Origin of the sequence: Halobacillus aidingensis, assembly GCF_900104185.1 — a bacterium.
Taxonomy (GTDB): Bacteria; Bacillota; Bacilli; order Bacillales; family Halobacillaceae; genus Halobacillus; species Halobacillus aidingensis.
In genome coordinates, this window is record NZ_FNIZ01000025.1 from 1 (window position 1) to 57,671 (window position 57,671).

58 protein-coding genes and 5 pseudogenes (1 of these 63 running past the window's edge) are annotated in these 57,671 nt (G+C 38.3%); 18 read left to right on the forward strand and 45 right to left on the reverse strand.

The features are described from left to right. Positions 1-794: 794 nt before the first annotated feature. The 10 genes and pseudogenes from BLS23_RS22220 to BLS23_RS18245 form a co-directional block, all read right to left on the reverse strand. On the reverse strand, positions 795-1,070 hold the full coding sequence (locus BLS23_RS22220; protein WP_341845057.1) for a hypothetical protein: 276 nt from the start codon (positions 1,068-1,070) through the stop codon (positions 795-797). Next, positions 1,067-1,396: an arsenic resistance protein gene (locus tag BLS23_RS22225; RefSeq protein ID WP_341845058.1), complete on the reverse strand. Its 330-nt coding sequence runs from the start codon at positions 1,394-1,396 to the stop codon at positions 1,067-1,069. The genes BLS23_RS22220 and BLS23_RS22225 overlap by 4 nt, the downstream gene beginning before the upstream one ends. A gap of 530 nt (positions 1,397-1,926) precedes the next feature. After that, positions 1,927-2,196 carry an iron-sulfur cluster biosynthesis family protein gene (locus tag BLS23_RS18210; protein ID WP_089654466.1) on the reverse strand — a complete coding sequence of 90 codons (270 nt, stop codon included), beginning with the start codon at positions 2,194-2,196 and terminating at the stop codon, positions 1,927-1,929. A 32-nt stretch (positions 2,197-2,228) separates the two neighbouring features. After that, positions 2,229-3,175: pseudogene (gene trxB / locus BLS23_RS18215) on the reverse strand (thioredoxin-disulfide reductase). Between the two features lie 15 nt (positions 3,176-3,190). Further along, entirely contained in the window at positions 3,191-4,969 is a 1,779-nt protein-coding gene (gene arsA, locus BLS23_RS18220; protein WP_089654467.1) for an arsenical pump-driving ATPase, read from the reverse strand. A 16-nt stretch (positions 4,970-4,985) separates the two neighbouring features. Further along, complete coding sequence (arsD, locus tag BLS23_RS18225) at positions 4,986-5,351, reverse strand: arsenite efflux transporter metallochaperone ArsD (RefSeq protein ID WP_089654468.1); 366 nt, start codon at positions 5,349-5,351, stop codon at positions 4,986-4,988. 88 nt (positions 5,352-5,439) lie between these two features. Next, positions 5,440-5,862 (reverse strand): arsenate reductase (thioredoxin), encoded by a 423-nt coding sequence (gene arsC / locus BLS23_RS18230; RefSeq protein WP_089654469.1) that lies wholly within the window; start codon positions 5,860-5,862, stop codon positions 5,440-5,442. 29 nt (positions 5,863-5,891) lie between these two features. Then, positions 5,892-7,187 (reverse strand): arsenic transporter, encoded by a 1,296-nt coding sequence (locus BLS23_RS18235; RefSeq protein ID WP_089654470.1) that lies wholly within the window; start codon positions 7,185-7,187, stop codon positions 5,892-5,894. A 10-nt stretch (positions 7,188-7,197) separates the two neighbouring features. Further along, on the reverse strand, positions 7,198-7,545 hold the full coding sequence (locus tag BLS23_RS18240) for an ArsR/SmtB family transcription factor (protein WP_089654471.1): 348 nt from the start codon (positions 7,543-7,545) through the stop codon (positions 7,198-7,200). 203 nt (positions 7,546-7,748) lie between these two features. After that, positions 7,749-8,015: a helix-turn-helix domain-containing protein gene (locus BLS23_RS18245; protein WP_089654472.1), complete on the reverse strand. Its 267-nt coding sequence runs from the start codon at positions 8,013-8,015 to the stop codon at positions 7,749-7,751. 427 nt (positions 8,016-8,442) lie between these two features. Here BLS23_RS18245 and BLS23_RS18250 point away from each other — a divergent pair, with 427 nt between their 5' ends. From BLS23_RS18250 to BLS23_RS21850, 3 genes are read left to right on the forward strand one after another with little or no spacing between them, the layout of a single operon-like run. Continuing rightward, positions 8,443-8,700, forward strand: a complete 258-nt coding sequence (locus tag BLS23_RS18250; RefSeq protein WP_089654515.1) for an ArsR/SmtB family transcription factor — start codon at positions 8,443-8,445, stop codon at positions 8,698-8,700. Positions 8,701-8,748: 48 nt separating this feature from the next. Then, entirely contained in the window at positions 8,749-9,141 is a 393-nt protein-coding gene (locus tag BLS23_RS18255) for an ArsI/CadI family heavy metal resistance metalloenzyme (protein ID WP_089654473.1), read from the forward strand. Positions 9,142-9,159: 18 nt separating this feature from the next. Further along, entirely contained in the window at positions 9,160-9,327 is a 168-nt protein-coding gene (locus BLS23_RS21850) for a hypothetical protein (RefSeq protein ID WP_167356120.1), read from the forward strand. A gap of 606 nt (positions 9,328-9,933) precedes the next feature. Here BLS23_RS21850 and BLS23_RS18260 read toward each other — a convergent pair. Beyond that, positions 9,934-11,202: an MFS transporter gene (locus BLS23_RS18260; protein ID WP_089654474.1), complete on the reverse strand. Its 1,269-nt coding sequence runs from the start codon at positions 11,200-11,202 to the stop codon at positions 9,934-9,936. 97 nt (positions 11,203-11,299) lie between these two features. Further along, complete coding sequence (locus BLS23_RS18265; RefSeq protein ID WP_089654475.1) at positions 11,300-11,488, reverse strand: helix-turn-helix domain-containing protein; 189 nt, start codon at positions 11,486-11,488, stop codon at positions 11,300-11,302. A gap of 334 nt (positions 11,489-11,822) precedes the next feature. On the opposite strand from BLS23_RS18265, the gene helD reads away from it, so the two are divergent. Together helD and BLS23_RS18275 are read left to right on the forward strand one after the other, a co-directional pair. Next, positions 11,823-14,132, forward strand: a complete 2,310-nt coding sequence (gene helD, locus BLS23_RS18270; RefSeq protein ID WP_089654476.1) for an RNA polymerase recycling motor HelD — start codon at positions 11,823-11,825, stop codon at positions 14,130-14,132. Positions 14,133-14,134: 2 nt separating this feature from the next. Then, a complete protein-coding gene (locus tag BLS23_RS18275) occupies positions 14,135-14,650 on the forward strand; it encodes a peroxiredoxin family protein (RefSeq protein ID WP_089654477.1) in 516 nt (171 codons plus the stop codon). 76 nt (positions 14,651-14,726) lie between these two features. Here BLS23_RS18275 and BLS23_RS18280 read toward each other — a convergent pair whose 3' ends face one another. Next, the gene (locus tag BLS23_RS18280; RefSeq protein WP_089654478.1) at positions 14,727-15,146 is read right to left on the reverse strand and encodes a universal stress protein; all 420 of its coding nucleotides are present in this window, start codon (positions 15,144-15,146) and stop codon (positions 14,727-14,729) included. A 223-nt stretch (positions 15,147-15,369) separates the two neighbouring features. On the opposite strand from BLS23_RS18280, the gene BLS23_RS18285 reads away from it, so the two are divergent. The 3 genes from BLS23_RS18285 (at position 15,370) to BLS23_RS18295 (ending at position 18,141) form a co-directional block, all read left to right on the forward strand. Next, entirely contained in the window at positions 15,370-16,830 is a 1,461-nt protein-coding gene (locus BLS23_RS18285) for a SulP family inorganic anion transporter (RefSeq protein ID WP_089654479.1), read from the forward strand. A gap of 23 nt (positions 16,831-16,853) precedes the next feature. Then, positions 16,854-17,276, forward strand: coding sequence for a universal stress protein (locus BLS23_RS18290; protein ID WP_089654480.1), 423 nt, complete (start codon positions 16,854-16,856; stop codon positions 17,274-17,276). Positions 17,277-17,529: 253 nt separating this feature from the next. Further along, positions 17,530-18,141 carry a class I SAM-dependent methyltransferase gene (locus BLS23_RS18295; protein ID WP_089654516.1) on the forward strand — a complete coding sequence of 204 codons (612 nt, stop codon included), beginning with the start codon at positions 17,530-17,532 and terminating at the stop codon, positions 18,139-18,141. Between the two features lie 145 nt (positions 18,142-18,286). Here the strand turns inward: BLS23_RS18295 and BLS23_RS18300 are convergent, their stop codons facing one another. The 13 genes from BLS23_RS18300 to xerA form a co-directional block, all read right to left on the reverse strand. Beyond that, positions 18,287-20,167: an LTA synthase family protein gene (locus tag BLS23_RS18300; RefSeq protein ID WP_089654481.1), complete on the reverse strand. Its 1,881-nt coding sequence runs from the start codon at positions 20,165-20,167 to the stop codon at positions 18,287-18,289. A gap of 753 nt (positions 20,168-20,920) precedes the next feature. Beyond that, positions 20,921-21,382: a GNAT family N-acetyltransferase gene (locus BLS23_RS18305; protein WP_035508706.1), complete on the reverse strand. Its 462-nt coding sequence runs from the start codon at positions 21,380-21,382 to the stop codon at positions 20,921-20,923. Between the two features lie 440 nt (positions 21,383-21,822). Beyond that, on the reverse strand, positions 21,823-22,140 hold the full coding sequence (locus tag BLS23_RS18310) for an SRPBCC domain-containing protein (RefSeq protein ID WP_089654517.1): 318 nt from the start codon (positions 22,138-22,140) through the stop codon (positions 21,823-21,825). Positions 22,141-22,500: 360 nt separating this feature from the next. Beyond that, complete coding sequence (locus tag BLS23_RS18315; protein WP_143015301.1) at positions 22,501-22,869, reverse strand: hypothetical protein; 369 nt, start codon at positions 22,867-22,869, stop codon at positions 22,501-22,503. Between the two features lie 565 nt (positions 22,870-23,434). Continuing rightward, complete coding sequence (locus BLS23_RS18325; protein WP_279615133.1) at positions 23,435-23,674, reverse strand: TIGR04104 family putative zinc finger protein; 240 nt, start codon at positions 23,672-23,674, stop codon at positions 23,435-23,437. Between the two features lie 272 nt (positions 23,675-23,946). After that, on the reverse strand, positions 23,947-24,111 hold the full coding sequence (locus BLS23_RS21855; RefSeq protein WP_167356121.1) for a hypothetical protein: 165 nt from the start codon (positions 24,109-24,111) through the stop codon (positions 23,947-23,949). Between the two features lie 174 nt (positions 24,112-24,285). Further along, a complete protein-coding gene (locus tag BLS23_RS18330) occupies positions 24,286-24,630 on the reverse strand; it encodes a hypothetical protein (protein WP_089654484.1) in 345 nt (114 codons plus the stop codon). Between the two features lie 545 nt (positions 24,631-25,175). Next, the gene (ltrA, locus tag BLS23_RS18340) at positions 25,176-26,990 is read right to left on the reverse strand and encodes a group II intron reverse transcriptase/maturase (RefSeq protein WP_089654486.1); all 1,815 of its coding nucleotides are present in this window, start codon (positions 26,988-26,990) and stop codon (positions 25,176-25,178) included. 762 nt (positions 26,991-27,752) lie between these two features. Further along, a complete protein-coding gene (locus BLS23_RS18345; RefSeq protein WP_089654487.1) occupies positions 27,753-28,691 on the reverse strand; it encodes an alcohol dehydrogenase catalytic domain-containing protein in 939 nt (312 codons plus the stop codon). Positions 28,692-28,862: 171 nt separating this feature from the next. Further along, complete coding sequence (locus BLS23_RS18350; RefSeq protein WP_089654488.1) at positions 28,863-29,669, reverse strand: PhzF family phenazine biosynthesis protein; 807 nt, start codon at positions 29,667-29,669, stop codon at positions 28,863-28,865. Positions 29,670-30,006: 337 nt separating this feature from the next. Beyond that, positions 30,007-30,348 (reverse strand): hypothetical protein, encoded by a 342-nt coding sequence (locus BLS23_RS18355; RefSeq protein ID WP_089654489.1) that lies wholly within the window; start codon positions 30,346-30,348, stop codon positions 30,007-30,009. Between the two features lie 354 nt (positions 30,349-30,702). Beyond that, on the reverse strand, positions 30,703-31,029 hold the full coding sequence (locus BLS23_RS18360; RefSeq protein WP_089654490.1) for a hypothetical protein: 327 nt from the start codon (positions 31,027-31,029) through the stop codon (positions 30,703-30,705). A 284-nt stretch (positions 31,030-31,313) separates the two neighbouring features. Then, complete coding sequence (gene xerA / locus BLS23_RS18365) at positions 31,314-32,156, reverse strand: site-specific tyrosine recombinase/integron integrase (RefSeq protein WP_089654491.1); 843 nt, start codon at positions 32,154-32,156, stop codon at positions 31,314-31,316. Between the two features lie 350 nt (positions 32,157-32,506). Here xerA and BLS23_RS22070 point away from each other — a divergent pair, with 350 nt between their 5' ends. Next, entirely contained in the window at positions 32,507-32,746 is a 240-nt protein-coding gene (locus tag BLS23_RS22070; RefSeq protein WP_244157275.1) for an ImmA/IrrE family metallo-endopeptidase, read from the forward strand. A 118-nt stretch (positions 32,747-32,864) separates the two neighbouring features. Next, entirely contained in the window at positions 32,865-33,035 is a 171-nt protein-coding gene (locus BLS23_RS18375; RefSeq protein WP_244157276.1) for an Arm DNA-binding domain-containing protein, read from the forward strand. Between the two features lie 624 nt (positions 33,036-33,659). Here BLS23_RS18375 and BLS23_RS18380 read toward each other — a convergent pair. The 4 genes from BLS23_RS18380 to BLS23_RS18395 all read right to left on the reverse strand — a co-directional run bounded on the left by BLS23_RS18380 (position 33,660) and on the right by BLS23_RS18395 (position 38,516). Next, entirely contained in the window at positions 33,660-34,673 is a 1,014-nt protein-coding gene (locus BLS23_RS18380; protein WP_089654492.1) for a DUF3231 family protein, read from the reverse strand. 139 nt (positions 34,674-34,812) lie between these two features. Further along, entirely contained in the window at positions 34,813-35,280 is a 468-nt protein-coding gene (locus tag BLS23_RS18385) for a hypothetical protein (RefSeq protein WP_089654493.1), read from the reverse strand. 5 nt (positions 35,281-35,285) lie between these two features. Beyond that, positions 35,286-36,374 carry a DUF3231 family protein gene (locus BLS23_RS18390; RefSeq protein WP_089654494.1) on the reverse strand — a complete coding sequence of 363 codons (1,089 nt, stop codon included), beginning with the start codon at positions 36,372-36,374 and terminating at the stop codon, positions 35,286-35,288. Positions 36,375-36,866: 492 nt separating this feature from the next. After that, a complete protein-coding gene (locus BLS23_RS18395; RefSeq protein WP_089654495.1) occupies positions 36,867-38,516 on the reverse strand; it encodes a catalase in 1,650 nt (549 codons plus the stop codon). A gap of 745 nt (positions 38,517-39,261) precedes the next feature. Between BLS23_RS18395 and BLS23_RS18400 the strand changes: the two genes are divergently transcribed. Genes BLS23_RS18400 through BLS23_RS18415 form a run of 4 tightly spaced genes read left to right on the forward strand, consistent with a single transcriptional unit; the run spans position 39,262 to position 43,505 of the window. After that, positions 39,262-41,016 (forward strand): alkaline phosphatase D family protein, encoded by a 1,755-nt coding sequence (locus tag BLS23_RS18400; RefSeq protein ID WP_089654496.1) that lies wholly within the window; start codon positions 39,262-39,264, stop codon positions 41,014-41,016. A gap of 27 nt (positions 41,017-41,043) precedes the next feature. After that, positions 41,044-41,778: a twin-arginine translocase subunit TatC gene (gene tatC, locus BLS23_RS18405; protein ID WP_089654497.1), complete on the forward strand. Its 735-nt coding sequence runs from the start codon at positions 41,044-41,046 to the stop codon at positions 41,776-41,778. Positions 41,779-41,814: 36 nt separating this feature from the next. Beyond that, positions 41,815-43,248, forward strand: a complete 1,434-nt coding sequence (locus BLS23_RS18410; RefSeq protein WP_089654498.1) for an alkaline phosphatase PhoX — start codon at positions 41,815-41,817, stop codon at positions 43,246-43,248. Between the two features lie 23 nt (positions 43,249-43,271). Beyond that, positions 43,272-43,505: a twin-arginine translocase TatA/TatE family subunit gene (locus BLS23_RS18415; protein WP_089654499.1), complete on the forward strand. Its 234-nt coding sequence runs from the start codon at positions 43,272-43,274 to the stop codon at positions 43,503-43,505. 242 nt (positions 43,506-43,747) lie between these two features. Here the strand turns inward: BLS23_RS18415 and BLS23_RS22075 are convergent. Both BLS23_RS22075 and BLS23_RS18425 read right to left on the reverse strand, forming a co-directional pair. Beyond that, positions 43,748-44,028: pseudogene (locus BLS23_RS22075) on the reverse strand (Lrp/AsnC family transcriptional regulator); the annotation flags it as partial. Between the two features lie 196 nt (positions 44,029-44,224). Further along, positions 44,225-44,530: a hypothetical protein gene (locus tag BLS23_RS18425; RefSeq protein WP_089654500.1), complete on the reverse strand. Its 306-nt coding sequence runs from the start codon at positions 44,528-44,530 to the stop codon at positions 44,225-44,227. A gap of 107 nt (positions 44,531-44,637) precedes the next feature. Here BLS23_RS18425 and BLS23_RS18430 point away from each other — a divergent pair. After that, positions 44,638-45,296: pseudogene (locus BLS23_RS18430) on the forward strand (zinc-binding dehydrogenase); the annotation flags it as partial. Between the two features lie 126 nt (positions 45,297-45,422). Next, entirely contained in the window at positions 45,423-45,854 is a 432-nt protein-coding gene (locus BLS23_RS18435; protein ID WP_089654501.1) for a YndM family protein, read from the forward strand. A 389-nt stretch (positions 45,855-46,243) separates the two neighbouring features. Here BLS23_RS18435 and BLS23_RS18445 read toward each other — a convergent pair whose 3' ends face one another. From BLS23_RS18445 to BLS23_RS18480, 8 genes are all read right to left on the reverse strand, one after another. Then, positions 46,244-46,603 carry a DUF3221 domain-containing protein gene (locus BLS23_RS18445; RefSeq protein WP_089654502.1) on the reverse strand — a complete coding sequence of 120 codons (360 nt, stop codon included), beginning with the start codon at positions 46,601-46,603 and terminating at the stop codon, positions 46,244-46,246. Between the two features lie 165 nt (positions 46,604-46,768). After that, the gene (locus BLS23_RS21860) at positions 46,769-46,918 is read right to left on the reverse strand and encodes a hypothetical protein (RefSeq protein ID WP_167356122.1); all 150 of its coding nucleotides are present in this window, start codon (positions 46,916-46,918) and stop codon (positions 46,769-46,771) included. Between the two features lie 145 nt (positions 46,919-47,063). Continuing rightward, positions 47,064-47,591: a hypothetical protein gene (locus tag BLS23_RS18450; protein WP_089654503.1), complete on the reverse strand. Its 528-nt coding sequence runs from the start codon at positions 47,589-47,591 to the stop codon at positions 47,064-47,066. A 267-nt stretch (positions 47,592-47,858) separates the two neighbouring features. Beyond that, complete coding sequence (locus tag BLS23_RS18460) at positions 47,859-48,236, reverse strand: hotdog family protein (RefSeq protein ID WP_089654505.1); 378 nt, start codon at positions 48,234-48,236, stop codon at positions 47,859-47,861. Between the two features lie 235 nt (positions 48,237-48,471). Continuing rightward, positions 48,472-49,272 carry an abortive infection family protein gene (locus BLS23_RS18465; protein WP_089654506.1) on the reverse strand — a complete coding sequence of 267 codons (801 nt, stop codon included), beginning with the start codon at positions 49,270-49,272 and terminating at the stop codon, positions 48,472-48,474. Positions 49,273-49,470: 198 nt separating this feature from the next. Next, positions 49,471-50,082 (reverse strand): FMN-binding negative transcriptional regulator, encoded by a 612-nt coding sequence (locus BLS23_RS18470; protein WP_089654507.1) that lies wholly within the window; start codon positions 50,080-50,082, stop codon positions 49,471-49,473. A 21-nt stretch (positions 50,083-50,103) separates the two neighbouring features. Next, entirely contained in the window at positions 50,104-50,622 is a 519-nt protein-coding gene (gene paiA, locus BLS23_RS18475) for a spermidine/spermine N(1)-acetyltransferase (RefSeq protein ID WP_089654508.1), read from the reverse strand. Positions 50,623-50,647: 25 nt separating this feature from the next. Further along, the gene (locus BLS23_RS18480; RefSeq protein ID WP_089654509.1) at positions 50,648-51,100 is read right to left on the reverse strand and encodes a MarR family winged helix-turn-helix transcriptional regulator; all 453 of its coding nucleotides are present in this window, start codon (positions 51,098-51,100) and stop codon (positions 50,648-50,650) included. A 113-nt stretch (positions 51,101-51,213) separates the two neighbouring features. Between BLS23_RS18480 and BLS23_RS18485 the strand changes: the two genes are divergently transcribed. After that, positions 51,214-51,813 (forward strand): YczE/YyaS/YitT family protein, encoded by a 600-nt coding sequence (locus BLS23_RS18485; protein WP_089654510.1) that lies wholly within the window; start codon positions 51,214-51,216, stop codon positions 51,811-51,813. Between the two features lie 1,163 nt (positions 51,814-52,976). Here BLS23_RS18485 and BLS23_RS21865 read toward each other — a convergent pair. Both BLS23_RS21865 and BLS23_RS18500 read right to left on the reverse strand, forming a co-directional pair. Beyond that, complete coding sequence (locus BLS23_RS21865) at positions 52,977-53,135, reverse strand: hypothetical protein (protein ID WP_167356119.1); 159 nt, start codon at positions 53,133-53,135, stop codon at positions 52,977-52,979. 438 nt (positions 53,136-53,573) lie between these two features. Continuing rightward, positions 53,574-54,914, reverse strand: a complete 1,341-nt coding sequence (locus tag BLS23_RS18500; protein ID WP_089654512.1) for a S8 family peptidase — start codon at positions 54,912-54,914, stop codon at positions 53,574-53,576. A 178-nt stretch (positions 54,915-55,092) separates the two neighbouring features. On the opposite strand from BLS23_RS18500, the pseudogene BLS23_RS18505 reads away from it, so the two are divergent. Then, positions 55,093-55,634: pseudogene (locus tag BLS23_RS18505) on the forward strand (sodium:calcium antiporter); the annotation flags it as partial. Here BLS23_RS18505 and BLS23_RS22085 read toward each other — a convergent pair. The 3 genes and pseudogenes from BLS23_RS22085 to BLS23_RS18515 all read right to left on the reverse strand — a co-directional run. Further along, positions 55,633-55,731: pseudogene (locus BLS23_RS22085) on the reverse strand (damage-inducible protein DinB); the annotation flags it as partial. The pseudogenes BLS23_RS18505 and BLS23_RS22085 sit on opposite strands and share 2 nt — an antisense overlap. 72 nt (positions 55,732-55,803) lie before the next feature. Continuing rightward, entirely contained in the window at positions 55,804-56,724 is a 921-nt protein-coding gene (bla, locus tag BLS23_RS18510; RefSeq protein ID WP_089654513.1) for a class A beta-lactamase, read from the reverse strand. A gap of 647 nt (positions 56,725-57,371) precedes the next feature. Continuing rightward, a protein-coding gene (locus BLS23_RS18515) for a YczE/YyaS/YitT family protein (protein ID WP_089654514.1) crosses the window boundary here: on the reverse strand, positions 57,372-57,671 show its end. 342 nt of this gene lie beyond the right edge of the window; the window shows 300 of its 642 coding nt (coding positions 343-642); its start codon lies off the right edge, out of view; the stop codon is at positions 57,372-57,374.

Sequence of the window (57,671 nt, forward strand, 5' to 3'; positions counted from 1 at the left end):
CTGGACACCCTTGCCTTTAGCTAACGGCTACAACGACCTTCGCCGTTCGGGACTTGAACCCTAGAGTTTATGCCCATGCCGGGCACACATAAAAAAAGATGACGAGCTAATGCTCGCCATCCTTTCATAGAATAGGGGTGATGGAATTACATCATGCCGCCCATACTTGAAAGAGTTTTCCCCCACTTTCCATCTCCGTGATTCACCTTAAATTCGAGTTAACCACACAGGCAAAACAGAACATACATTCGTGTTATTTCGGAGAACTTTTCCGATTCGTGAGGTTTTCTGTGAGGTTCTAAAACCTCACAAGTATCATCCACTTAGAATTTATTAATGAAGCAAAACCACAATCACTCCACCATACACATCGAGTGATTGTTGTCCCCCGTTACTTTTCTTGTGACTTTTTAAAAGTCACATTTCCCTTGACGAATTGGTTTAGATTACCGTCAACAACAAGACCAACAGCTTAGAAGGCTGTTGGAGTAGGTACGATAGCACAAGATCGACTAGTTCATAACACTATTAAATAAACGTTCCTTATGATTAAAGTGGATATGTCAAAATAAAATTGGGGCAAAAACAAAGAAATTCTGCCCCATTTTCTGCCCCAAATTGTAATTTTTGATTCGAGTTTCTTCATTATAATATTGTCATTTCGTGTCAATCACCCATACATTTATGCTAGATAAATAGAGAAGAGTGGGTATCACGTCAAAACATAATAAATGGATAAAAGCAGTTAATATAGCCTTAACTGTAAGAAAGACAATCATTAAATTAGAGAAGAGCTATTCTTCGTGCAGCAAAATCGCTGGAACAACTCGTATGTACACAAGTTCACTTATGAGTTCTATGATCGTCTGGGTAATGATGACAGCAGCAACCATATTTCCTATTTCAGGTAGTGCTAATGCAAGTGGTAGTACAACGAGTGAGTTCCTTGTGGTGCCACTAAAAATGAGTGCCCTCCCTGATTTCACTCCTAATTTAAACCATCTGGCTACATATTTAGCTATGATGGGCATAATCACCATAAAAACAACGTATAAAGGGACCACTTTCATAACTTGATCCGCATACGCGGGCAATTTAACGATTTTTCATCCCCTTTTCCTAAGGAAGTAATCACGATGACATAATCAATGCAAGGGGTTAAAAACACCAAATAAAACCCAATCAACAATGAAGGGTTGTCAGGTAATAGTTGAGATAAGCCCCAAACCACTATAGGCACAATGATAAAATTAGTGGTTAGTAAAGCTTTGATATATGTTCGATCCCCAAATGCTTTTTTCAATGATGTAAATGGAATCTGTGAAAACATACTATACATCAACAAAGCAATAACAATAGAAATAACTGATCCAAGATTTTCAGCGTATCCAGGCATTATAACGTGGCCATTAACAAAATCACTATGTATAGCCACACCTGATTATTTTCAAGGTTTTCTCTAGTTAACACTTCTCTCCCCCTCTTTATCTAACAGCTATCATTTTCCTGGATATGATCATAACAATCAGAGCATGTCAGACATTTACAGGACAATCCCTTTTGTAAAATACTGATCAATTGTAGGAATCAGTACTGGATTTTGGATATGAGGAGTCCTGCTCCTCTTCTTATTTTTCATTATATATCTTGTCATACGCAATAATAAACATAAGAGTAATTCAAGTTGTAATTGCTCAAGTTCCTGTAATACAAAGTAAAAATTTTAACTACTCCAAAAACAAAAAAATGGCGATCATCCTCCCTTGGATCATCGGCCTTATCCTGAAGACTCCTTTTTATAAAATATTAAACAGTAAACGTCATAAATCCGTTTCACTTCTTTATATTTGCACTTTACAACGCGAAGCCGTCAAAGGTACCGTTGTCAAACTGACTCTAAAAAAAAGACCTCCAAAGGGAGGTCTTTTAACAACAATTATCTAATCCCACTAATACAAATTGTTCATCTTTTTTGTCTAACGTAATCTCATCCACTAGGTCTTTAACCTGTTGGTCAATGGCAACTCGAATATCATTGATCTCTTGGATATAATCAGATTCCTTAGCCGCATCAAGTGATAGGCCGATTTGAGGTCCACAACAGCCTCCACTGACGGATTGAATACGAAGTCCTTCCGCGCCGTTTTCCTCTATTAGCTTCTCTAGCGTTTGTTTAGCTTCCTCTGTAATTTTCATATATAATCCCCTTTCATGATTAATCCAACAACTTACAGACTTTGACTCCAGTCTACAACTGCTTCTCCTTCAAGATACTTCTCCGCATCCATGGCAGCCATACAACCAGTTCCTGCAGCTGTAATCGCTTGACGGTACTTTTGATCTTGAACATCTCCACAGGCGAATACTCCTGGAATATTGGTATTCGTTGTACCAGGTTCGACGAGAAGGTAACCTTTTCATCCATTTCCAATTTTCCTTTTAAGAATTCCGTATTAGGGTTGTGTCCAATCGCTACAAAAATTCCGTCCGTACCCAAAGTTTCTTCTTCCCCTGTATCATTATCCTTTACTTTTAATCCAGATATCTTCATACCGTCAGATACCATTTCTACTGGGGTTTTGTTTAGAGCCCAGGTGATTTTTTCATTAGTTTTAGCCCGGTCCTGCATGATTTTAGATGCGCGTAATTCGTTTCGACGATGAACAATTTGCACCTCACTTGCAAACTTTGTCAGGAAGTTCGCTTCTTCCATCGCAGAGTCTCCTCCGCCGACGATGATGACTTTCTTCCCTCTAAAGAAAAAGCCATCACAAGTAGCACAGGTACTTACGCCTTTTCCGATGTTTTCTTTTTCACCAGGAATTTCAAGTAGTTTGGCTGAGGCTCCAGTCGAAATGATCAGTGACTGTGTTTTCACCTCTCCGATTCCATCCACTGATAACTGAAAGGGGCGTTCATCTACATTAGCATCAGTGACCCATCCCCTCTTGAACGTAGCACCAAATCTTTCGGCTTGTTTTCTCATATTATCCATAAGTTCAGGGCCCATAATCCCATCAGAGAATCCCGGGAAGTTCTCTACTTCTGTTGTTAAGGTAAGTTGACCACCTGGTTCAGGTCCTTCAATAACTAAAGGTTCCATATTAGCCCTAGCCAAATAGATCGCCGCTGTTAATCCAGCAGGGCCAGTTCCTAAAATCACTACTTTTTCCATTCTCATACCCTCCGATTAATGTTCCATCATATATTCTCTGACTTCTTCATAACCAATCTTTTCTTCGCTGATCCACGGAATGATTACGGTATATTGAGCCAGCTCATCCTTAACCTTCTCTATCCATTTCCTCTCCGTTTGAGCTCTACCAGAAAGGACTGGATCTTTAGTTACTGCCGCATGTAAACTTTGGTTAATTACCCACCACGCAGGCTGAATATGTGCTCGTAAAAGATCCTTCTGCAATCTTTCGGCTTCAAGTACTGGCGTGGTTTCAGCTAAAGTTACGATGACTACACTTGTTTCTTCTGAGTTACGCAGACGAGGAAGTAATCGTTTGACGCTTTGAGGCACTTCTCCAGTCGACTTCGAAAGTTCCTTATGATACTCCTCCGCCGAATCAAGAAGCAGAAGTGTATGTCCGGTCGGTGCTGTATCGATGACTACAATTTCATCCTCACATTTATCCACCTGTTCAGCAAAAGCACGAAAGACAGCAATTTCTTCTGTGCAAGGAGAGTCAAGGTCTTCTTTGAGATAAGCGATTCCTGCTTCATCTAGCTCACCGCTTGCCTGTGCTAACACCTCTTTTTTATAAGCTTCCACTTCACTTTTTGGATCGATTGAGCTGATTGAAAAGTTTTCATGAGCTGTCGTATTTCCAAATGTGTACTCCAGATGCGCTGCAGGATCCGTTGTCGTTAAATGTACTTTGTGTCCTTTTTCTACTAACCCTACGGCAATAGAAGCAGCGACCGTCGTTTTTCCAACGCCACCTTTGCCCATCGTCAAGATGACTCGTTGATTATTATCCGAAAAGTGGTTGACCATTTCTTTTAAGCCTGGAAGTTGCAGACCGTCTTTTTGAATAAAGGACTCTTCTTTATTCGGTAAAGTGTAAGATTTAAAGAGGTGCCTCAGATTCTCAATCCCTGTGAGCGAATAGGAAACGAACGGTACCGAATAAACGACCACTTGTTTAAGACCTTCGGGGAAACTTTTTATTGCTTTTTGCTGTCGCTCATAAAAAGCCGAAGCAACCTCATCGTCTGAAAGGTGATTCTGTAGCAATCCATTCATAATAAGCCGTTGGTTCTTTATGCCGATCTCTTTGAGCTCTCTTGATGAACGTTCAGCTTCGTAAAGAGAAGACGTTTCCGGTCTGGCAATTAAAATCAGGGCTGTTTGGTCCTTATTAGAAAGCGTGTTTACCGTTTGTTCATACAACTCTTTTTTTTCTTGTAAACCTGATAACGGACCAAGACAAGAGGCTCCGTGAGTGCTCTCATCCAAAAATTCGTTCCAAGCTGTCGGAAGTTGCAGCAGTCGTAGTGTATGGCCGGTAGGAGCCGTGTCGAATATGACATGGTCGTATTGCTTTCGGATGGATGAATCGGCAATAATCGTTGAAAATTCATCAAAAGCAGCCATTTCAACGGTACAAGCACCCGATAATTGCTCTTCCATACTTTTTATGGCTGCTTCTGGTAATTGATTACGGTAAGGACCGACGACTTTCTCTCGGTAGTCTGCCGCAGCCTGTTCTGGATCAATGTTCGACGCATGCAGATTCTCCATATTAGGTACAGGTTTCGGAGCATTGGTTAGTTCCACTTCTAACACATCTTGCAGATTCGATGCTGGATCGGTACTTACAAGCAGCACTTTCTTTCCACTATCGGCCAATTGGATAGCCGTTGCGCATGCCGTGGAAGTTTTCCCCACTCCTCCCTTTCCTGTAAAGAACAAGAACGGGGTTTCCATTAGTTGGCTTGGGTTAAAAGATTGGTACATAACTTTTCACACCTTACTATTTAAGTTCACTAATATTGATCGTTACACTATTGCTTTTCGGTTGTTCTTTCAGTTCGTCTTTATCTATTTCAAACCACTCTGAAAGTTGAGCATTGCTCGGATATGAGGATTCCATAACCACTTCCCCATTTAACAGTACTAAAGGTAAGGCATCTGGACCTTTTTCATGAAGGAAATCAGAGGCTTTCTTATTTTCCGTAAATTTCCCAGGATCGTTGGCCAGGTTGTAGCGTTCAATTTGAAAACCTTTTTTTTGAAGTGAAAACACTGCACTAGCTACCCGGGTTAGTTCTGGGTCGACACTTGGACCACATACCCCCGTGGAACAACACATTGCCGGATCAAAAATTTCAAGTTTCATTTTAACCCTCCATAATTAAATAAGTATATGATTATATGAACTTTGGAAAAAAAGCCAAAACATTCCCTTGTCTTGGCTGTTTTCTTTATTATTCTTTATCTTTAGCAAATTGCTTGATACGTTCAGCTATTTGGTCACGAACGCTCTGGAACACAGTCCATTTTTCTTCTTCGGTTCCTTCTGCTTTAGCCGGATCGTCGAATCCCCAGTGGAAACGCGTTACGTGGGCAGGAGTCATCGGGCATTTATCATTCGCATCACCGCAGAGAGTAATAGCAAAAGCAGCATTATTAAGAATATCTGGATCAATAATGTCTGAAGTTTGGTCACTGATATCAATGTCCACTTCATTCATAGCTTTAACAGCGTTAGGGTTTAGACCGTGTGCTTCAATTCCAGCCGAACGGACATCAAATTTGTCACCAAGATATTTTTTCCCAAAACCTTCAGCCATTTGGCTACGGCAAGAGTTTCCTGTGCAAAGAAAGTAAATTACGGGTTTGTTAGACATGATGCATTTCTCCTTTTATTAGAAAATTTTTATATAATTAGCAGCCATACATAAAGACCGACTAATGTAATGAACAGCGTAGGTACGGTTAGAATCACACCTACTTTAAAATAATATCCCCATGAAATTTTCACACCTTTTAGGGAAAGGACATGAAGCCAAAGTAACGTAGCCAAAGATCCAATCGGCGTAATTTTCGGTCCAAGATCAGATCCAATCACATTGGCATAGATCAAGGCTTCTCTCATTGTTCCTGTCGTATCGGTATCAGCAATGGCGAGAGCGTCAATCATTACTGTCGGCATGTTATTCATGACCGATGAAAGAATCGCTGCAATGAATCCCATGGAAATGGTTCCGACAAATAATCCTTGATCAGCCGTGGCTTGAATGATGTTAGCAAGCACATCGGTTAATCCGACATTTCGAAGACCATAAACGACTACATACATTCCTAAAGAGAAAAAGACGATAGCCCACGGTGCGCCTTTAATAACTTCTCCTGTTTTAACGGCAGCACTTCTCCGTGCCATCAGTAAAAAGAATATTGCTACAATCCCAGCAATGATAGATACCGGAATGCCTAAAGGCTCACTCGCAAAATATCCGACTAATAGGACAGCTAAGACAGCCCAGGACAGTCGAAACATTTTGTGGTCTTGAATGGCTTCTACTGGTTTCTTAAGCTGTGACAAATCATACTGCTCCGGAATACTCTTCCTAAAGAATACGAATAAGACAAGAATACTTGCAGCTAATGAAAACAAGTTTGGTACAATCATACGTGAAGCATATTCGATAAATCCGATATCAAAAAAGTCTGCAGACACGATATTCACCAAGTTACTGACAATCAGTGGCAATGACGTTGTATCCGCAATAAATCCACTGGCCATAATGAACGGTAAGATCATGGCTTCTTTGAAGTTCAGATTTCTCACCATCGCTAAAACAATCGGTGTCAAGATTAATGCTGCTCCATCATTCGCAAACAATGCAGCTACGACAGCACCCAATAGTGTGACGTAAATAAACATGCGCTTGCCATCACCTTTGGCTATCCGGGCCATATGAAGAGCTGCCCATTCGAAAAAGCCAATCTCATCAAGGATCAACGAAATGATAATGATTGCCACAAAGGCTAGCGTCGCATTCCAAACGATATCCGTCACTGCTAAAACATCTTGAAAATCAACGACACCAAAAATTAAAGCCAGAATGGCCCCAGCACAAGCTGACCATCCGATCCCCAGGTTTTTGGGCTGCCAAATGACAAACACCAATGTAAGTACAAAAATAATGGTTGCTATTATTGCCAAATTCAAAAGAATCCCCCTACAAATCGCATTGGATACGTAAACCGGCTTCCTCCAATGCTCTTAATTTCTCTTTTTGATCCGGTATTTGTTCTAAAATCTGTTGAATAATTGGGTACGTTTCATGTTGTGCGTTTAATGAGTAGAATATCCATTGCCCTCTCCTCTGTTCTTTAACCAAACCTGCATCTCGTAATTTTCTAAGGTGCTGGCTGACAGAAGGCTGACTCATTTGTAACACTTCTACAAATTCACAGACACAGCATTCACTATCCTTTAAGAGCCCTATGATGGTTAATCGAGTTTTATCTCCTAAAAGTTTGAGTGTTTTGGCTGTATCTTCTAATTCAATTATGGTTTTCTCCATAAAATCACCTCGACCATCAGTGTATAAGTATATACTTATATTTGCAACAAAAAATTATTCTTTTTCCATATGCTTTTTTATCCAAGGGGTCCACTTCTGCTCCATATACCTCGATCGAATAGGCTTTTTGGCAAAGCGTAAAAGAAGAAAACTAGTTATGAGGACGAATAATAAAAACAAGATCGAGAAGAGAGGAAATGTCATTATCCATCCCTCCAATTCAAGTGCTCACACTGGTCAGGTGTATCGCACCAAATGCGGTCTTCCACTTTTTGAACATTCATATTAAGTCCGTCCGCTATTAGACTTATCATATAGGACGATGGGTAAAGCCCCTCCTTTTCCAACCGCTCAACGGATGCAACATCTGTAGCTAATAACCATGCGAATTCTTCTTGGCTTATCTGGCTTTCTTCTCTCCATTTACGAATTTCTCCCCCGAAACCTTTACAAGGTTCTTTAGTAAACATAAACACCCTCCTTACGAATATTAATATAAGTATATGCTTATAAGATAATGGACGTTTGTAAACTTTATATTAATTTAATGTAATGATTGAGTTAATGGAAATACTGTCCAAATCAGAAATCAAAGCATTCCTGTATAAAAGGTGTTTTTGTTTTTGGTTTTCCGCTTAAACTCTGACAGAACAGATAAAAAGGTCTTTATCGTAATCAACCTCCTTCCACAGTCCCCCTCTATAAAGGAAGAGTAATTCTACGTAAGGCTGAATGTCTTTATTCATCAATTATTTTTGATTTAATTGTTGACTTTCTGAATTGACTGACATATGCTTTATATATCAAAATAAATTGATTAAAGGAGGAGATGATGTGGATAAAACCATTTCATTTACAGATGTATCTTTAAAAAATACTTTTAATCTTTATGAAAAGATGTTTAAGGCCTTAGCTGACCAAAAACGCCTTCATATTCTATATGAAATTACACAACAAGGGGAAGTCTGTGTTTGTGATTTATCTGAGAAATTGCATCTTCCACAATCGAAGTTATCATACCACCTGAAACTCTTAATGGACGCCCAGCTTATTGAAAAAGAAACCAGAGGAACTTGGAGCTATTACACATTAAACCATTCAGAAATGAACCATATTTTATCCGAGGAACTTTGCTGCCTATTTCGTCGGGAATAATTTTTTTATTCAATAAATCAAAAAAAATTGATTAATGGAGGAATGAAGATGAATGTACATGTAGGATTAAATGTAGTGGACCTAGAGAAGTCAATTGAGTTTTATAATAATGTCTTTGGTGAAAAACCCGTGAAAAAGAAAGATGATTATGCTAAATACTTACCTGAAGAACTTCAACTCAATTTCACCCTTAATGTAACATCAGAAGTAACCGGTAATCAGGTGGGCCATTTTGGGATTCAAGTTGAAAACCAAGAAGATATTGACCGACATAAGCAGCGTCTCGAAAAACTAGGGTTCTTCACTAGGGAAGAAAAAGATACAAATTGCTGTTATGCCCTTCAAGATAAATTCTGGATAACAGATCCAGAAGGCAATGAGTGGGAATTTTTCTATACGAAAGAAGATGTTGAGGAAAATAAAACTGAGCAGTCTTGCTGAAAATAAGGAGGAAACGATATGGATAATTTTTATGCTATAGAAAAGCGATTAGAAGAAATAAAGAGTAGTTACGATCATATCTATTCTACCCCTATCCCTTCTTATACCAGAAAGGAATTGAATTTTAAAAAGCTAGCCTTTTGGAAAACCGAAAGAACTCCTGCATGCTGTGCACCATGTTGCTAACAATAAGCCACTTAAAAAGGAACTTATAATATTATAAGTTCCTTTTTTATTACTTTAATAACCTGTTATCTCGAATTCAAATCTTCCACAATCACTGCCCTACCCAATAAACGAAGACTCAGTTTTGAGATAGTCGTCCTATGACTTAATAACAATTATTTAAAATCTACCCTTTGCCACATGCATCTTACAACATCTCCAAATTAATAATCCTGGTTTAACCAATTGTGAACCCCCCCCCCGCCTCATATTTAAGAATAAGAAAAGCCTCTCAAAAGTTTATAAACTCTTGAGAGGCTTGTAAATTTTAGTGGAAGATTATAAAAACCAGTCAAAATTCAGTCAATTTGTTCTTAAACCCTATGATGAAAGGGTTTTGGGGGCTACCACATCATGCCGCCCATGGGTTCGCTTCATTAAATAAAGGAATATAAAGATCAAAAAGCCTCTATGTAATCAAGTCCATGAGGTTCAATCAATATTTTAGTCTATTGATTGAAAACAAAAAATGAATAAAAGTATGTCAAAATGTATGTCATTGATTTTATACGATGCCGCTCTTAAAAGCAGTTGTTTAAGCCCTTTCTTCAACAATAGTCACAGAATTTAATTTGAATAAGAAGGCTTCGGTGAAAATAATGAGAAAATAGCGGCTAATAATGGTAGGGCAATCATTACCCAGAGAATTTCTTGGTACCCACCAAACCAATCATAAAAGATTCCAAATGGAAGGGGACCAAATGCCGAGCCTAATACCATAACGGTTTGAGCTAATCCTTTAATACTTCCTAAATGTTCTCTCCCAAAGTAATTAGGCCACACGATACTTAAAACAATTCTCTCAAAACCATTCACAATCCCCCAAACCACTCCGTAAATAACTGCGCCCGTCCAGGAACTCACTTGTAAAAGCACGAATAAGGCAATAACATGACCACCGAATGTAATCGCTAATACATAATGAACAGGCACACGATCCACTAGGTAACCCACTAAAAATGTTACTGGAAATCCGATAATAGCCATCATAGATAAAACCAATGCTGCAACAGAATCTCCTAACCCTTTTCCTTCTGCAATTGAAACAAGGTGGAAAGTAACTCCTGTATTTACTAGAGCAGGGACACTGACGCAAAATAAAATAAGCCAAAAAGCCTTTGTTCTCATAGCTTCTTTGAGAGTCCAACTAATTTCATTAACTTCAATTGCGGGGCTTTCATTATCATCTTGAACGACTTTCGGAGTTCCATCAGGGATTTCACCGATATCCTCCGGTTGGTTACGTACAAAATAATAAGCGATGGGAACGAAAATGATGAGGAGCAGCAGCCCCCAGACCGTCCAGGTCATTCTCCATCCGGCAGCATCAATCAACCATGTATTTAAAAGCGGCAATAATGCTGAACTTGCGAACCCGCCAATGGCCATGACACTTAATGCTCTTCCCCTTTTACCAATAAACCATTGAGGAACCAATGTGTTGGGAATCAGTGTCAAGGAACCCTGTCCAAATAAACGCAACATGAAGAATCCCAAAAACATCATGATGGCCCCTGCCATTACAGCATTCCAAAAACATGCGATAGCTAGTAACAAGCCCGCTATGGTCATCATTATCCGCTGTCCCCACCGGTCTACAAGTCTTCCCACAATAAATAATGTTAATCCGGCACACAAGGTCGCAGAGGAGTATAACCCTGAAACTAAAGATCTGGAGTAATCAAAATCACTGATATAATGCTCAATAAAAATCGATATAGAATAAGTTTGACCCGGGCCAGAAAAGAACATACTTAATCCAGCTGCTGCAACGATCATCCAGCCATAATAGAAAGGCGTTGTTATAGGTGGCTTGCTTTTTAATTGTTGTTTCATATTTCCCCACTTCCTTATAGTAACTAGCAGAACATACAATAAAATAAACCAGTTATCGATATAACTGGTTTCAGTCTCCTATATACGGTTAAAAAGCCTATAGGTGCTCCCCATGTTGGAGCTTCCTGATGTGCTCTCTTAAATCCTCTTTTTTCACTCTCCAATGACGACCGATTTTGAATCCTGGAATCCGGCCTTCTTGGACTAATTTATATGTAGTGACTTCACTAATTTGTAGAAATTCTGCCACCTGGGATATCGTCATGATCTCTAGTTCATTTTCCATGAGTAGACCTTCCTTTAACTGAAGTGTTTATATACAGTTTAAACTCTTTGTATCCATATCTCAACTTGATTTATTTAGGAAGTAAAGTTTCTGGTACGCGTCCTTCCCCTTTACACTTTTTACATTTCAGCTTAAACGTTACCCCAAATAATGTCTTCTCGACTTTCCCCTTCCCTTTACACCATTGACACAAAACATAAATGGCCATATAAGAGCACTCTCTCCAGTTAAATGTTTTATAAAATATTCATTTCATTTATAATGTATTATAATTGAGTAGTATTTTCAAGATAGAGACATTACACACTTACAATTTAAAATCGGAGGATTAATCATGGAAAGACACCATCCAGATTTCAATAAAGAAAATCAACGACTTTACGAAACAAAACAATACATAAAAAAAATATTGGAAGCAGGCGAGGGAAGACAAGAATCTTTTAAGGGAAATATTAAAGAAGCCTTTGAAAACTTAGATTACTTAGATAGTAGCTTGAGTTACATCAATATCTTAGTGAACGCAAAATTTATAGAAATGACCTCTTCGGACTTAGAACATTTAAAAAGGGTCGAAAACAAACCCTATTTTGCACGAATTGACTTTAAGAGCGAGCACTCTATAGATAGTGATGCTTTTTACATTGGAAAAGTATCTTTATTCAAAAAAGACACCCAGGAATCTTTGATTGTCGATTGGCGGTCACCTATAGCCAGCGTATATTACGATGGCCGCCTAGGTGAGGTAGAGTATTTCTCTGAAGATGGGAAAGTAACAGGCGAATTAACCTTAAAGCGGCAATTCACCATTGAAGAAGGTAAACTAGTGGATATTCGCGACATCGACATTACAACACGGGACGACCTTTTACAATCTTCCTTATCAGGAAGTGCGGATAACCGACTTACAGAAATCGTTTCAACGATCCAAGCAGAACAGAACGAAGTTATTCGCGCTGATTTAACCAAACCAATCATTGTTCAAGGGGTCGCCGGCAGCGGAAAAACAACCATCGCATTACATCGGATCTCTATGTTTATTTATACCTATTCCAACAAAATTGATCCGGAAGAAATGATGATTTTAGCTCCTAACCATTTATTTATTGATTATATTTCAGAAGCGCTCCCGGACTTAGGTGTAGAGCAAATCAAACAGACGACCTATAGCGAGTATGTACGAAACTGCATTGGAAAGAAAATCAAAGTCATCCATCCAGATGAGAAGTTGCTCTCCTTATTAGAGGGAAAAAACGAAGCCTCCTCCGAACTAATCAAATGGTCATCCAGTTATAAAGGGTCGTTAGATTTCAAAGAGGTTCTAAAACGCTACGTCAAAGATATTCAAGATGAATATAAAGTAACTGAAAATTTTAAAGTGGAAGTATTCACTATATATAAGGCTAAAAATCTCAATCGATTATTCTTTAAAGATTATAATTATCTTCCATTAAATAGCCGCGTCAAAAAAATCAAAAGCGTACTCCAGTCGGATTTCAAAAAAAAGAAAAAAGAAATGATTGAGTTGATCGAAAAGAAATTTGAAGATCGGTTTGATCAGTTGTATTATTCGATGAACAATACAGAAGAAAGAAGAAAGAAAGTCGTGCATTTGAACGATCAAAAAGAAAAAAAGCTCGAAAGAATTAAGCAAACCAAAAGCAAAGTAGTCACCGATTTTATTAAAGAACATTATCCAAGTTATAAGATCTTCAAGTATTACCAACAATTAATGACAAACAGAGGTCTATTACAAAAGTACACGGCAAATGAATTAACATCGGACCAGATGGAATATCTTTTGTCCACTTCCGAGATCTATTTCGCTAAAAACCAGTACGAATACGAAGACCTGGCTCCCTTACTCTATTTGCAGCATCTATTATACGGAATCGATAAGAAGTGGCAGATGAAAAAAGTAGTAATTGATGAAGCACAAGATTACAGTTTATTTCAGTTCTATGCCTTACAACTTAGTACGGGAACGGATTTATTCACCATATTAGGAGATCTCTCACAAGGCATCCATTCCTATAGAGGGTTGAATAATTGGGAAGAATTAACGAGTCATGTCCTTACTAGATCTAATTATAAAACGCTGAAAAAAAGTTATCGTACAACCATTGAGATTATGAATTTAGCGAACGAGCTTTTAGGACATTTCATCCCGAAACTTGATAGCGCTGAACCGGTCGTACGTCATGGACGTTTCCCAGCTTTTCAGCCTATTGAAACAAATAGAGATGTGAAAAGAACAGTCGAAGTTACATTACAAGACATACAAGAGCAGCAATTGAAAACAATTGCTATAATCACTAAAACCGTGGAGGAAGCAAAACGGTTAAAGAAATTATTGCAACAGGTAAATTCATTCTCTTTTCAATGGCTAAAAGAAAATGAAGCCATTGAGCAAGGGAAGGTCGCAATTGTACCTGCCTACCTCGCTAAAGGATTGGAATTTGACGCTGTCGTATTATTGAATTTGGAAGAATCTTATACAGAAACCGATATGGATATTAAATTGTTATACGTTGCCATGACACGCCCTTTACACCGGCTTGAATTCATAGGAAGAACACCAAATGTTTTTTTGCTTAACCACTTAAACCACACGAAATATGTCATCCATCATTCAAAGGAGGAATAGTCATGCCAGACTTACAATTAGGTGATCGCATTCCTAATTTTTATCTTCCTTCAACGGAAGGGAAAAATTACTTGTTCGAAAACTTTATGCAAGAACATGAGAACAAATGGCATTTGATCGTGTTTTTCAGAGGCTCATGGTCTCCTATATGTATAGAAGAATTAGAAAAACTGGAAGATAGTAAGGTAGAATTAGAAAACCAAAACTTGCAAACCACAGCTATTTCTACTGATTATCTTGAGGACTTAAAAAACTTGGTTAGGAAGAATAACCTTACATTTCCCGTTTTATCCGATGAGTATGTTACAGTCATTGAAGCCTTTGGGGTGTTCCTTCATAAAACTGAGGCTCCGTATGAAGATCATGGAGTACACGGAGAGCCAGCCTATTTCATTATTAATGAGGACGGTCAGCTGATGTACCAACATAAACAAACCTCTCCTTTCGGTCGGCCCTCTCCAGAGGCTCTTGTTAAAATAACGAAATACATTTCAAATCATTTAAAAGCAAAACCATAAGAATATAAATCATTCAAAAGGCATATATCCAATCTTTTAGGAGAACACATTTCGTGTTCTCCTTTTTTACCTGGTTTTATTTCACGATAAGCACAGGACAATGAGCTCTTTTGGCCACCTTATGACTTACACTCCCTAACACCATTTCCTGAAGGCCGTTCAATCCCCTACTGCCGATTACTACAACATCAACCTGATTTTCATTGGCATACTTAACAATGGATGGTCCTGGGTCCCCCTTTATGATCTTCACTACGTAATCTATTTCCCTTTCCTTCAATATTTCTTCTGTGGCCGCTAACTTGGCTCTTCTTTTTTGAAGAAGAGCCTCTTTACATTCTTCTTTTAAAACGTCTGATTTTGAAGTAGATCCATCTACAGAGTATAGAATAGTAACGATAGAACCATTCTTTCCTTCAGCTAGATGTGCAGCATTTTCTGCTGCTCGCTCCGCATGCGCAGAACCGTCAGAAGCTAATAATATTCGACTGAACATCACTTTCCACTCCCTTTCAAAACGACATTGTAAATTTTTTATTAATGTAAACGCTTAACATTGAAAAGACCATTGCAATCCAATTCATTATCTTATAATCTATTATAGTCAGTTATAAAAGAATAAGAAATAAAAACAATCAATTTTTCTATATTTCCACAATCTTGACTACTGCGAGACTCAGTAGTCCTCAAATAAAATTCATTTAAGAAAGAGGGTATTTATGTCAACTTTATCTATTAAAGAAAATTGGTTTGGGAACGTTAAAGGAGATGTTCTTTCGGGTATAGTTGTAGCTTTAGCTCTTATTCCTGAGGCCATCGCATTCTCCATTATCGCTGGTGTCGATCCAATGGTTGGACTTTATGCATCGTTCTGTATTTCAGTAGTGATCGCCTTTATGGGTGGACGTCCAGGAATGATATCTGGTGCAACAGGAGCCATGGCGTTACTCATGATCACATTAGTAGCTGAGCATGGAATTGAATATTTACTTGCTACAACGATATTAACTGGAGTCCTACAGGTTCTGTTTGGGGTATTTAAATTAGCTCGTTTCATGAAATTCATTCCTCGTTCTGTGATGGTAGGATTTGTGAATGCTTTAGGTATTTTAATTTTCACATCTCAATTACAGCACTTTGAAAATGAACCATGGGTAATTTACGCTCTTGTAGGTTTAACGTTAGCTATTATTTATCTATTTCCTTTAGTATCAAAAGCTATCCCTTCTACGCTTGTAGCAATTATTGTCGTATCAGCCATTGCCATTTGGATGAATATAGGTGTTAGAAACGTTGGAGATATGGGTGAGTTAACCCAAAGCCTTCCGTTATTTGCACTACCTAATATTCCATTAAACTTAGAAACTCTTATGATTATTTTCCCTTATGCTTTAGCATTAACTATTGTAGGTTTACTTGAATCCTTATTAACAGCTTCCATTGTAGATGACATGACAGACACAGATAGTAACAAGAACAAGGAAAGCCGTGGTCAAGGATATGCGAACATCGTTACTGGATTTTTCGGCGGGATGGCCGGTTGTGCAATGATCGGACAATCAGTCATTAACGTCAAATCTGGCGGTAACGGTCGTCTCTCTTCTCTAGTTGCCGGTATTGTCCTTATGTTCTTAATCATTGTACTTGGAGATATTGTCGTTCAAATTCCAATGGCTGCGCTAGCAGGTGTCATGATTATGGTTTCTATTGGCACGTTTGATTGGAATTCTGTAAGAAATATCCACAAAGTGCCTGTGTCAGACGCTGCGGTTATGATAATTACCGTGTTAACAGTAGTTCTGTCTCACAACTTAGCATACGGTGTCCTTGCTGGTGTACTTCTAAGCATGATTTTCTTTGCGATTAAGATCTCAAAAGTGCGCGTTCCTTCCGTCTATGTAAACGAAGGTAAAAAACGCATTTATTATGTACAAGGACAATTGTTTTTCGCTTCAGTCACTGACTTTTTAGATTCCATTGATTTCAAAGACAACGTTAGCCATGTAGAAATCGACCTTAGTGCATCACATTTGTGGGATGACTCAGCTATAGGTGCACTTGACAGTGTAGAAGCTAAATTCGAACAAAATGGTATTCATGTTAGCTTCAAAGGCTTAAACGGAGAAAGTTCAAGACTGCTTACTCGCTTAGGCGGAGTATCAAGAAGTTCTGGTCATTAATACGATTTAAAGGAGTTCAACTTATGTTTAACAAAATTCTACTAGCTACGGATGGGTCAGAACACTCAAGCCGAGCTATTAACCAAGCTATAAAAATGGTCTCTCCTTATAAAGACCAAGTAAAAATAGACTTAATTTACGCCGTGGATGGAGACACGTCAAAGTCTGATGTGTTGAAATATGGGGATTCCCATACGGCAACGATTAAACGTAAAGAGAAGTTTATGGAAACCATACAAGAAATCGAATCTAAAGGGGTAAAGTCAGATATCATTCTCCTGCACGGGGACCCTGCGGAAGAAATTATCGAGTACGCTAACAATCATGAGTATGACTGTGTGGTTATTGGCAGTCGGGGAAGAAATAAGTTCCAAACTTTAATCTTAGGTAGTGTCAGTCATAAACTGGTCAAATATATTCAATCACCTGTTATTGTAGTGAAATGAAAAACGTGTAGCGCCAGCGTATGCTGGGCTACACGTTTTTTCATTGAAAACATTAGCTGTGGAATACCAATGCTTTGTCATTTGAAGCAGGGATTGGGGTCCCGCATCAAACCGGACTACTTACACTATACCTAATCAGTTTATATTAATCAAACACAAATACAACACAAATAAATGATACAGAACATAAAAAAACACAACCATCTATAATGTGTTATAATTTGAAAGGAATTTAAATAAAGCGGTGAATGTCATGTTAAAGGATACAGGAGAACGTATCATTCCAAAAGAAATGGATCCAACGAATAAGTTATTGCTCGAACATATAGCCAGATACACTTTTTCAACTCCTTATGTAAAAGGTAGAGTTCTGGATATCGCCTGTGGTACAGGCTACGGAAGTGTCATGGTAGCCAAAGAGAAGAAAAAGGAAGTTAAAGAAATGATCGGGGTGGATATTAGTTCTGAAACCATCAGATATGCGATTCAAAATTACTATCACCCCCTTCTCACCTTTAGACAAGGGGATATCATGGATCCCTCTTTAATAAAAGAAATTGGTACTTTCGATACCATTCTGAGCTTTGAAACGATTGAGCACGTGAAAGATGACCGAGCCTTTATAGAACGAATGTATAAGTTACTTAAACCTGGTGGCACATTAGTGCTCTCCACTCCTTTTGGGAAGGGACGAGATTATCCTTGTGGTTCCCCCTTCCATTACTTTCAGTTGACAAAAGAAGAGTTCAACGAGCTGTTCACATCTTTTTCTAATGTAGAGATCTTTTATCAACGAGGTGTTACGATTGAGCCCCCACGTCAAGGGGTGTATTATCCACTTGGTGTGGCTGTATGTAAAAAGTGAGATTTCTTAGTATGACACACCACAACGAACGCAAGGAACCCCCTTCATTTTAAAGTAAATAAAAAAGCTTGTAGAAAAACACAAAGTTGTCCTACAAGCTTTTTTTGATGATTTCACCCGTTTATTTCACCAGTTTGGTTTCCTATCACTTATCTTCTTCTAGCATTTCTGTTTCATTAAGATAACGTAATAAGTCGCCGTAAACGATAGAGTCTGATAATGCTAGTTCCTCTTCAGCTTGTTCGAACCCTTCAGAACAAGCATGTCCTTCTACTTCTTCACCTGTTCCTCTATCAAAACAGCTTTCTTTCACACCTACATATTCCTCGCTGGCAAAGTCCCCGTCCCGTGTAATGATCATATCTTTCCGTTCCTCACTAAACAAGTCATGACCAAACTGAACAGGGTTTTCATCTTCTACTCCTAAAAGGTTCATAATAGTCGGGCGCAAATCAATTTGTCCACCCACCGTATCATATTTACTCGGTTCAATTCCTTCACCCAGTATTAAAAGAGGAACACGCTGAAGCTGAAACTGTTCATAGGAATTAATATCCTTACCTAAATATTCTCCCATAGCTTTCTGGTGATTCTCTGAGATGCCAAAATGATCTCCATAAATAATCAGTAGCGTGTCATCATAGAGATCCGATTTTTTGAATTCCTCAACAAATTGTTTTAGAGCTTCGTCTTGGTAACGAATCGTTTGGAAAAAACGGTTAAGCGTTCCACTAGAAGTCTCCCCTTCTTCAATCAATTTCTTATCTTCTGGGAGAGTGAATGGATAGTGGTTAGTCAAGGTAATCATCTTGTTATAAAACGGCTGTTCCAACTCTTCCATTTTATCTAAGGAATCACTAAAGAAGTATTCATCAAGATAACCCCACCCATATGATTTTTCCTCTGTTACTTCATAATCTTCTTTTGAATAGTACTCATCATAACCAAGGGAATCATACATGACATTCCGATTCCAAAATGTCTTATCATTAGCATGCATATTTGTAGTGGTGTACCCCTTCTCCCCTATCACTTCAGGAGTGGCTTCATACTCGTTCCCTGAATGAGTAAAGAATGCTGCACCACGATTAAGACCATATAAGGAATTATCCAACATGAATTCAGAATCGGAGGTGCGTCCCTGTTTAACCTGATGATAAAAGTTCGTGAAGTAAGCACCTTCTTCTTTTAGGTCGTTAAAATATGGTGTAAGCTCTTGTCCGTGTAATTCATTATCCACTACAAACGTCTGGGTGCTCTCAAGGGATAATATAATTACATTTTTCCCTTCCGCGACACCCGTCATGTCGGGATTAGGCTTCACTTTTTTCTCATTTAGATAGTTAAGTGCGGGCACCAATTCGTTGCTATCCGCAAAAGTTTTCTTCATTTCCGTTTGCCCCTGTAAAACAACATCGTAAATGTGATAATCAACTAGTCCGATGTTCTTTACTAACAAATTGCGGTCAAATGCGCGTGTTAAAAGCTCCGTACGCTCTGTCTGAGCCCAAGCAAGATTAATTAGAAACAATGGAACTGCAATAATAGCTAATATTAGACCTTCTTTACGTTTAGGTATGAAACGTTGGAATCTTGAAGGTTTTAAATAGATTAATAGAAATGTTGCAGCAAGCACGTCTACAAAAAGAAAAACATCTGTTGCTGAAAGAATGTTCGTAATACTTCCTCCAAGGCCTGCCAAATTTGCTACCTGTCCTAACATAGGAATCGTAATGAAATCATTATACTCACGGTAAAATAGAACGTTAACATAAAGTAGAATGGAGCCAAGAATGTACGCAGATAATAAACCTCTGCGTCCAGCTATGAGTATTCCTAATCCGAAGAGAAAAAAGATACTACTCAAAGGATTAAAAGCTAATATAGCAGCTTGATTCGTATTTTCTATATCTAATGTGAAAATACCACCTTGAATAAACGTCATCTTCAACCAAAACATAGCGAAAACTATAAAATAAATCATTTTCTTGAAAGAAGCATCGCTTCCTTTCATTTTTTCAAACATTCAATAACCTCCATTAATTGATTCGTCTGATCAATTATCCTTATCTGTTTATACATAGAAAGCTTCGGTTGAGCAATCAAACAATTTTTATGATTGAAAGAACCCCTTTCTAGAATTTTTCCAATCATTATAATCACTCCACTGATCCCCAGCCCATTTTAACTAAATTATTTATAACCATATATAACAGATTAATTTATGAACCAATGAATTGCAATCTTTTTCTTTCAATGTCTCTTAATAAGTCATGGAATCTTACTATTTAATAATTACCCCCATAATTCCCCGAAAGTTCTAAGGGCAGTAATGAACACCACAGGTGCTCATTAGGCAATCTAAAAGATCCCTAGACAAATCCACTTCTCCAAAATAAAAAGCCTCCCAACCGTTTTGTTGAGAGGCTATTTTATACCTATATTTAGTTTTGAATGGCAAAAGGTATGTCATTCAGAAGCTTAACAGGGCTATAAACCCCTTCACTAAATGGTTTAGGGCGTTATTACATCATGCCGCCCATACTTGAATGAGTTTTCCTACACTTTTTCGCCCCATTAATTTCCTCAATTTGGTTAAACTACATCACAAAAAACAGAACATATATTCGTTTCACTTCGGTAAACTTTTCCGATTCGTGAGGTTTTTTGTGAGGTCTGAAAACCTCACAAACGCCCTTTAACAGAAAAAATTAATTAACAAGTATCTTTTTAACCAAGACACCCGTAATTAACAGATATTCTGTAATGCTAATAATCTTTATTCAAGTGTAAGAACTAATTCTGCTACATCTTCACCACGTGCGTTAGAAAACCCACCATCTTCACCATAGATAGTAAAACCACATTTCTCCAGTACCTTGAGTGACCTAATATTGTCTTTGGCAACACGGGCATAAAGTGGACGAATGGTAACTTGTTTTAAAAATTCTCTTAAAGCATTGGTAGCTATTCCTTTGCCCCAGTATTCTTTTCCTATCCAGTAGCTAATTCCTGGTACGCCGAACTGCTCGAAACATAGAACATTTCCAGCAACATTATTTTGAACAATGATCGTTTGCTTGATGATGTCTTTATCCTCCAGAATTTTATTCCAATGGGTTAAGAAACTGCTCCAATCCCCCGGGTCCTTACTTGTAAATGCCGCCATATAATTTGCATCCCGATCCTGTTGGTGTTTGAAGAAAACCGGAAGGTCATCTTCAATTACGCTTCGAAGCATTATTTGCACACCAAAATTTCCCCCTTGTAATTTACTAATTTAAGTAAACGTATTTCACGTTATCCTTTAAATCGCCCTATCCTTCTAATTCAACTTGCCCTTATGTAGAATAACTTCTGGATTATAACCCAAAAACCTCCATAAAATTCGCACAAAAGAGGAGTAAGTACTCTTAGATTCAACAAATTTAAGAAGTCTCTATTACAAGGTAATCCACTTAATAATTAGACCAATATCTTGAAACTAAACTTCCACCACACCAGTTCCCAAGTACACAAAAGGGAGACGATTTCTTTTTTAGATAATCGCCCCCGATTGTTTAAAAATCAGTTTCAAGATAATAAAGACCCTTTGGTACAGAGCTAGACTGTAAAGAGGAAATAGGAAACAGAAACACTTGGATATTTGAAATCCAAGCGTTTCTGTTTTAATCATGCAAATTAAAGGGAAGCAAAAGCTTCTTTATAATATTCTCTTAAATCAACTGCATTGTCTTTCCATTCAACTGGTTCCCCATGGACAATCTGGTCAAGGGCATCCAGACACCTGTGCCATCCTGCAGCGGTATTAACTGTCCATGAATCGTCGTCAAAAGTATGGGTGAAAATCATTTTACATCCTTCACCTTCTTTTTGGAATGAAATTTGCAACAAATCATCTACTTCACGGAATTCGAAGATATGGGGTTTTTCTAATTCCGTTATGATCGCTTCATATGTCGATCCTTCCCCGTAGTCAAAGGAAACTCCCCTATCCATCACATTAAGAAAGGGGCAATTTTTTTAATTCAGAATTGCCCCCAATTCATGAAGACTTGAAATCAAGATACCTTAATTATTCTTTAATCCTCTAAAACACGTTTACATTAAATCAGTATTGTACTAAAATTTATACTAATCTAATTTTCTCACTTTTCAACCAATTTGGTGAGAATATATAGAAAATGACCAACCCGATCAAGGACTCCGCTTAATATATAAGTGGAGTCCTTGATCATTGTATAGGAAATCAGTTTAAGAACATTTCTTTGAGGTCTACTCCTGATAAGTCCCCCGTTTCATGAAGACACACATCGAGATATATCTTATATTTTACTTTAGGACTCTTAGTGGAGGATTTTAATTTTGCCTTCCATCAAGTGACCGAATAAATAAAAGACCTGAAAAGGCTGTAAGAAGAATTTGAGTTTCTGGCACTTGAAACATTTCGATAAAAAACGGAAGATCAAGACTAAACCATTTCACCCAATAAACTCTAGGTATAAAACTTATAATTGCTAATATAATAGATGGGATTATTATCCAATTTACTTTAATTCGCTTCTCAAAAATAATATTGTATAATGCTTTCCACCCCATCAAAATACCAAATAAAAATGCCCATAAAGACATTGTCATGAGAAGAGTGAAGCTGTCTTCTGATGCTCTCTGCATTGCTGTTTGAAGTTCATGATAGTTACCTATCATTAAATAAAGCAAACCCACCATACCTAAAATTACTGCTAAAGCACCTAATGTTTTTTTAAGAATAGTAAAACCTCCTGTAAAAATAACTACGTTTTTATAAAGCAGAATGTTTCAAATTACTTATTCTGCCTCGTCAGTTAAAAAGCCAATGTTCCGATATTTATTGCTCTTATGTAAAAAAGGGCGATTACTCTATTGAGCAATTGCCCCCGTTTCTTTAAGAATCGAATTCGAGATATAATTTAAGGAGTCTTATACTTTAACACCCGTTTGTTGAAGAAGCATTTTTATTAACCAAAGATATTCGCAATGTTCTTTACGATATAAATCGAAAGTAAAATTGCAAATGGGAAAAGAACAACAAGAATGATTGTGAAAGTTATCTTACTCTTATATGTCTTCATTTCTTGAAGTTGTCTCCTGAAATCATCTTTATCACTTAAATAGATAGAAGAAAATACAATAATCCCTATTAAGAGTAAAGGCAGAATAAATTCATAAAAAGCTGTTAAAATCTCTTTCACCACACTTCAAGTTGTTCTTTAAACTCTTGCATCCGTTAGTTGAAGACGAACCGAGTAATTCACTACCAAAGAGGTTCTTCTTCATTCGATAATTCTATTAGAAACGGAAAAATTCCCATTATAGATAAACCAAAAACAAGGTAAATTCCGACTAAAAGGTAAGGTGAGATATCAAATAGATTTAGAAGAATAATAAAAGGAGTGAGAAGGGTTACAACTGCACTTCTTTTCCTGGCTCGCTTGGTATAATACTGCTTTTCTCCACAGTGCGGACATTCCATAGCAGTACCTAATGTAAACATCTATTTAAACGTTTGTTTCCAACTCCATTCTCTGTCGCAATTTTGACAAGTTGGCATCTGCTCCCACCGCTTTCTTGTTAAACTATTCTGCTTCTATAGTTGAACAAGAGTGCGATTCCTTATTCAAGGAAAGCACCCCATTTGTTTAATAAATCAAACTTGTTTATATAACTAACCTCTTCATATATCCCCATTTTTCAAAGCTTCCTTTGCTTTGGAAACTTCGGTTGGGTTAACCTTTAATTTTATGATAGGCGATACGTGACCCGTTTCTACTTGGAGATGGGGAGAAGCCATTCCTTCAATTTCTTTAACAAAGTTTTCCCAGCATCTTGCAAAATCTGTTGTACTTTTAAAGAATCTCCCGAATTTCTTGTTATGTGAACAACTACTTTGCTTTTACCAAGAACATCTAATATGAATTCAAAAATAGCCATACACCCTAACCCCCAAATAATTTTTCTTATTAAACAATCCTGCTTCTTTAGTACAATATTTCCACCCTTCAACACTAACATAATATTCCAAATTCACTATTGAATTTTTCAATAAGAAAAGACGATCAAATTGGATGATCGCCTTGTTTAACTCTTGCACCCAATAGTTTAAGATTAGTTTTTCGTATCTCTCAAGAATTCAATAGCTTTTTCAACGTCATAAGTTTTTAATTTTAGTTTTTTAAACTCCCCACCCCCCGTTTCAAAAATAAACACTGCTGGGGCTTTTTTGATTTCATAATCAGGATACTTATTTTGGACTTGTTCTAAACTTGTTAGGTATTCCATCTCAACAACCAAGTGTTCTATATTAACAAATTCAGCAATCGTACCGCTTATATTATTTTCTCCTTCAACAACAAGAACATAATACTTCGCTCCATCATTCTGACTAGATGAACAACCTAATATAAATAAACTAAATATCGTAGCTAACATAACTAAAATGATTTTCTTCACGTTATCCCCCTTTTTGCCTATTGAACATTACTGCGTCTTTAGCACAAGAAGCGACTGCTTTTGTTCAGCAATCGCCCCCTTTAGCGAAATAAATTTCAGAGAAAAATTACAATAAATAACAATCCTACACCTATAAGAAGTCCTCCAATTAGCTCATAATTGTCCAGCAAAAAGAAGAATTTACTTTTATTTTTAAAATCGTAAGAAACTAACCTTTTTCTTAACCAAAATCCAAAAATGATAGTAAAAAGTAGTCCAAAAAGAAGTAACATTGGAGTATTTTTTATATCGGTCCCACTATCCAAATTTCACACCATCCAATCAAGAATGTTACACCATATAAGTTTCGTTCATTTTGCATCCTTATTCAACACTACTGCTGCGTTAGTTGAACAAGAATTGCTTTTTCTTTATTGAAGTAAAGTTAGCAATAGGTAAGCGTTTGAGGTTATCTCCGGCTTTTCCCCTGCTCCACACCGAACGTGCTAGTTTCCCAGCATTCGGCGTTCCATCTAAAGGTGTGTACTACATTATAAGTTCCTTTGTTACTCTTCGAGACTGGATGCGTCGATCCCTTCCACCCCACATACCTTTCGGTATTGATTGATTTTATCTAAGATCAATCGATTCTGTGGTAATTGGTTAAGATAAAACTTTATCTTCTCTATATCTTTTACATGAATCAGTCGATGAATATCCTTATGAAGAATACGCAGGTTTTGAAATTGATCGCTTCCTCCAAGATTCTTTGGCACATAGTGGTGACAATGAACATCTGAAGCGTGAAGATATTCGCCTGTAATTTCGCATTTCCCCATCTTCATACTATACCGACTAATACGATTATCCAGGTATTCGACACTTCGATTCGGTAAAGAAGACTTCATTAAATGTCCAATTTCTTTCTGGATATCCGGGCGAAGACTTTTGTGTATCTGTTCTCTGCCTTTCTTCGTGTAAAGCGAAAGCTTTGAACTGAAGCTCATCGCATGAAATGTTTTCACATTTCCGATGGGAAATAGATACGTACCATTGATATAGATCGTTTTTGTTCCTAAACTAAAGGTTCTCTTATAAAAAGGCGGTGGCTTAAAAGGATGTTTTAGCGTTCCAACCGGTCGAAGGCGGTTCACTAAAAATGGTTTAAGATCGTAAGCAAGACGTGAAAACACGAGACTTACATGAGTAGCTCGCTTAAAGTATTGGTGAAGTCCTAGAACAAAGCTATTGTAACGATGAATATTCTCAGCAGAAGGCGAAGCTTTCATTCTTCGAATGAGTTTCTTCGCTTCCTGTTTGATTTTCTCGCTTTTTGAAGAAATGACCCCAGTATGGGCCACTCGTTTCTTTCCCTTTTTATTCGCACGAATGTTGAACCCTAAGAACTCAGATTCTCGTTTTCTTAAGTTTACAATTTGAGATTTCTCTGGTGAGATGTCCAGCTTCAAACGCTCTTTGAGGTACAGACGTACCGCATGGTACCACCTCTGCGCTGTCTTTCCATCCCGACACAGAATTTTAAAGTCATCAGCATACCTGACCAGATATCCTTGTTTCAAATTCGTTTGTTTTCTCGCTCGCCTTCTTGCATCATCTGAACTGTAGGATTTCGTCAGGGGAAATACTTCCCACTGGTCTGCAACCCATTGGTCTAGATCATTTAAGACGACATTAGAAAGAAGGGGAGATAAGATTCCACCTTGTGGTGAACCCTTATCGGGCACACCTTCACCATCTATTTCCGATGTAATCATTTTAGAAATACATGCCAATACCTTTCGGTCTTGGATGCCGATATTCCAGAGTTGCTTCTTTAATAGGCGATGATTTACGTTATCAAAGAAACTTTTAATATCTACATCAACGACGTAATGAAGTTGACTATGGTTAATCAAGAACTGTATCCTTGCCATAGCATGATGAGCAGACCGCAGGGGTCTGAAACCGTAGCTATGTTTGAAGAATTGAGATTCTACAATCGGTTCGAGAACTTGTTTGAAGCATTGTTGGATCACTCGATCCAAGATGCATGGAATCCCTAGAGGTCTCCATTTTCCATTCTCTTTTTGAATCCATTCTCTTCGAACCTTCTTCGGGTGATAGTTTCTAAGTTTGGTTCGGACTTCGTTTACCAGATCTTTCTCGGATAGCTCTTTCATGTCATCGATGGTCTTCCCATCGGTTCCTGGTGTTTTTGATCCCTTATTGGTTTTAATCATGCGAAAAGCGAGCAGGATGTTTTCTCTCGATATGATGGTTTCATATAAATGAGAGAACGCATTTCCCTGACTCGCTTTTTCATGAAGATCCGTAAAGGTCTCCGTCATATTATAATAATCCCAGTTTCGCAGCGTTGACACTGTGGCATCCCTCCTTTGGAGTGATGTTCCCACGTTCCTACCCGATCGGTGCCATTCACGTTAGGAAAATAATCGTTCCATACTCTAGACTTGGGGCTATTCCTTCACTTCCATTACAGAAGTTTCATCAGTCATTCCCCTACCCTCACAAGGATAAATGCTTTTCAGCATGGCTTTATAGCAACCGTTTCAGGTGACAGCCTTTGATTCAACGTCCCTTGCTTTCCAAGTACCCTACAACGTAGCTATCCATACTAGACGTAGATGCTTCCTATAAGCCTGTGAGCTCGATACCGCCATCGTTCGGTATAGCGTCTTTCAGAGGGGGCAGTTTTACTCCACACCACTCACGTCATCGTAAGATGACACGTAAGTTTCCTTACGTTCGAAACTATAGACCCTTACCTTCGGAAGTTCGTCAGTTCCTATCTCAAAGAACGATTCTCACCCTATCTAGTTTTACAGCCGTGAGGCATATCCGTCGGCATACCTTAATTATGGCTTCAGCCTTCGTTCTGCCCAATCTACCTGTGCTTCACACCCTAAGACCTGTCCGTCTTAACGCATGCAGGAGTGTTGACGGGATGGTTTCAGGAAACATGGATCCTTCATTCCCACCCTCCGTTGTACAGTTGAAATTTAATGAAATAAACTTCCTGCCTTTCACGCTGAAAAGCGTTTATAGCAGAACTTGTCGCGCGCCCCCTTTTCTTTAAGACTCGAATTCAAGATATATTTAACTAATCAAAACAAATTTTAGTATTAAACTGTCCTATCATAATGAACTAAAACCTTCATAGGGCTTATTTGATTGGTATGTAATTCGGCGAAACAATGAATTAAGTTTTCCTGGGCTACCTCATGTTCAAAGATGTCTGTTAAGAAACTAGAGGTTTGATATTCTTTGAAGAACCAATCGGCATGTTTGTTGTAATTCCATCCATCACTGGATCCGACGATTGTTAACTCTTTTGCATAAAAATCCTCCGTAAGATGAAATAAATCTTTATTTCCATCAGAAAGTATGCAAACTTTCCCTTCCAGTTTCATGGAACGAAGTAAGGTTTCAAAGGCTGCAAAACGAGAAGAACATTCTAATGCATAATCATAAGAATGTTCACTAACCTCCTCCTTCGTACTAAATACATTCTCAACACCTATATGTTTCGGTATAACATGCCTTTGTTTGTTGGGTTCTAACATATCTACGTGTTTTACATTCATATATTTTTTTAGAAAGTGAACGGCTAAGGTCCCCATGGTCCCGCCACCCGTTACTAAAACGCGACTAACTCTTTCCGGATTTAGCTTTAAAACTCCTTTCGCTGCGTCACAGGAAAGCGTGTTGAGTAAAGCATACCTATAATCTAATTCCTTAGGTACTACGACAATTTTATTGGACTTAACTATGGCAGAATCCTTATGTCCATAAAAAGATAAAACACGATCTCCTACCTTTGCTTGGGTTACATTACTTCCCACTTCCAACACCTCACCGTAGCTTTCATAGCCTGTTTCTCTAGGATAAGCTGGGTGCGGATCTGTGACATCAGATTCATTATACTGTGGTAATTCGGCTCCAATACTTATAGCACCTGCTATGGTTTTGATCAAAACTTCATCTTTTTTTAAAGGAGACATTGAGCATGTTTCCCATATTAAATTTTTATATCCACTTAGAATCAATGACTTTTGCTTCATATTATCTTCCTCCCTCTTTTTGAAATTAAACAATAATGTGGGTGGAGAATTTGATAAGCAAAAGACTACACAATTGAATAGTGCAGTCTTTTCTTTAGCTTAGGTTTTTAATCATTACTGTAACCCGGAATAAGTTAGTAAATCCTTTCATTCTTATAAATTCGCCCCAGCTTATGTAATAACTATTCTATGAAGATTCCCTTTAATTAAAGTTACACAATCACCCATTAATTCTACATTGTCTCCTTTAATATTCATTTCAATTTCGCCACCGCGGGGGGAGTCCTGAAATGCTAAGAACCTCTCTTTTTTAAAAATATCTTTCCAGTAGGAAGCTAATGCACAATGTGCAGATCCAGTAACATAGTCTTCACCTATGCCAACCTTAGGAGCAAAATACCTTGACACAAAATCAAATGGCTCATGGCTTCGACTTGTTATTACCAAACCTATACCATCTAATTCTTTAATTTTTTCCATGTCAGGAATAGCGTTTTTAACCTCGGTTTCCGATCCCAATTCAATAATGTAGCGATCTTCTGCCCAGGCTAGTTGTCTAATGGGATAATTTATTAGGTATTTAAAGTGATCTGCAGGCTCTATTGTGTCTGCAGTTTTAATCTTAAAAGTTAATTTAATTTTGTTTGCTGTTTGCTCTGCATAAAGTGTACCTGCTTCTGTATTGAATTGAATAATAGAACTATTGACACAACATTCTTCAAATAATATGTTTGCTGCTCCCAAGGTTCCATGTCCGCATAAAGCAATTTCACTTGTGGGTGTAAACCATCTTAGGTTGTACCCTTCTTGATCTTTTTTTACGAAGGTTGTTATGGGTTGATTAATCTCTTGCGCGTACGATTTCAGCCATTCATCTGATTTTTCTTCATTCAATAAAACAATTGCTGCAGGGTTTCCCTTAAACGGATCTTTTGTAAATGCGTTAATTAAATAAAAGTTGTCCTCCACTTTAAACACCTTCCTTTACTACCGTAGACATGATTAAATATATTAAAGAATAGCCCCCAATTCATGAAGACTTGAAATCAAGATAAGCTTGACTGCTCTTTAATTATTTAAAGCATGTTTACATTAAAGAAGCATTGTACTATCATTTGTAATGATCTAATTTCCTCACATTTTCAACCAATTTAGTGAGAACATGTAGAAAATGACCATACTTGGTCAAGGACTCCACCTATAATGTGGGGTCCTTCTTATTATCGCAGTAATATTTTTTCACCTCATAAACCGAATTGGAGATATCTTTGAATATACCTTAATCTAATGCACCAGTTAGCTAAATTATATAAGGTCACTTTTGAGGCTCATAAAAATACCTAAAAGCCTCTTCTTTTCCAAGATTTTGTGCCTTCGAAGTCTTTTTCTCGTTATGGGTCATTATAAAAGTTTCTTTTTCGTCATTCCATTCGACAATCACTTTAAACTCATCCTCTTTTGTTGCATATTCATCAGAGTGAGTTGTACTCCTATTCCCTGGGGTGGTTTTCTGTATATGACTGCTCGTACCCTCACTTCTCATAACACCTTCAAAAGAAAAACTAACCGGGATACCGTCCTCTTCTACCTGTTTCTTACTAATTTGTTCAAAATCCTCTTTGTACGTCAGATTCGTGAGTTGGTCCACCTGAAACATATTCTCTCCATCCTTTTGAGACTGTTCTACATATAATGTTCCACTCCAGGTGTCACTCTCTCCGTAGAATACCAGAGGAGATGTAACGTCTATTTCTTTATTGACACAACCAACTAAACCAATGGATAAGACCATACCCAAAATGGTCCATATAACCCTAATCTTTATAATGAATACCTCCTATGCTTAGCCTTTTGGTCTGCCATAATATTCATGATAATCCTTTACTTTTTCAAATATCTTGATCATTCAGTTCATAACACTTCCCATAGCTTATGTAATAAGGACGTCTTTTTAAGAACCCCCCCATTTATTAAGACTTCTATACAATAAAAACCACATAAAATCCCGAAACTAATCTTCCTCAATTCTATTTAACACACGATAAACCAGCATCTGAAGTAGAACATAGATTACAAAAGAACCCCAAGTGCATAAACGAAAAACTGTGCTGGATACACCCCAAGTCAAATGCAAATTAAGTAATGCACTAATTACTATTTGAGGAAAGACCAAACTGTACATTAAGCTGAGAATGAAGAAGATATATTTATTTTTCCTATCAGTTATTATAGATTTCTCTCCAACATGGGATAGAATCAATCCAATAATAGCTACTACGACATGCGCGATAATCAAAAAGGTAAGACCTGAATGCTGGAAAGCAATTTGATTCTCCAAAATACCCCTCCTTTTCACCGTTCCACCATATCACATCCTATTAATTATATGGAACATAACTTTAAGAGATATTGCCGTCTTTAATTCACTATTTTTATTGAACCTCTGATTCGGTTTAATCTTTAAGTATATTAATAAAATCGATTTATCTCGAATTCGAGTCTTCAACTAACCTGCCCGTTTCTGGAAGACTCAGTTTCGAGATACTCAGGATGTTACTTAATACCAATTATTTCAAATCCTTCTCTTATCTACAAGCCTCTCTTTTGGAATAGGCACGCCTTCTAGAAATATTTACTGTAGAAATCCTGTCTTAATTTACCACTTAATTGTGCATATATTTTAGTTGTTTCACTTTTCTCATGCCCTAACAAGCTTTGGATTACTTCAATTGGCGCTCCATTATTAAGCATGTGGGTAGCATAACTGTGTCTTAATTGATGAGGATGTATTTCTTTATTAATAGCAGCGCGAATGGAGATCCGTTTAATAATATATCGGATAATTTCAATGCTCATTCTCTTTTTAGGTCTTCTCTCGGTAATAAATAAACATTCATCTTGATCCTTGCGCTCCTCTATATATCTTTGTAGCCATAGAGAACAACGAATACTAAAGTAGACTTCTCTTTCTTTATCTCCCTTTCCTTTTACAATAACCGATCTTGCAGAGAAATTGACATCCTCTCTATTCAGATTCACTACCTCTCCGATACGACACCCAGTTGAATAAAAAAATTCGAAAAGTGCCTTTTCCATGGAAGTTAAGCATGAGCCTCTAAGTTGTTCAATTTCCATCTCCGTTAGAAATTTTGGGATTCTCTTGCCAACTTTAGGTTCTTTTAGTTTTTTAGCTGGATTTTCGCTGATAACACCCTCTTCATGTAGCCACTTGAAAAAGGATCGAAGGAACCGAACCTTGTTTCCAAGACTGGAAGGCTTCAAATGTCCGCCCACCTCAACCAGGTAGCTCTTTAAATGATCAATAACTACCTCTTCTGTATTAACGTCTCCAAAGTATTTCACCAACATATTGAACTGTAAGCAATAGGTTTTCAAAGTTAGTAACGAATAACCTTCAATCTTTTTATCGACATAATACTTTTCCCAAGCTTCTGATAAGAACATCTTCTATCACTCTCCAAAACTATGAATCATAATTTCATTATGGTTCTGAAGATGAAATCCTATACTTTAGGCTTTTACAGAAAAAGAATTCCAAATGTCCTTTACAGTAAGCCTGTATTTATATCCAATTAATGTATGTAAACATCGATTAACAGAACGCATGTTCGTATAATGCTTGTAAGGATGGTAATTAGTTTGAGGTTTCCTTACTACACAACCACAATTCTAGAAGACCTAATAACTCAATGGTATAAAAGCCACAAATTTACAGAGCCGGAGATTTAAATGTTTACACCATTGGATCCGAGTCCCAAATATTTGTGACTTGTAGACCTACTCAAGCTATCTACATGAGGGGAGGGAAGTTTCAAGAAATCGTATTAGATAGTCGTCTCCCTTATATACACCAACGAGAGCAATTCTTTCACGAGCTTTGTCATGCTGTGAGGCATGCAGTTCGACAATCTTTCATGCCTTATTCTTTTTATGAACTTCAGGAAAGGGATGCCAGGCACTTCACACTATACGCTTCGCTCCCCACTCACATGATCAATGATTATAACCTTTCCAATCCGGCTATTATCGATTAGTTGTCACTTGACTTTATGATTCCAAGAAAAGTTTGTATTGAGCGTTTAGAAAAAATTAAGAGTCGAATTGTACCGTCGGATAAGTCTAATTGATTAATCTAAGGAAGGAGGGATAAATATGGCTAATTTCCGGAAGAGAGGTAACAAATGGTATTTCCAAATATATACGGGAGTAGATCCGTTTACTGGGAAAAAGAAATTCACATCTAAAGGAGGGTTCAAGACAAAAAAAGAAGCGCAGATGGCCGCAGCTGAAGTAGAAAAGGAAGTATCAAGGGTCATGGGGTAATGGTTTGCTAGCCCTTTAATACTTCTTAAATGCTTATTTTCAACTGGAGACTTATAAAGTTTTGCCACATTGTTATGTTTAATTAGTGAAGTTATGTGATACACAGGATTTTAGGTCATAATAATAGGAGATTGTTCGCATGCTACAAAATGATTTTTCATTAATTCTAAGGGACCTTAGAAGACTTTACGAAATAATAGATCAATCACCTACACCAGAGTATTACGACTTTCTTAATGAACTAGTACATTTATATATACATGCACTAAAAGAATTGGCTTGCGATTAGTATATGAAGAATACTAATCGCTTTTTTTATGGTACCTACCCACATAAAAATTTTAAGCCATGCGTCTATTAGTGTCTGCTTTTAATTTGGGACCAGGCTCAAGACATCCAGCAGCTTTGTAAGCTTATTAAGTTCCCGATAATGATATCCAAGCTCTTGCCTCATCGGATGTTAGTATTAAGTAAATAAAGCTCCATATTCGATAGCCCCTAATTCGTTTCCTTGCCAGAATGTTTACTACTTGACATTACACCATCAGGATTAACTGTTCATAGTTTTAAGCAATAACAATCTTTTAACCAAAGGAACATGGTATAATCTTCTTAATTCTAACCCTATTTTTTCTTGGCTAACTCATCTCTGTCTAATGCTCTTGGAGGCTCCTCCAACCAGCCATTCTCAATCATGATGTTAGTTCCATCTTCCGCATATTTAAGGATTTCAGCTGCTAACCTGCTATACATTACACCTAAATCCCTTCTAGGGCTCATGGCCATACTTGAACCATAATAACCTACACTTAGGGCAATTAATGCAGTAGAATAGAACATCATTAACTTATCAGAGAAAGTAAAAGTTGTTGAGTCTGTAACCTCTGTCTCCAATGTCATAGGAACAGGAATGTCATCCTCCCTCATCTTAGTGCCAAATATTTCACAATGTTTTGCCGCTATTTCCTTTCCCCTAACAAGGAATTTTCTTACTTCCTTTGATTTGGCTACTTGGCTAAACCCAATCATATTGGCTACTCCTAGAGCATTCCTTTGAAAATTAGCGTACAGATTTACAATCTCTGTCCCTACCAAAGGTCTTCTTTCACCAAAGTACCCTGTAAGGAAACTTTGACTTTTTACAAAATCATATTTTTCTGGTGTTGGAAGGTTTGGCGACTTAACATAAAGCCCTTTGTCTAATAATAGCTCCTTTATCTCTCTAAGAAATTTAGTTAGTTGTAAAAGGCACTCATTAAAGAAACTGTAAACATCTGCCCTCACCGCTAAAGACAAGCTAATACTGTGGGTTTGCAAGGCAATTTGCACGCCATTATGAAGGTATTTCAAAACAAAGGTATCAGAAAATAACTGAGGGGCATTTACATCAACATCTTCATCCGTGTTAAACCCATATGGAATAGGATAACCTTCTTTATTTAGGATATCAGTGATGCTTTTTACATTTCCCTGTGCTAAGACTAATGCTTGTTGAATGAGTGGTCTAATTTCATTATCATCTACTTTAGCTAAGAAATGTTGGAGCTTACATATCAATGCACTATCATTCATATAGGAAGCCCAAATTTGGGTGATTTCTGCTGAGGTTAACTGTACTTGATTTGATTCTTGTTTCATTTGTAAAGTCCTCCCACAAGATAAATTGTCTACAATCATTCTCCCCAACATTTAAGTTTCAATATATTTTGGGGCACCCCCAACTTAGTCCTATTTACTAAATAAAGGAAAATGAATACAAAGTTCGAATTTTAATTCACTAGGATTTGGTTACTATTAATATAATCTTACATATAAAAAAACCGCACACTAAACCTGGAACTAAAAAGAGCATGGGTAAAAAAACGGGTCCAATCAAAAATCCAAAAACTTTTATTCTTGCTGAATAAATTAAGCCAACGGTTACAAAAAAAGCTCCGAATACAAAAGGAAGGTAAGAAATAGGAGTTGTTTCACCTTCTGCATCTCGGTAGGCATCCCATATTGCAAACATATATAAACAAGGATAAAACATAAGCCATTGATAATCAGGCGTTTTAATAGCTGTGTTAATTTCCCCCAAAAAAGAGTACATAATAGTTAAATTAAAGCGACTTTGAACGTTTATTATAATCTCTAAAACGAGTAAGACTGTTCCCTTAAGAATCTTTCCATTTAAGATCTGACCGAATCCAGGAAATGCTATACTCCATAACAAAGCCTCGTGTTTATTAGGCTTTTTATTCATATCATCTAAGACCCTCCATTCCTGCTGTTATCAGGAGACTCTTTAGAAAGTTTTTTACGGTCAGCAGCAGTAGGTGGTTCCTCCAACCATCCATGATTTATCATTATCTTCATACCTTGATTAGCGTATTTAGCAATTCCTGCCGACAACGTAGCAAACTTAGCGTGAATGTCGTGTCTCATGATTTCTGAAATCGCTGTACCGTAATTTTTTATCCCAATACCGTTAGATAAAACCGTATGATACATTAACAACTTATCTGAAAATGGAGAAGTTGTAGAATCTGTGACATGTGTATCCATCAATTTGGGAGACGGGAGATTCTCACTCAAAAGCAATTCTCCCAATTGCTTTATTTGCCCTTCTGCTAAAGAAGATCCTTCTCGAAAATACTTTCTCAAATTATCGGAAGAGGCAACCTGGCTAAATGCAGTCATTAGTGCTTTTCCTAAAGTATTTGTAGTTATATTAACCTGTAAATGTTTAATTTCTAGTGCAGTTATAGGTCTCTGCTTCCCCGCAATAAATGAAATAAAGGATTGATTCTCAACAAAATCAACTTTTTCAGGGTATGGAATGGAAGGCGTTGTTATATCCATACCTTTAGCGAGCAATAAATAAGTGCCATATTTATATGTATTTATTGTGTCTTGAATACACATATCAATATAATCTACAACATCGTGTCTAGATGCAGTAGAAAGTGCATCTCCATATTTCAGTAAACCAGCTCTGGACATTTCTGTTATATAAAACACCATAAACAAGTCACTAAAAAGTTTAGGTGCCTCGTATCGAACATCTTGTTCACCAAAACCAACGGGAACAGGAATATCCTCCTCCCTATAAATATCCTTAATTATTTTAAGATGCTTTTGTGAAATATTTGATGCAAATACTATAAAATCTCTGATTTCATCATCTTCTACCACTTGAAGATGATGTTTAAATACACAATCAAATAAAGAATCTCCGAGATAATTAGCAAACAAATCACCAATTTCTGACGCTGCTAACTTTGTATTTTGTTGTTGTTCTCTTACTTGTTCCATAATTTTCTTTTCCACCTGAAATGATGTATTATTTTTATCCATTAAAAATTAACCCCCGTAAAAAACTCGTTATAGGATTAGTATTTGTGAGTTAAGTAAAATTAATCAACCAAAAATGTACTTCTTTCATAAAGAATACCTACCTATAACGAATTTAAACAGAAATTAAAATAGAACCGAAATGCATAACAAGCCCCTTTGATCCATAACAACTTCAAGTCCCTATTATTTCGAAATCATACCTTCAACTAACCAGACCCTTAGCATCTATTTCTAACATACATCGTTATCATTATTATTTCTAAACTTAAAGAAAACCATCGATATTAAAATGGCTTTCTTTGCTTTATTCTTCTGTTGGCGGGGAAACGGGAATTATCATAATATTTAATGTCAAAATTGCCATTGTATTGATTCCAAAATTCAGGGGAGTAGGAGAATTGTTCAAAATTATGCAATATGTTGAACAATTAGGATAACAAAAAAGGCTGCTAGCGTTTTTACGTTGCAAGCAACCTTTATCCAGTTTATAACTCAATACGGATCTGCCTCATGACTTTTCTTCACAGCATCTTCTGCTGCTTCATTTTGCGCCATCGAACCTTGGCCATATTTTGATCTACCTGCATCACGGCCAGGAACTTCCCGTTCTCCCGCCGTATTCTTCATTTCCTTCATTTTCAATTCGAGTCCTTCCTTCACCCGGCTCCCATATTCTTCATCTGCTTGTGTGAAGTGTTCGATCATCGCATCTTGAATACGTTTGTCACAAACAGCAAGTGCATTGGAAAGGTTTTTGATTAATTCGTCCCGTTCCCAATCCTCAAAACTGCGATACGTATGACCGGCCTGCCCATAGTTGTTCGGACGATCGATCGGTTCACTCATGGCAGCCGCATTGTACGTTGGCTCATGAGGAGGGGTTTTCTCACCGTCCGCCTCCTGGAAGCCGCCTTTCATGGACGGTTCGTAGTTGATATGCGGATTTCCCCCTGATTCTCTCGGATCGCGCGTATCCATTTGCCCGCGCTGTTGATTTGTTCGGACACCTGTTTTTGGAGCGTTTACAGGCAATTTTAAATAGTTCGCACCTACACGGTAACGCTGGGTATCAGAATAGGAGAACGTCCGTCCCTGCAGCATTTTGTCATCAGAAAAGTCCATACCGTCGACAAGAACCCCTGTCCCGAAAGCCGCTTGCTCAATTTCCGCATGGAAGTCCTCTGGATTACGATCAAGGACCATCCGCCCGACCGGATGCCAAGGAAACTGATCCTCCGGCCAAAGTTTCGTATCGTCAAGTGGATCAAAATCCAGGTGCGGGTGATAATCATCTTCCATGATCTGAACAAACAGTTCCCATTCCGGATACTCTCCACGCTCGATCGCTTCATAGAGATCCTGGGTGGCATGGCTTACATTTTTAGACTGGACCATGTCCGCTTCTTCCTGTGTTAAATTACGAATGCCCTGCTTCGGCTCCCAGTGATATTTCACCAGGACTGCTTCGCCTTTGTCATTCACCCATTTATACGTATTCACTCCAGATCCCTGCATATGGCGGTAGGTTGCCGGGATTCCCCAAGGCGAGAACAAAAACGTAATCATATGAGTCGCTTCCGGGGTGCGGGAAACGAAATCGAACATCCGCTCCGGGTTTTTCACATTGGAAGCAGGATCTGCCTTAAACGCATGGATCATATCAGGAAACTTCATCGCATCACGGATAAAGAAGATTTTTAGGTTGTTTCCAACTAAATCCCAGTTACCGTCTTCAGTGTACATTTTGACCGCAAAGCCTCGGGGGTCCCGATCGGTTTCCGGTGCGTCTTTCGCTCCTGCCACTGTAGAAAAACGAACCATTAAAGGTGTTTTCTTTCCTGTACCAGAAAAAACTTTCGCACGCGTGTACTTCTCCACAGGCTCGTTCCCTACTTTGCCATATGTTTCAAAATACCCGAACGCTCCCGCCCCTCTGGCATGGACGACCCTTTCCGGCACTTCTTCCCGGTCGAAATGAGAGATCTTTTCAATGAAATGATAATTCTCCAGTGTAGCTGGTCCACGATTCCCAATCGTCCGAATATTTTGGTTATCCGTCACCGGACGCCCTTGCCTTGTTGTCAACGTCTTCCGTTCCATCTTCTGACCATTCTTATCCTTCTTATAGTTGTCTTTCTCCATTATAAAAAAACCTCCTCACAAAGTCAGCTTTAGCTTCCCTGTTATTGGAAACTTTATACTTGTATTGTAACTTCTTGTTTTATTTCTAGACTGTCTGTATTATTTTTTTAACTCTGTTAAGATTTAGTGTTGATATTACCAACAAAATTACAATTTTATGTAAGTTTCTCTTTTCTATATTGGGCTTATTCAACGAAGGCCGCCACGTATATTAGCTAGTGTTATATTAGTACCGGGTGCGGATCATCAGCAGTTCTAAGAAAAATTGGCATTAATGATAGGTTTTTTGTTTGAAACTTTAACTTTTTTAATTCTTCTCCTCCACCGGTTTCAAATTAACACTGCTGGGACTTGATCAATTTCCACAAAAAGAGGCTTATCTCTTCACTGGATTACCCCCATAGGAGTGGATGGATATTTTTCCAGCGCTCTGATTTAAAAACATTTATGTACAAATCTACAGATTTTTCATTCTGGTAATTCCCTGAGCATTCTATATTTTATTGTGTAATTTTCATTTCGCAAATGTAAAAAAAATTGAGTCTGATCGCCCACGAGTAATTGGTTAATTTTGCTATAAAATGTCCTGTTTCTTTACTATTCAGACTTTAAACACTCTATTTTCCTAGTCATTTCCACCCCGCTTCTCTATTCCTCATTTACATGGATTTACAACAAATCAAAAAAGTCTCTCTATAATGTGGGATGTTCCATTTGATAAAGATTCAGAAAGGAGCATCCTTCAATGGCAAAAGACAAATCGGTGCAAGATTGGATTCAGAAACTCGATGAAGAAACCTTACATAAAGGTGTCGACCGGAGAGGGTTTCTACAAGGTGCAGGAAAGATCGCCGGCCTTTCATTAGGTTTGGTCATTGCTCAATCGATGGACGGACTGGCCGTTCATGCGGATGATGTCGAATTTCCGGAGTATCCGTTTTTACTTGGGGTCGCCTCCGGAGATCCGCTTTCAGACAGTGTGGTTCTCTGGACCCGGCTGGCAACAGACCCACTGAATGGTGGTGGTATGCCGGACCGTAAGATTGCTGTCAAATGGGAAATAGCCAAAGATCAACACTTCCGCCATATCGTCCAGCGAGGGACGGAAAAGGCAAGCCCGTCCCTCGCCCATTCGGTTCATGCAGAAGTTTGGAATCTCGAAGCAGATACCGAGTATTACTATCGCTTCAAAGTCGGAAAAGATTTCAGCCCAATCGGGAAAACAAAAACGCTTCCTCATCCGAATGCTGAAGTTTCCAATTTAGCTTTTGCTTTTGCCTCTTGTCAGCAGTATGAGCATGGATACTATACAGCTTACAAGCATATGGCCAAAGAAGATCTTGACCTTGTGTTTCACCTAGGGGATTACATTTATGAATACGGTCCAGATGAGTACATCGCGAGTACAGGTAATGTACGGACGCACAAAGGACCAGAAATCCGTACGCTGGAAGACTATCGCAATCGACATGCCCAATACCGCTCAGATCATGATTTGCAAGCGGCCCATGCTGCATTTCCCTGGGTTGTTACATGGGATGACCATGAAGTAGAGAATAATTATGCAGATCGGATCCCTGAAAAAGGACAATCCATCGAGGAGTTTGTCAAACGCCGAGTTGCCGCTTACCAAGCCTATTATGAACATATGCCTTTAAGACAATCGTCCATGCCTCACGGAGAAGACATGCAGTTGTACCGTCAGTTTTCCTATGGAAATTTAGCGAATTTTTTGGTTTTGGATACTCGTCAATATCGTTCGGACCAAGCGAATGGAGATAAGAGCTCGCCGCAAACGGAAGAATCTCTAAACCCAGAACGTACTCTATTGGGTGACGAACAAGAAAACTGGGTGTACGACCATCTCGAACGTTCGAACTCATCATGGAATGTGCTCGCCCAGCAAATTTTCTTCGCCAAAAGAAATTATGGACCTGGTCCGGACCAGCCTTTGTACAGCATGGACGGCTGGGATGGATACACACCTGCAAGAGAACGAATCATTGATTTTGCCCGTAAGAAAAACAAGAATAACCTGATCGTATTGACAGGGGATGTGCATGCCAACTGGGCATCCAACCTCCTCGCAGACTTTGATGAACGGACTTCTCAAGTACTAGGAGCTGAGTTCGTTGGGACGTCGATCACTTCAGGTGGAAACGGATCGGACAAACGGGCCGACACCGACCGCATCCTTGCCCAGAATGAACATATTAAATTTTTCAATGATTACAGAGGATACGTCCGATGTCATGTCACTCCCAAACAGTGGAAGACCGATTATCGGGTGGTCCCTTATGTGAGTCAACCGGGGGCTGATATTTCCACACGAGCGTCTCTTGTCTATGAAAAAGATGCAGGAGGCCTGAAAGAAGTAGCTGCAACCGTTGTACCCCAAGGGAAACATAAATCTTCCGAGGTGGAAGAAGACCGCCATAAAGCTCACTCCCGAGCCCATGAGAAACAAGCCCAAAAAGGGAAAAAGAAACAACTGCACTAGCATGGTTCGTCAAAGGAGGCTGATGAAATGGAAGATCGCCATGTGGAGATCATCGGTCATTTGGATGAATTGCGAGGACGAGCCATTAAGACGGCCCTCGCCTTTATCAGCTTTCTAATCGCGGGACTCGTGTTTGTCAAACCTATTTACGAGTGGCTGATCAAAGATTTAGAGATGAAGCTTGCGATTCTTGGGCCAAGTGATATTCTATGGGTCTATTTGATGATTGCTGCGGTTTTCTCTTTAGCAGCGACCATCCCCGTCGCCGCCTATCAAATCTGGCGCTTCGTGTCACCAGGCTTGAGTCAAAAAGAAAGAACAGTAACGCTGCGTTTCATCCCAGCCTTGTTCTTTTTGTTCATTTTCGGAATTGCATTCGGATATTTTTTGCTGTTCCCAATTGTCCTTAATTTTTTGACTGCCCTGTCTGAAGGTCAATTCCAAACGATGTTCACAGCGGAAAAATACTTCCGCTTCCTATTAAATATGACCGTTCCTTTCGGTCTCTTGTTTGAGATGCCATTGATTATTGTGTTCTTGACTGTACTCGGAATCTTGAATCCAACCAATCTGAAAAAATCAAGGAAGATCTCTTATTTTCTTTTGATTGTAATTTCAGTATTGATCACACCACCAGATTTCCTTTCCGACGTACTAGTCATTGTCCCATTACTCGTTTTATATGAAATCAGTGTCACATGTTCCGTATTGGCGTATAAAAGGCGTCAGACAACGCCGGACACTGATTCAAGTGTTGCGTAAACATCATTTTCATTACACCTTAAGGAGGTTGAAAGAATGAATAAAAACCAGATGAACCGAAGAGCTTTTCTTAAAGCAAGCGGGATCAGCACGGCAGCCCTTGCTCTTGGCACTACTGGGTTAATGTCGTTTAGCGAAAGCAAAGTTTTTGCCGGCACCACTAAAAACAACCAGGCAACTGGAGGCTATGGTCCCCTTATCAAAGATCCAGGTGGAGTAATGGACCTTCCCCGAGGATTCCAATACCGCATCATTTCAGAAGAAGGCGGGAAACTTTCTGATGGTCGACCGATTCCTGAGAAGTTCGATGGCATGGCTGCCTTTTCAGGTCCCAACCATTCGACAGTTTTAGTAAGAAACCATGAACTGAGCGGAAACAGCAAATATCCAGTCATCGGAAAAAACCCTTATCGAAAGGAAGAAACGGGTGGAACGACGTCGTTGGTCATCGGTCCTAATCGTAAAGTTACCAAGGAATATGTCTCTTCATCCGGGACCATCCGAAACTGCGCAGGTGGCGCAACACCTTGGGGCACATGGCTCACTTGTGAAGAAACACTGGAAGAAGGACACGGCTACGTTTTTGAAGTCGATCCGAAAAATCCCGAGAACAAAATTTCCAAGACTCCGATCCGGGATATGGGCGCCTTTTCACATGAAGCGACAGCGATCGATCCGGCGACAGGCATCGTTTACCTGACAGAAGATGCCGGTCCGAGCTACCTGTACCGTTTCCTTCCGAACGACCGCAGTCAAAAAATCGGTGCCTTGCAAAAAGGAGGTACACTGCAAGCAGCTGCCGTCGAAGAGTTGAGTACAGATGAAATGAGTGAATTCCATACCGGCCAAAAGTTCGGTATCGTTTGGAAAAATGTCGATCCTGAAAAGCCGACATTGGATGCCGGTAACAAAGGATGTATCGCATTCAGTCGTTTGGAAGGGGCTTATTTCGAAGGCGGCGTTTTCTGGTTTGATGATACATCTGCGGGAGACAAAAACCTTGGCCGAGTCTATCGCTATATTCCGGCGTCAAATACACTTGAACTATTCTATGAATCTACCTCTCAAAACGATTTAGAAATGCCGGATAACATTTGCATTACTCCTTGGGGAGACTTATGGATTGCGGAAGATGGCGGCGGTGTCGACCGGGTGATCGGCATGACCCCTGAAGGAGAAACTTATGTGTTTGCTGAAAACAAAGTGAACAGCTCAGAACTTGCAGGACCTACGTTTTCCACTGACGGAAAAACGTTCTTCATCAACATCCAGTCTCCAGGTATGACATTTGCGATTTGGGGACCATTCGCAAGAAAGAATGCCGCACGCAGGAGACTGATGGGACATGCCGCTCCTCCTGCTCCTTATGCACCGAAAGTCACCGACAAACTATCAGCTTTTGCGGAGGTTCAAGGGATGTCGGATTTAGAAGCAGCTGCATTCCAACGCCACGGCATGCCAATCTTATAAAATGAGAAAGAAGAGGTGAAGATATGTTATCGAATATAGGAATTCCAGGCTTGATCCTCGTACTGGTCATTGCATTGATCATATTCGGACCATCCAAACTACCGGAAATCGGCCGCGCGTTTGGAAGCACATTAAAAGAATTCAAGAATGCAACCAGTGATTTGATGCATAGCAACGATCAGGAAAAGAGTCAGTCTTCAGAGGAAGATCAAAAGTTGAAATCTGAGGGTGAAGAAAAGCAGAATACAGGTAGTTGATATGCGCTCAAAAAACGTCCAGGGTCTCCTCTGGTCGTTTTTTTAAAGTTCTCTTAAATATGGAACACGTAAAATTAGGGATATTCTCTATGGAAAAGGTTTCGTTTGGTTTTCATTGTCCATAAGAGAAGAATTAGCACCTCTCTCTTATATTCTTCATACGATATTAGTCAAAAATAGTTTCAAATGTCTGTTATCTCGAAACAGTGTCTTTAACTATTCTGCTCATTAGCAAAAAAGCGATTGCTTTTAATATATTGTTTTTGTCTTTGTACGAACGACAAATAGGATTGATGATTAGTGTTTTTAAGAAAAAGGTGTATGATAGCGTGAATGGAATACCCATTTTTTCTTGATTAACTTTAATGGTATAACCTTCAATAACTCTGCTATCTTCTAATTTTGTCACTCTTGCGGAGGTAGCTGGTCCAGTCAAATGGACTATCTAGCCTAATACCTTCATTGTGATCCAACTGTTCTTGGATAGTTCGTCCAAAATATGTATATCCGTTTTATCTAACATTAATTGAGCTCCTTTCATAAATAAAGTCAAGCACCCAAAAGACTTGATTTAATCTTTTACGATTATAAATGGACATTAGAGTTCATGAAACACAAAAACCCCGAATAAGGGCACTTTTTTTAGTATCCATTATTCGGGATATAGTTCAAATACGTTCTGTGCAGCTTTTTTTGCGACTAACTTTTAACAAAAAGAGTTACTTTTTATTTCTCTGAGATTGTTGATTTTGTCGTTTGACCTCTTCAACGTCAGTCTTTGTTTCCATTCCGAATGTCGTCTGTTGCCCAGAATTATTTTGGCTCTGTAGGTTTTGAGCGCCTTGAGCCATATTTTCCAACTCTTGAGCAGCTTGCGCTTCCATTTGGGCCATGTTTTGAGCCTTTTGGCTATTCTGCTGTTGTTGGAGCTGGGCCGCATTTTGCTGTTCTTGTTGTGCAAGTTTCTTGCTTTCTTGTTGAATTTTATTGAGTTGCTGGTTCATGTTTCCATCGTTGTTATTCATAAGAATCGAATCCCCCTTCTCTATTTTTACCATCACAGCATAATTAAACTCATGCCAGTTGTATTGTGTGCTAATTGCAATTTTATATACCTGATAAAATTGATGAATTCCTTTCGGATGTTTTTCCTACTGCCTATTGGAGCGTAGAAAATGCAGGTGTCAAACTAGGAGATACGGTGATCGTCCTTGGCTGCGTCCCGGTTGGTTTGATGGCCCAAAAGTTCGCTTGGCAGAAAGGAGCCGAACGAGTCATCGCTGTCGACCATCTTTCCTACTGCCTCAACCATTCCAAGATCAAGAACCGAACAAAAGTTTTCAATTTTACGAAGCATAAGGATATGGGAGTAGTGTTGAAAGAAACGACTAAAGGCGGGCAGATGTCGTAATAGATTGTGTAGGCATGGTTGGAAAGAAACTCCTTTGGAATTCATGGAACAAAAACTTAAACTGTAGGGGGGACACTCGGCCCGATTCAAATCGTCTCGAAAGCAGTGCGCAAATGTGGAACCGTACAGCTTACAGGAGTTTACGGAGGAAATTACAACTTGTTCCCTCTCGGAGCTTTTTTCTCGAGAAACGTCCCAATAAAAATGGGACAATCCCATGCAGGACATATATGGAGCCACTGTACGATCAAATTGTGCGAAATGAAATCAATCCTAAAAGCATTCTTACCCACGAAATGCCTTTAGAAAAAGCCGCGAAAGGCTATAAGAAATTTAATAATCGAGAAGATGACTGCATTAAAGTCATTTTAAAACCTTGATCTTATAAGGTGTAAACGAAGCCATACCATGCAAAAACCAGTAATTTAAAGAGTGGAGGATTACTTGATAAAAGAGGAATATTTTCAATACAATGGAACACCTTATATATTGAGGAGGTGCCATAAATGACACATTTAAAACTACTGGGTCTGAAGTTTATCTTCACTTTAGGCATACTGTTTATCATTTTAGGTTTAGGATTTGACGTCTCTTTCGGAAACGTCTTTCTTATTTCCCTTGTTGTAAGTGCTCTTGGTTATTTAGGTGACGTGACCATTCTAAAGAAATCCAACAATACTATGGCCACAGCCGGGGATTTTGTGCTTAGCTTCGCCGTCATATACTTTATGACCGATGCACTGACGGTCGGTGACGATGTATTTGAAGCCACACTGATCTCAGCTGTTTCCTTAGCGATTTTCGAATACTTCTTCCATCAATCGGTGGCAAGAAGTCTCGATCAGGAAAAAAAAGAAAACCACGAAGTACGTTCAACTGGTCAACTGGAAACAGAGGCTTCGGATGAACTTTTTCCGTATGAACAAGAAGATAAATAAACGTACGTCCAAGGGAAAACATGCTAAGTGTTTCCCCTTGGTTTTTCTACACAGATATTGCTCTTAACCGAACACTAAGAAAGAAGATCGTGCCAGCTGAACAGGTTCATTCTGCATTTGTCTGCGCACTTAACGGTATGTATGCCAATGTAATTTCGACCGAGGATTTCCTACAACAGAACAAATAATTAAATTGAGAGGGGAGTTTGTTAAAAAAAACAAATTCCCTTTTTTGCTGTTGTTTATAAGGTATAGTTATTTAACTAACCTGCTCCGTCAGTTAAGTAAGTTAAACCACTGATATTACTTGTGCTTATGTATTAAAGGGCTAATGCTCTATTGAACAATCGCCTCCTTTACTTCAACAAGGAAAATCCCGTTTGTTTTAATTATACTTTTTCTATTTTCTTTGCACCGCGTTGCGGAGGGTCCGAATCTTCTTGGTTACCGTTCCAATATATAATTATATTCGCTCCGATATCTATTTCGTTATAATCATCTGTTGAAACATCATAATACGCTCCTTTATTTTCCTGTGCCATTTCAATAATTTCGGGTTCTGTTTTATTATTAATATCTTCTTCTTTAATATTGGGTATCAGTAAAATTTGGCTGCTCTCACCTCTTTCTTTTTTTAAAGCAACAATACCTTCTTGATTTTCTAATGTGGTTTTCTCATCATTTTGCGCTTGTTGACTACAAGCACTTAGGACAAAAGCTGTCAAAAGAAATAATAATATTTTTTTCAAAAAATTCCTCCTTTATAGGATAGAACGAAATTATACTTTTTAGTTTCAACTTGCTCCACACGGTTATTGAAAAAAGAAATCTTCCATATTAAGCATACGCACCCTTTTGTTGAAGAGTGATTACTACTTCTTCACTAAATCTATAAGATAATGTATTTGTGCAATTTAATGTGATAAAAGAAAAATAATTACTGCACCAACAGATAGAAATGTTGTTTCTAAATGGTTGCCGCCATCAAAAAATCCATTACCCAGAAAGAAGATAACAAAACTAATAACTAATGTACCAAAAAAGATTTTAATATACTTTCCCATTTAACCCCCTCCTTTTAAAGTCCCTGTTGTGTTATCTACCTGATCCGTTAGTTAAGTAGTTAAATGCCACGATACTTCTTGTACTTAATGTAGTAAAGGACTAATGCTCTCTTGAACAATAGCCCCCGTTAGCGTAATAATGAAGTTATTCAACATCTAACGAAAAAGCATAACTTGCAGTACCTTGTTCCCAATGTGCTAACACTTCGTAAACAATTTTTCCTTTGTCAGACAAAACTACCTCATCGGAGGTGTTTACAACATTGTTGTCGTCGCCCCATATTCTCACGGTATAGCTTTCTGGCTGTTCTTCGAAGTCTAATTCAACATTGGTATTGGATGTTACCTGCATTGGATTACTATCTTTAACCAATTCTGGTGGTGCAAAAGAATCCGATTCTATTCCATTTACAATTCCGTCTCCATTGTCTACACTCCAACTATAAGTACCAAGCGATGGTCTAATAGTCTCTTCTTCAACATAAACGGTTAGACTTGGCGGCTTAGGAATAGTATCCCCTGAGGAGACCTCCAACTTTTCATTGTTACTAACCTCCTTAGCTTCACTATCATTATCAGCTTTTTCATTCGTACCATTTATGCCAGAACAACCCATTATTGACAAAAGGCATATAGGAGTTAAAGCAAAAAATATAAATCTAAAATTTATCATAATCTCCTCCTTACTATTTAGACGATAAATATATGAGAGCGTTACAGTACACTTAAGTGGTATTAAACTCTACAGCTCCATTAGGAAAATAAGCGATAGGCACTGTGCAGCTATCGCCCCCATTAACAGAAGACTCGAATTCAAGATAATATGTAACACCCTTTTTAATAACGTAACTTGATCCGTCTGTGAGCTGTAACTGTTTCACCAATTGTTGCAACACATCCATTACACTACCACACACTAGATGTTCTGCCATTTTTGCAACTAGAGTATGACACCTGAAAAGCCACCTTTTAATACTTCTTTACCCTTCTGGTTTGTACAAATAAAAGAAGCAATAATAGCTGTTCTGTTCTTTTCTTGCTTTTCATACTTTTCAATTTGAGCCTCACATCGAATGGTGTCTTCGGTGAGTACCGGACGCAGAAACTCAAAATCCATATGACGTGCCATGACATTATGATTTCCGCCTATTTTTGTCGGCAACGTTGCTGTCAATAACCCCTGGACTACTAGTCTCCCCTGCTCATCCGGAGTTAAATGATGGACTCCTTCATCATCTGAAATCTTCGTGAACAATTCCACATCTTCTATTGTAAACGTCCGATCAAAAGTTATTTTGTCTCCTACTTGTAAAGTCAACGCTATTCCTCCCATAATTTAAATAAGATACATATTTCATCTAATCCACCTATAAAAATAATAGTCACAGTTCTTTACATACCAATTGTTTAAAATCAATCACTATTCCCCAATATATTATCAGTAAAGAGAGGACACCTTGTTTAAGATATGCCCCCAATACAGGAAGACTTAATTTCGAGATATTTTCCATTTGAGTACCAGTACTTTCCTAATTATCTCCCTATAGTTTACATCATCTTTCTTTAACATGTTGAAAAGTCTGTATCAAGAATAAGCACATGGAACCAGATAAGTTCACTGCTAATTCTGCGTGCCGAGAAGATGGTTTATAATAAGTTACTTTTTCTTTGCCATGGGCATCCCCATGTTTATTTCTTAAGTTACCTAAACCATTAACAATTGATGAACACCCACCTAATATTTGCTTAAATATTGTAATGTCATGCTGTTCAGGTGATAGGTTCAATTCATTTGTTACTGCCTTATAAATTTCATGCAAGTCAGCATTAGCTTTATAAGAAACTCCCCTTTCATCAAGTATGTGTTTTAGTACACTCTCCATTAGTGTACGCGATAAAGTTATCGCACCTTCTGGGTCATTTTCCTTCCTTTCAATAGCTGTCTTCCAATACTCCAAAACATGTTCGGAATCGAATACCATTAATTTAGAATCTATAATTTCTGTAAAAGGCAATTCTACCTCTTCCTCCAAAAACTCTAGCAAATTATTAAAACTATTCCATATGTACTGTCTTCTTTCTGCGTATGTAGGCAATTTATATTTTATAAATTGCCAGAACTGTCCAAGGTCTCTACTCTTAATTACGTAATCAGGTAAGTATGTTTTAGTTTTTTTATTCCCCATAAAATATTTTCTCAGCATTATATAATGATCATCATGTGTTGGCCCATCTTGTGTACTAGAGTTAGTCAATAATGTCTGTAAATACTCCGCTTTCTCAAAATCTCCTACATATTCTTCTTCAAGGTTAGGTTTAATATCTTCTTCTAGCAAATCCTTTAGTTTATTCATAACGCGCTCACCCCTTAATATATTTTACCATTAATATCCACTAATGAAGTGCTAGCATTGAGAATAGATGATTCTTAGTGATTAATCCTGGCCCACATTAAGAAGAGGGCAATTCCTTTGTTTAAGAATCGCCCCCATTTGTTTAAGACTCGAATTCAAGATAAAAACATCTTTCCTAAAGGATATATAGAGAATGGATCACTTCGTTTTTCTACCGTCCATCACTTCAGCTAATTGTTGAGATTTTAAATCTTTCTGCTTATTTAGTTTATCAATAATGTTGTCATAGTCTTCTTCACTTCGGTTTTGACTCAATTTATAGGCTGCTTGAATTTCTAGCACTTTTACTTTAAATCCAACAATACCTTTAGTTTGGTTTTTGGTTTTTTGAGATAAGTTCTCCCACAACGCTGCATTTTCACGGTGTTGTTCGTACTTTTGCAATAGAGCCTTCAGGTCTTCCTGCAATTCTTGTTCACTCATAATACTAGCCGTTCCATATACATGGACTGCCTGATAATTCCATGTGGGCACATTTTCAGACTTGTACCACGAAGATGAAATATAAGCATGAGGGCCTTGATACATCACAAGAACAGGATCATCGCCGAAAGTTTTCCACTGTGGATTCGCATAAGCGAAATGTCCAGTGAGATAGTAGTCATCCCCTTGTTTATGTAACTCCAAAGGTAAGTGAGTCGCTATAGGTTTTCCTTCTTCTGTGGTTACGATCGTTCCAAAAGAGTTTCTCTGAATGAAGTCTTTGATTTCAACGAAGTCTGTGACTTTAAAATGCTTTGGAATATACATGCTCATTCACCTCGTTAATTATTATTGGAGTCTTTTAACCATTATTAAGTCCGTTTGTTCTTCGTCCCCCATATAAAAAGAGTGCGCTCCCGTTTGAACAAAACCCAAATTCTTATAGAAAGAAATGGCATATTCATTTTTTTCCCATACGCCCAGCCAGATTTTCTTTTTATTCTTTTCCATAGCAACATCCATAGCTTTATTGAACAGGTATTTACCAAGTCCTTTCTTTTGAAATTTATTAATAATATAAATCCGTTCGATCTCTAGGGAGTCATCATCCATTTCTTCAGACTGGGCATCCCCTGTATTAACCTTTAAATATCCAGCAACCTCATCATTTATAGAAACAAAAAAGAAATTTGATAAAGGATTGGATAACTCTTTTTCTACTTGTTTTATATTAAAAGCTACTTTCAAATAAGCTTTCATATCTTCTTTAGAATTCTGATCCTCAAACGTCTCTTTAAATGTTTCATAACCAATTTCCTGAAGTTTTCGTGAATCTTCCACTGTACATTTGGTCATTTTAATATTCATATAAACCTTTCGCTCCTCTCTATATTCAATAACTTCTCTTGTTTCCTTTTTTAACAAATTCCCAGTTTTTTTCTACATTTCCCCTTACTCTTTTAAGAAGATCGATAAGGTTTTCTATTTCTTCTTCGGATAACCCCTCTAAGGCAACGGTGTTGGAATGGTCATTTTCTCTTTTTATAAAAGGAAAAATGTTCTTCCCTTTCGCGGTTGGATAAAGTTTTTTAATTTTTTTGTTATGTTCATCTTCTTTCTTAACAATAAAGCCATTCATTTCAAGTTTCTTAATCGAGCGGGCTGCAGTGGTACGATCTACTTTTATTAGCTCAGCTACTTTCTCTTGAATGATGCCCGGACTTTCACAGATTCTCACAAGATATAGATACTGTCCTCTCGTGAGGTCATATTCTTTGAATTCTATATTACTTATTGAATCTAACGCCCTCGCTATCATTCCAATTTCACGTAGGATTTCCTTCATATTGACCCCCTTAGCAATTTTTGTTGCAAATACAACATTTATCATTGTATACTTAATCTAACTTAATTTTGTTGTATTTGCAACAAAAAACACCGATAAAGAGGTAGATTAATGTGAAACTTTTCTTTTATGTATTAGGAATCTTGCTATTAACCCTCGGCATTTCTTTCACGATACAGTCTGACCTTGGGACTTCCCCTTTTGACGCCCTTTTGGTAGGACTGTCTATCCACGTGGGTTTTACAGTAGGTACTTGGGAAATAATTATTGCTTTGATATTAATAGGCTGTAATTCGCTTTTAAAAAGACAAAAACCAGAAGTCTTGGGGTTGTTAACAGCATTCATAACGGGGATTAGTATCGATATGTGGCTCTTGTTATTAGAAGCTTTGCACACACCTGAACTCTGGTACAGCAAAGGTGTGTATTTTGGGTTCGGCTTATTTGCCATAGGATTAGGAACTGCCATATATCTGTACACAAATTTTGCACCAATCCCAGTTGATCGACTAACATTAATCATACAAGAATTAACGAGAACAGATTTATTAGTTTCGAGATCTTTCATTTATCTCGTATTTTTAATCCTGGCGTTTATTTTTAAAGGTCCAATTGGCATCGGAACTTTATTAACAGTTTGTTTAAGTGGAATAATACTTAACTACTCTATGCTAGTTACTAAAAAGGTACTGGAACAAGCTCTTAAATCCTAGTACGCCAAAAAAGCTTTGAGAGGAAGAATGCATCTATATAGAGTGCTTTTTTTAGTTATCTCGAAACTGAGTCTTCAACAATCCTGCCCTTATCTTGAAGACTCAGCTTCGAGATAATAAACCCTTTGGTCACACAGTATTAACGAGGTCCATTTAATAGTCCCTCAATCCCGATTACGTCCATCCATTAATTACACCTCTATCACAAACGTACGTTCCTATAATATTACAAAGTAAATAAGTAATTATTTTACAATTATTACGAAGGACTTTTAGACTACTTGTCGAATAACAAGGTGAAAAAGAAAAGGAGAGTTCAATTTTGAGACCTTATGATCAAGTTAGAAGAATGGGGAGCAGTTTTAAGGAAGCATCATAACGATATGGATAATGAATTATTGGAGTTATACTTAGATATGGCTGGATATTCTGGCATCCTACAGAGCAAAATTGATCGATTGGAAGAAAAAATGATTGGAGGTAAATCATTCACAACTCATTAAACAAAGAAAAGGCCCCAGTCTTAACCCGGGACCTACCTTCAAACTTTATATCCTTTTTGCCTCTTACGTCTTTATCTTTGATGGCCAAGTAATACTTTAAAGGTATCTTTTAGACAACGGATGCTTCGATCACCACAGAGTCTTTTTGTTTAGCAAATGGATTATTATTAAGGGGAGATCACTTGCTACAAAGAATTATTTCACAAATGCACAAAAATTCCAATAGCATATCCAAAACTTTTTCCTCGGAAGTATCAAATTCAATAAATATATGAGTCTTCTCAATCCCCAAGGTAATAAACCCTTAAAGAGCTATAAATATTATCACATCATGCTGCCCATACTCTGAGTACTGAAATACTTATATATAAAAGCTAAAAACACTTATATTATCTGAGTTTCAAACTCTACAGATTAGATTGAGATATAAGATATCAACATTCACGATCAATTTCCAGTCAAAATCCAGGCATAAAAGAGTGAAATTTACAACATTCCCTGTTTCCCTTCGCCTACAGCATCTGCCCGCATCATGCGTGTCATCAAATCAACATATGTATCTGTATATTTCACTCTTGGAATTTTTTACCCCAAGATATTGTATGAATAAAGCATGAGTTGATGTCAGGATTTACTAATGAATCAAGTCGAACTGGTTCCTTAAAAGATCTGCGCATTTTGTAGCAGATCGAGAAATAAAAGGAAGCACCTTTTGTAAAGCTCGATCCATTCATCGTTATAACTCACATCCGTCCCCATCCAAGCCACTTCTTTAACGACCACATCATTTGTCCCTGCTGCCTCGGTCACCTGCGACACAGGAATACTCGTCCATCCCATTTAAAAATAAGTACGGCTATAAATCCCGGTTTCCATCTTTTCAAGGTTCCATCCCCCATCCCCTTTTTTCTGACAATTCTCAACGTATCATAATTGAGGGTGAGAATTCAGAATTTACGGATCATTAACAATAACCACGTCGCTGGGCCTGATTGTCTTAAGAATAGACGAAACCCAAGGCACATGAACCTTCCTCATTTTTACTTTTTATAGACAGAATCAAAAAATAGCTACTGTTCACCCAACGGCCTCCTTACTAAATGGAAAAATACATTCTATTCTTTTCTTCCCCGAGGGCTTCGTCCAAAAAATATTTATAACAAAACTTCACTTTATTCAATGCCCATGCTATTTATTGACAAATATGTGACGGATAAAAAAGAAGCAAGTCCAAAAGGACCTGCTTAAAAAAGAGAATTAAGGATTCATAGCAACTGTGTCCGGTTGGGCGACTGCTTCTACAGCTTTAAATGCATCCATATACCCTGCACCTACTTCATGATAAGCATATCCAGGCATATCAGCAGCCGTACGCTCAAGAACTTCCAGTGCCTCTCCAGGCGAAAGATTAGGGGAAGCTTCCCTCATCAATGCGAGTACACCTGAAACGTGAGGTGTTGCCATACTTGTCCCACTAGAAGTTGTGTAGTATAAAAGGTTCTCCGGATTGATGTACTGAATGTCCGTCATAAAACCAAGAGTATTCAGTATCAACCCTGTGGAGGACTTCGTTGCTACAATGTCTACTCCTGGCGCTGTGATGTCAGGGTGAAGAAGATCATCACTGGGTACCCCTCTGGATGAGAAATCAGCCAATTGACGGTCCTTTGTGCCCGCAGCTACTGAAATCACCCATGGAGCAGCAGAGTATGGATTCATTGTATTATCGTCCGGCCCTTCATTACCTGCCGCAAACGTCACAATCATCCCTTTGTCGTGAGCAACCTTTGTCGCGACATTAATCGGATCGTCCTCTGAGTATTCACCTGTCGTTCCCCAACTATTGCTGATAATATCAATACCGTATTCTTCCTGATGTTTGATGACGTAGTTTAACCCTTCTAAAGCCCAAAGGATATTGATGCCTTCTCCAGTGCCAATTCCGACAAGTTTGGCGTCCGGAGCCACACCGGTGTACAATCCATCACTTGCTTCACCTAGTCCGGCAATCGTTCCGGCTACATGGGTTCCATGTCCAGAAGAAGTGTCCGTATTCAACACGTTCTCTAAATACAAACCTTCCTCCCCAAAAATCCCTCCACCTACAAGCATTTTCACGTTCTGCAAGACTTTAGACCCGTAAGGCAAATCCGGATGGGTCGCATCGATCCCGCTGTCAATGACGGCCACGGTCGTTCCTTCCCCTGTATAGCCAAGATCTTTCCACACTGATTCTGCACCGATCAATTTCCGACTATCCTTCATTTTGTATTCAAGACTCTTATTTTTATAGATAGAAAGAGCTTCTGTCGAACTGCTCAAGAGGTTCTCCAATTGAAGCGCCGTCCCTTTTACGCCTACAATTGGCAGCTCACTATATTCCTTTGTCGTTAGTTCCAGCTCTTTCAACAACTCCAATTCTTGAGCTCCAGGCTCTTCTTCATAGGTCACAACTGCCTCCAATACAACGGTGTCTTTGACCTCACTCAACGTATTCCTAAGCAGTTCATCCACTTTCACTCCACTCTCTTGGGCTGAAACTGACCCGGATGTCACCATTACGAACAATACAACGACTAGACTTAAGATGTATCGCATCGCTTTCCCTCCTTCAATAATTCGTCTCCATTCAAGTATAAAGGTGATTGCTCACTTTTTGGATTGGGAATATTCAGTCAATTAATGCTGTGTTAATGGACATTTTGCCACACCACTTTCCCAAAAGGGAAATAATGGTTAAAAAATTTAAAAATAAAAAGGAGTTTGAAGAGCGATTATGGCTTACGTTTTATTAATTGTCGGCTTTGGTTTATTAATTAAAGGAGCGGATTTATTCGTTGATGGAACTTCCAACATTGCTAAACTACTCCGTGTCCCGCCTACTTTGATAGGGTTAACGATTGTAGCTTTTGGCACAAGCTCTCCCGAGGCAACAGTTAGCATCATTGCAGCTTTACAAGGAAATGCTGAAGTTTCACTGGGAAATGTGGTTTGGAGTAATATCTTTAATATCACTTTAGTGGTAGGTATTGCAGCCTTCCTATATCCATTAACGGTAGAGAGTGAAACAATCAAAAAAGAAATCCCATTCATATTGCTGGCTAGTGGAGCTTTACTCGTACTTATAAGTGATACGGAATTACAGGGGTTAAGTGAAAACTTGCTAACACTCGGTGACGGCCTCATCTTTTTATTGTTTTTATGTACTACGTGATTGAAGTTGGCATGAAAAGTCGAAAAGAATCGGTACATGCACCAATTCCTTCAAACATTAAGTGGGAAAAAAACAGTGTTTTGGCGCTAGCAGGTTTAGTAGCTTCTTGACGATAAATATCTTTTGGAAGCTCTTTTAGTCGATTAAAAATTTGTTTGCCCATTCATTATAATCAAACAACTGTAATTCAAGCTGTTTCATATAAAATTTCTCCCTTTCATGTTTAATATAACTCCTACCTGATTATGCGTTGTGGTACTCCATTACGGTTATTCACTTAAGCGCTTTGATTGTAACCTTAGCAGCTTTAGCTATAAGCGCATCATTATAGGTAACATTCTTTTTATCTCGACTGGATAGAATCGCCATGACAATAGGAGCTCTGTTGGGCGGCCACACAATGGCAATGTCATTACGGGTTCCATAGCCTCCGGCACCGCTCTTATCTCCGACTTTCCATATTTTGGGGACGCCTGCACGAATGAGTTTGTCTCCGGTTGTGTTCGTTCGTAGCCAGTTGATTAGGATTGTACGTTTTTCACTCGGGAGCACGTTGTTGCTAATCGTGAAAACTTGGAGGTCAGTAGCAAGTGTTCTAGGTGTGCTTGTGTCACGGATATCTCCGGGGATGGCTTCATTTAGGTCCGTCTCATAGCGTCTAGGTTGGGTAACATTATCGCCGATCTGCTTCAGTGCTTTTTCGAATCCATCAGGTCCGCCCAGTTCTTGCAATAATAGGTTCCCTGCGGTGTTATCACTGTAGCGGATGGCAGCTGCACACAGTTCCCTTAGAGTCATTCCGGTATCTACGTGCATTTTTGTGATGGGCGAATACGTGACCAAATCTTTGCTCGTATAGGTGATGACTTTGTTGAGTTCACTAATTGAGTTCTGCTGCAGGATTGCACCTGCGGCGAGAGCCTTGTATGTAGAAGCGTAAGCAAATCGTTCATCAGGTCGATAAGCGACCGTTCGCCCCGTTCCAGTGTCGATGGCGTAGACACCGATCCTAGCATCAAACTTACTTTCGAGTTGACTGAATTTTCGATTGCTGTGTACCTCTGCGTAAGCATCATTATCTTTTGCATTTACTTTAGTCTGCAACGGAAGTACTGAAATAGAGGCAAATACCAGAGATGCTGTTACAAACAATAAAAACACATGAACTTTCCTGTTTTTAGACTTTAATACCATAATGCTCCCTCCCTTGGTTATCTGAATGCTTATAGAACAAAAACCTCATAAATAAAATCCGTTAGTTTTTCTGAGTATTGGTCTTTACTGCAGCCTAAAAGTATCCAGCCCTTCTTTTCTGAATTATACAATATTAAACATGAAAATTCCCTGCTCGTTCATTTTTTATTCGTTCAAATAAAAAAATTGGTACATCTATCCTTGTTATCTCGAAACTGAGTCTTCAACTGACATGCCCTATACTTGAAGACTCAGTTTCGAGATATTCGTCCTGCCACTTCAATTATTCCAAAAAGTTATTGGGGGAGATTGGCAAGTTAATGACTGCTACCCATTAAACAATTTTTAAAACCAGTCAAAATCCAGTCAAGTTGTTCTCAAACCCTATGTTGAAAGGGTTTCGGGCGTTATCACATCATGCCGTCCATTCATCAGGACTCTAAATAACGAAAAAGCTGATTGAAAAAGTGTAGATATTATAGGGGTTTTCCTCTTTTACATAAAATAGTTCTAAACAGAACTAAAAAAACTATGAGCAAAATTATGAGCATTTAATGATCCCAACTATCTTTTATCGTACCCACATTCTCCGGCCAATGAACACTTTGACTGTTGAAAATACCCTCCTTATCCCTCTAGAGACATCTTCAAGCAGATTTGGCATTTTTACTTTGTTCTAAATGAAGTGTCATCCTTTTTAAACCCTTTGAGCAAAGTAAAAATGAGAATTGAAAGATTGGACTTTGAATTAATGTATAAATAAACGTAAATATAAAAACAGATCCCCCGAGAAGCAGTCCAATAATAAGTACAATGGTTTCTACGGCGATCCGAATTATTCTGATGGATAACCCAAGCTTTTCAGAAATGGAAAGCATAAAGCCATCTCTCGGCCCGGCACCTATTCCAGCAGCTGAATACATTCCTCCGCCAAAACCCATGAGTGT

What these genes read in the sequence shown, in the direction of transcription:
- BLS23_RS18305 (WP_035508706.1), bottom strand. Translation starts at nt 21,382, where the DNA reads ATGCTTCGAAGCGTAATTGAAGATGACCTTCCGGTTTTCTTCAAACAC.
- BLS23_RS18380 (WP_089654492.1), bottom strand. Translation starts at nt 34,673, where the DNA reads ATGAAACAAGAATCAAATCAAGTACAGTTAACCTCAGCAGAAATCACC.
- BLS23_RS18310 (WP_089654517.1), bottom strand. Translation starts at nt 22,140, where the DNA reads ATGGATAGGGGAGTTTCCTTTGACTACGGGGAAGGATCGACATATGAA.
- BLS23_RS18345 (WP_089654487.1), bottom strand. Translation starts at nt 28,691, where the DNA reads ATGAAGCAAAAGTCATTGATTCTAAGTGGATATAAAAATTTAATATGG.
- BLS23_RS18435 (WP_089654501.1), top strand. Translation starts at nt 45,423, where the DNA reads ATGACACATTTAAAACTACTGGGTCTGAAGTTTATCTTCACTTTAGGC.
- BLS23_RS18385 (WP_089654493.1), bottom strand. Translation starts at nt 35,280, where the DNA reads ATGAATAAAAAGCCTAATAAACACGAGGCTTTGTTATGGAGTATAGCA.
- BLS23_RS18210 (WP_089654466.1), bottom strand. Translation starts at nt 2,196, where the DNA reads ATGAAAATTACAGAGGAAGCTAAACAAACGCTAGAGAAGCTAATAGAG.
- BLS23_RS18290 (WP_089654480.1), top strand. Translation starts at nt 16,854, where the DNA reads ATGTTTAACAAAATTCTACTAGCTACGGATGGGTCAGAACACTCAAGC.
- BLS23_RS18465 (WP_089654506.1), bottom strand. Translation starts at nt 49,272, where the DNA reads ATGAATAAACTAAAGGATTTGCTAGAAGAAGATATTAAACCTAACCTT.
- BLS23_RS18450 (WP_089654503.1), bottom strand. Translation starts at nt 47,591, where the DNA reads ATGATAAATTTTAGATTTATATTTTTTGCTTTAACTCCTATATGCCTT.
- BLS23_RS18285 (WP_089654479.1), top strand. Translation starts at nt 15,370, where the DNA reads ATGTCAACTTTATCTATTAAAGAAAATTGGTTTGGGAACGTTAAAGGA.
- arsC (WP_089654469.1), bottom strand. Translation starts at nt 5,862, where the DNA reads ATGTCTAACAAACCCGTAATTTACTTTCTTTGCACAGGAAACTCTTGC.
- bla (WP_089654513.1), bottom strand. Translation starts at nt 56,724, where the DNA reads ATGGTATTAAAGTCTAAAAACAGGAAAGTTCATGTGTTTTTATTGTTT.
- BLS23_RS21850 (WP_167356120.1), top strand. Translation starts at nt 9,160, where the DNA reads ATGGATAATTTTTATGCTATAGAAAAGCGATTAGAAGAAATAAAGAGT.
- BLS23_RS18390 (WP_089654494.1), bottom strand. Translation starts at nt 36,374, where the DNA reads ATGGATAAAAATAATACATCATTTCAGGTGGAAAAGAAAATTATGGAA.
- BLS23_RS18480 (WP_089654509.1), bottom strand. Translation starts at nt 51,100, where the DNA reads ATGAAGGAAATCCTACGTGAAATTGGAATGATAGCGAGGGCGTTAGAT.
- BLS23_RS22220 (WP_341845057.1), bottom strand. Translation starts at nt 1,070, where the DNA reads ATGAAAGTGGTCCCTTTATACGTTGTTTTTATGGTGATTATGCCCATC.
- BLS23_RS18400 (WP_089654496.1), top strand. Translation starts at nt 39,262, where the DNA reads ATGGCAAAAGACAAATCGGTGCAAGATTGGATTCAGAAACTCGATGAA.
- BLS23_RS18425 (WP_089654500.1), bottom strand. Translation starts at nt 44,530, where the DNA reads ATGAATAACAACGATGGAAACATGAACCAGCAACTCAATAAAATTCAA.
- BLS23_RS18355 (WP_089654489.1), bottom strand. Translation starts at nt 30,348, where the DNA reads ATGTTTCAGGTGGACCAACTCACGAATCTGACGTACAAAGAGGATTTT.
- BLS23_RS18240 (WP_089654471.1), bottom strand. Translation starts at nt 7,545, where the DNA reads ATGGAGAAAACCATAATTGAATTAGAAGATACAGCCAAAACACTCAAA.
- BLS23_RS21855 (WP_167356121.1), bottom strand. Translation starts at nt 24,111, where the DNA reads ATGGCTATTTTTGAATTCATATTAGATGTTCTTGGTAAAAGCAAAGTA.
- xerA (WP_089654491.1), bottom strand. Translation starts at nt 32,156, where the DNA reads ATGTTCTTATCAGAAGCTTGGGAAAAGTATTATGTCGATAAAAAGATT.
- BLS23_RS18245 (WP_089654472.1), bottom strand. Translation starts at nt 8,015, where the DNA reads ATGTTTACTAAAGAACCTTGTAAAGGTTTCGGGGGAGAAATTCGTAAA.
- BLS23_RS18255 (WP_089654473.1), top strand. Translation starts at nt 8,749, where the DNA reads ATGAATGTACATGTAGGATTAAATGTAGTGGACCTAGAGAAGTCAATT.
- BLS23_RS21860 (WP_167356122.1), bottom strand. Translation starts at nt 46,918, where the DNA reads ATGGGAAAGTATATTAAAATCTTTTTTGGTACATTAGTTATTAGTTTT.
- BLS23_RS18470 (WP_089654507.1), bottom strand. Translation starts at nt 50,082, where the DNA reads ATGTATATTCCAAAGCATTTTAAAGTCACAGACTTCGTTGAAATCAAA.
- BLS23_RS18300 (WP_089654481.1), bottom strand. Translation starts at nt 20,167, where the DNA reads ATGTTTGAAAAAATGAAAGGAAGCGATGCTTCTTTCAAGAAAATGATT.
- BLS23_RS18280 (WP_089654478.1), bottom strand. Translation starts at nt 15,146, where the DNA reads ATGTTCAGTCGAATATTATTAGCTTCTGACGGTTCTGCGCATGCGGAG.
- arsD (WP_089654468.1), bottom strand. Translation starts at nt 5,351, where the DNA reads ATGAAACTTGAAATTTTTGATCCGGCAATGTGTTGTTCCACGGGGGTA.
- paiA (WP_089654508.1), bottom strand. Translation starts at nt 50,622, where the DNA reads ATGAATATTAAAATGACCAAATGTACAGTGGAAGATTCACGAAAACTT.
- BLS23_RS18325 (WP_279615133.1), bottom strand. Translation starts at nt 23,674, where the DNA reads ATGTTTACATTAGGTACTGCTATGGAATGTCCGCACTGTGGAGAAAAG.
- BLS23_RS18295 (WP_089654516.1), top strand. Translation starts at nt 17,530, where the DNA reads ATGTTAAAGGATACAGGAGAACGTATCATTCCAAAAGAAATGGATCCA.
- BLS23_RS18395 (WP_089654495.1), bottom strand. Translation starts at nt 38,516, where the DNA reads ATGGAGAAAGACAACTATAAGAAGGATAAGAATGGTCAGAAGATGGAA.
- BLS23_RS22070 (WP_244157275.1), top strand. Translation starts at nt 32,507, where the DNA reads ATGAGGGGAGGGAAGTTTCAAGAAATCGTATTAGATAGTCGTCTCCCT.
- BLS23_RS18315 (WP_143015301.1), bottom strand. Translation starts at nt 22,869, where the DNA reads ATGGTGGGTTTGCTTTATTTAATGATAGGTAACTATCATGAACTTCAA.
- BLS23_RS18415 (WP_089654499.1), top strand. Translation starts at nt 43,272, where the DNA reads ATGTTATCGAATATAGGAATTCCAGGCTTGATCCTCGTACTGGTCATT.
- BLS23_RS18250 (WP_089654515.1), top strand. Translation starts at nt 8,443, where the DNA reads ATGTTTAAGGCCTTAGCTGACCAAAAACGCCTTCATATTCTATATGAA.
- arsA (WP_089654467.1), bottom strand. Translation starts at nt 4,969, where the DNA reads ATGTACCAATCTTTTAACCCAAGCCAACTAATGGAAACCCCGTTCTTG.
- BLS23_RS18375 (WP_244157276.1), top strand. Translation starts at nt 32,865, where the DNA reads ATGGCTAATTTCCGGAAGAGAGGTAACAAATGGTATTTCCAAATATAT.
- BLS23_RS18410 (WP_089654498.1), top strand. Translation starts at nt 41,815, where the DNA reads ATGAATAAAAACCAGATGAACCGAAGAGCTTTTCTTAAAGCAAGCGGG.
- helD (WP_089654476.1), top strand. Translation starts at nt 11,823, where the DNA reads ATGGAAAGACACCATCCAGATTTCAATAAAGAAAATCAACGACTTTAC.
- BLS23_RS18275 (WP_089654477.1), top strand. Translation starts at nt 14,135, where the DNA reads ATGCCAGACTTACAATTAGGTGATCGCATTCCTAATTTTTATCTTCCT.
- BLS23_RS18260 (WP_089654474.1), bottom strand. Translation starts at nt 11,202, where the DNA reads ATGAAACAACAATTAAAAAGCAAGCCACCTATAACAACGCCTTTCTAT.
- BLS23_RS22225 (WP_341845058.1), bottom strand. Translation starts at nt 1,396, where the DNA reads ATGCCTGGATACGCTGAAAATCTTGGATCAGTTATTTCTATTGTTATT.
- BLS23_RS18500 (WP_089654512.1), bottom strand. Translation starts at nt 54,914, where the DNA reads ATGCGATACATCTTAAGTCTAGTCGTTGTATTGTTCGTAATGGTGACA.
- tatC (WP_089654497.1), top strand. Translation starts at nt 41,044, where the DNA reads ATGGAAGATCGCCATGTGGAGATCATCGGTCATTTGGATGAATTGCGA.
- BLS23_RS18265 (WP_089654475.1), bottom strand. Translation starts at nt 11,488, where the DNA reads ATGGAAAATGAACTAGAGATCATGACGATATCCCAGGTGGCAGAATTT.